At 69.4% G+C, this 55447-nt stretch carries 54 protein-coding genes and 2 pseudogenes; 27 read left to right on the top strand and 29 right to left on the bottom strand.

The annotated features are described in order from the left end of the window. The coding region (locus E2C06_RS38785; protein ID WP_206664633.1) for a hypothetical protein at positions 1-285 on the top strand (285 nt) is incomplete at its 5' end. After that, positions 245-1582 (top strand): OmpA family protein, encoded by a 1338-nt coding sequence (locus E2C06_RS22215; protein WP_133290800.1) that lies wholly within the window; start codon positions 245-247, stop codon positions 1580-1582. The genes E2C06_RS38785 and E2C06_RS22215, both read left to right, overlap by 41 nt. A gap of 130 nt (positions 1583-1712) precedes the next feature. Here the strand turns inward: E2C06_RS22215 and E2C06_RS22210 are convergent, their stop codons facing one another. The 9 genes from E2C06_RS22210 to E2C06_RS22170 form a co-directional block, all read right to left on the bottom strand. Continuing rightward, complete coding sequence (locus tag E2C06_RS22210) at positions 1713-2165, bottom strand: cupin domain-containing protein (protein WP_133290799.1); 453 nt, start codon at positions 2163-2165, stop codon at positions 1713-1715. Positions 2166-2235: 70 nt separating this feature from the next. After that, complete coding sequence (locus E2C06_RS22205; protein ID WP_133290802.1) at positions 2236-2946, bottom strand: ABC transporter ATP-binding protein; 711 nt, start codon at positions 2944-2946, stop codon at positions 2236-2238. Continuing rightward, positions 2946-3701, bottom strand: coding sequence for an ABC transporter ATP-binding protein (locus E2C06_RS22200; RefSeq protein ID WP_133290798.1), 756 nt, complete (start codon positions 3699-3701; stop codon positions 2946-2948). Before E2C06_RS22200 ends, E2C06_RS22205 begins: the two co-directional genes overlap by 1 nt. Then, a complete protein-coding gene (locus tag E2C06_RS22195; RefSeq protein WP_133290797.1) occupies positions 3694-4614 on the bottom strand; it encodes a branched-chain amino acid ABC transporter permease in 921 nt (306 codons plus the stop codon). Before E2C06_RS22195 ends, E2C06_RS22200 begins: the two co-directional genes overlap by 8 nt. Then, positions 4614-5537, bottom strand: a complete 924-nt coding sequence (locus E2C06_RS22190; protein ID WP_133290796.1) for a branched-chain amino acid ABC transporter permease — start codon at positions 5535-5537, stop codon at positions 4614-4616. The genes E2C06_RS22195 and E2C06_RS22190 overlap by 1 nt, the downstream gene beginning before the upstream one ends. A 64-nt stretch (positions 5538-5601) precedes the next feature. Then, on the bottom strand, positions 5602-6780 hold the full coding sequence (locus E2C06_RS22185; protein ID WP_133290795.1) for an ABC transporter substrate-binding protein: 1179 nt from the start codon (positions 6778-6780) through the stop codon (positions 5602-5604). A gap of 44 nt (positions 6781-6824) precedes the next feature. Then, positions 6825-7634 carry an alpha/beta hydrolase gene (locus E2C06_RS22180; protein ID WP_133290794.1) on the bottom strand — a complete coding sequence of 270 codons (810 nt, stop codon included), beginning with the start codon at positions 7632-7634 and terminating at the stop codon, positions 6825-6827. Between the two features lie 46 nt (positions 7635-7680). Further along, positions 7681-8883, bottom strand: a complete 1203-nt coding sequence (coaBC, locus tag E2C06_RS22175) for a bifunctional phosphopantothenoylcysteine decarboxylase/phosphopantothenate--cysteine ligase CoaBC (RefSeq protein WP_133290793.1) — start codon at positions 8881-8883, stop codon at positions 7681-7683. A gap of 31 nt (positions 8884-8914) precedes the next feature. Continuing rightward, entirely contained in the window at positions 8915-9796 is an 882-nt protein-coding gene (locus E2C06_RS22170; RefSeq protein WP_133290792.1) for a TauD/TfdA dioxygenase family protein, read from the bottom strand. A 130-nt stretch (positions 9797-9926) separates the two neighbouring features. Here E2C06_RS22170 and E2C06_RS22165 point away from each other — a divergent pair, with 130 nt between their 5' ends. The 4 genes from E2C06_RS22165 (at position 9927) to E2C06_RS22150 (ending at position 11986) form a co-directional block, all read left to right on the top strand. Beyond that, positions 9927-10271: a CidA/LrgA family protein gene (locus E2C06_RS22165; protein WP_133290791.1), complete on the top strand. Its 345-nt coding sequence runs from the start codon at positions 9927-9929 to the stop codon at positions 10269-10271. A gap of 172 nt (positions 10272-10443) precedes the next feature. Continuing rightward, positions 10444-11166 (top strand): LrgB family protein, encoded by a 723-nt coding sequence (locus tag E2C06_RS22160; RefSeq protein ID WP_133290790.1) that lies wholly within the window; start codon positions 10444-10446, stop codon positions 11164-11166. Positions 11167-11220: 54 nt separating this feature from the next. After that, on the top strand, positions 11221-11433 hold the full coding sequence (locus tag E2C06_RS22155) for a DUF2934 domain-containing protein (RefSeq protein WP_133290789.1): 213 nt from the start codon (positions 11221-11223) through the stop codon (positions 11431-11433). A gap of 22 nt (positions 11434-11455) precedes the next feature. After that, the gene (locus tag E2C06_RS22150) at positions 11456-11986 is read left to right on the top strand and encodes a gamma carbonic anhydrase family protein (RefSeq protein WP_133290788.1); all 531 of its coding nucleotides are present in this window, start codon (positions 11456-11458) and stop codon (positions 11984-11986) included. Here the strand turns inward: E2C06_RS22150 and E2C06_RS22145 are convergent. Then, complete coding sequence (locus E2C06_RS22145) at positions 11983-12948, bottom strand: LysR family transcriptional regulator (RefSeq protein WP_133290787.1); 966 nt, start codon at positions 12946-12948, stop codon at positions 11983-11985. The two genes, E2C06_RS22150 and E2C06_RS22145, sit on opposite strands and share 4 nt — an antisense overlap. Before the next feature lie 108 nt (positions 12949-13056). Here E2C06_RS22145 and E2C06_RS22140 point away from each other — a divergent pair, with 108 nt between their 5' ends. From E2C06_RS22140 to E2C06_RS22110, 7 genes are read left to right on the top strand one after another with little or no spacing between them, the layout of a single operon-like run. After that, positions 13057-14088, top strand: a complete 1032-nt coding sequence (locus tag E2C06_RS22140) for a class 1 fructose-bisphosphatase (RefSeq protein ID WP_133290786.1) — start codon at positions 13057-13059, stop codon at positions 14086-14088. Positions 14089-14097: 9 nt separating this feature from the next. After that, positions 14098-14973, top strand: coding sequence for a phosphoribulokinase (locus E2C06_RS22135; protein WP_133290785.1), 876 nt, complete (start codon positions 14098-14100; stop codon positions 14971-14973). A gap of 23 nt (positions 14974-14996) precedes the next feature. Next, a complete protein-coding gene (gene fba / locus E2C06_RS22130) occupies positions 14997-16079 on the top strand; it encodes a class II fructose-bisphosphate aldolase (RefSeq protein WP_133290784.1) in 1083 nt (360 codons plus the stop codon). A gap of 22 nt (positions 16080-16101) precedes the next feature. After that, positions 16102-17550 (top strand): form I ribulose bisphosphate carboxylase large subunit, encoded by a 1449-nt coding sequence (locus E2C06_RS22125; RefSeq protein ID WP_133290783.1) that lies wholly within the window; start codon positions 16102-16104, stop codon positions 17548-17550. 13 nt (positions 17551-17563) lie between these two features. Continuing rightward, on the top strand, positions 17564-17989 hold the full coding sequence (locus E2C06_RS22120) for a ribulose bisphosphate carboxylase small subunit (protein ID WP_133290782.1): 426 nt from the start codon (positions 17564-17566) through the stop codon (positions 17987-17989). Next, positions 17986-18858: a CbbX protein gene (gene cbbX / locus E2C06_RS22115; protein WP_133290781.1), complete on the top strand. Its 873-nt coding sequence runs from the start codon at positions 17986-17988 to the stop codon at positions 18856-18858. Before E2C06_RS22120 ends, cbbX begins: the two co-directional genes overlap by 4 nt. Further along, positions 18859-20082: an FGGY-family carbohydrate kinase gene (locus E2C06_RS22110; RefSeq protein ID WP_133290780.1), complete on the top strand. Its 1224-nt coding sequence runs from the start codon at positions 18859-18861 to the stop codon at positions 20080-20082. A 65-nt stretch (positions 20083-20147) separates the two neighbouring features. On the opposite strand, the gene E2C06_RS22105 is transcribed toward E2C06_RS22110, so the two are convergent. Continuing rightward, positions 20148-20375, bottom strand: a complete 228-nt coding sequence (locus tag E2C06_RS22105) for a hypothetical protein (RefSeq protein WP_133290779.1) — start codon at positions 20373-20375, stop codon at positions 20148-20150. Positions 20376-20443: 68 nt separating this feature from the next. Between E2C06_RS22105 and E2C06_RS39600 the strand changes: the two are divergent. From E2C06_RS39600 to E2C06_RS22080, 5 genes and pseudogenes are all read left to right on the top strand, one after another. Then, positions 20444-20611 (top strand): annotated as a pseudogene (locus E2C06_RS39600) (IS3 family transposase); the annotation flags it as partial. Positions 20612-21049: 438 nt separating this feature from the next. After that, positions 21050-22276 (top strand): LLM class flavin-dependent oxidoreductase, encoded by a 1227-nt coding sequence (locus E2C06_RS22095; RefSeq protein ID WP_133290778.1) that lies wholly within the window; start codon positions 21050-21052, stop codon positions 22274-22276. A gap of 345 nt (positions 22277-22621) precedes the next feature. Then, a complete protein-coding gene (locus E2C06_RS22090; protein ID WP_133290777.1) occupies positions 22622-22816 on the top strand; it encodes a transposase in 195 nt (64 codons plus the stop codon). An 82-nt stretch (positions 22817-22898) separates the two neighbouring features. Continuing rightward, positions 22899-23417 (top strand): lipocalin-like domain-containing protein, encoded by a 519-nt coding sequence (locus E2C06_RS22085; protein WP_133290776.1) that lies wholly within the window; start codon positions 22899-22901, stop codon positions 23415-23417. Between the two features lie 150 nt (positions 23418-23567). Then, on the top strand, positions 23568-24515 hold the full coding sequence (locus tag E2C06_RS22080) for an aldolase/citrate lyase family protein (protein WP_165982569.1): 948 nt from the start codon (positions 23568-23570) through the stop codon (positions 24513-24515). A 40-nt stretch (positions 24516-24555) separates the two neighbouring features. Here the strand turns inward: E2C06_RS22080 and E2C06_RS22075 are convergent, their stop codons facing one another. Further along, a complete protein-coding gene (locus E2C06_RS22075) occupies positions 24556-25521 on the bottom strand; it encodes a D-2-hydroxyacid dehydrogenase family protein (protein WP_133290774.1) in 966 nt (321 codons plus the stop codon). 49 nt (positions 25522-25570) lie between these two features. After that, positions 25571-27166, bottom strand: a complete 1596-nt coding sequence (locus E2C06_RS22070; protein WP_165982568.1) for an ABC transporter substrate-binding protein — start codon at positions 27164-27166, stop codon at positions 25571-25573. 309 nt (positions 27167-27475) lie between these two features. On the opposite strand from E2C06_RS22070, the gene E2C06_RS22065 reads away from it, so the two are divergent. Both E2C06_RS22065 and E2C06_RS22060 read left to right on the top strand, forming a co-directional pair. Then, complete coding sequence (locus E2C06_RS22065; RefSeq protein WP_133290801.1) at positions 27476-28486, top strand: ABC transporter ATP-binding protein; 1011 nt, start codon at positions 27476-27478, stop codon at positions 28484-28486. Beyond that, the gene (locus E2C06_RS22060; RefSeq protein ID WP_133290772.1) at positions 28483-29502 is read left to right on the top strand and encodes an ABC transporter ATP-binding protein; all 1020 of its coding nucleotides are present in this window, start codon (positions 28483-28485) and stop codon (positions 29500-29502) included. The genes E2C06_RS22065 and E2C06_RS22060 overlap by 4 nt, the downstream gene beginning before the upstream one ends. A gap of 70 nt (positions 29503-29572) precedes the next feature. Here the strand turns inward: E2C06_RS22060 and E2C06_RS22055 are convergent, their stop codons facing one another. From E2C06_RS22055 to E2C06_RS37795, 5 genes are all read right to left on the bottom strand, one after another. Next, entirely contained in the window at positions 29573-30475 is a 903-nt protein-coding gene (locus E2C06_RS22055) for an ABC transporter permease (RefSeq protein ID WP_133290771.1), read from the bottom strand. Beyond that, the gene (locus E2C06_RS22050) at positions 30472-31461 is read right to left on the bottom strand and encodes an ABC transporter permease (RefSeq protein ID WP_165982566.1); all 990 of its coding nucleotides are present in this window, start codon (positions 31459-31461) and stop codon (positions 30472-30474) included. The genes E2C06_RS22055 and E2C06_RS22050 overlap by 4 nt, the downstream gene beginning before the upstream one ends. A 528-nt stretch (positions 31462-31989) precedes the next feature. Further along, positions 31990-32883, bottom strand: a complete 894-nt coding sequence (locus tag E2C06_RS22045; RefSeq protein ID WP_165982565.1) for an autotransporter domain-containing protein — start codon at positions 32881-32883, stop codon at positions 31990-31992. Positions 32884-33042: 159 nt separating this feature from the next. After that, on the bottom strand, positions 33043-33627 hold the full coding sequence (locus E2C06_RS22040) for a hypothetical protein (RefSeq protein WP_133290768.1): 585 nt from the start codon (positions 33625-33627) through the stop codon (positions 33043-33045). Next, on the bottom strand, positions 33624-34433 hold the full coding sequence (locus E2C06_RS37795) for a DUF2092 domain-containing protein (RefSeq protein WP_165982564.1): 810 nt from the start codon (positions 34431-34433) through the stop codon (positions 33624-33626). The genes E2C06_RS22040 and E2C06_RS37795 overlap by 4 nt, the downstream gene beginning before the upstream one ends. 321 nt (positions 34434-34754) lie before the next feature. On the opposite strand from E2C06_RS37795, the gene E2C06_RS37790 reads away from it, so the two are divergent. Genes E2C06_RS37790 through E2C06_RS22020 form a run of 4 tightly spaced genes read left to right on the top strand, consistent with a single transcriptional unit; the run spans position 34755 to position 39411 of the window. Beyond that, positions 34755-35342, top strand: a complete 588-nt coding sequence (locus E2C06_RS37790; protein ID WP_165982563.1) for a hypothetical protein — start codon at positions 34755-34757, stop codon at positions 35340-35342. Positions 35343-35370: 28 nt separating this feature from the next. Continuing rightward, positions 35371-36141, top strand: coding sequence for a hypothetical protein (locus E2C06_RS22030; protein WP_133290766.1), 771 nt, complete (start codon positions 35371-35373; stop codon positions 36139-36141). 40 nt (positions 36142-36181) lie between these two features. After that, positions 36182-38557, top strand: coding sequence for an arylsulfatase (locus E2C06_RS22025; protein ID WP_133290765.1), 2376 nt, complete (start codon positions 36182-36184; stop codon positions 38555-38557). 59 nt (positions 38558-38616) lie between these two features. Then, entirely contained in the window at positions 38617-39411 is a 795-nt protein-coding gene (locus E2C06_RS22020; RefSeq protein ID WP_133290764.1) for a DUF1269 domain-containing protein, read from the top strand. Here the strand turns inward: E2C06_RS22020 and E2C06_RS22015 are convergent. Beyond that, positions 39408-39563 carry a helix-turn-helix domain-containing protein gene (locus tag E2C06_RS22015; protein WP_165982562.1) on the bottom strand — a complete coding sequence of 52 codons (156 nt, stop codon included), beginning with the start codon at positions 39561-39563 and terminating at the stop codon, positions 39408-39410. The genes E2C06_RS22020 and E2C06_RS22015 overlap by 4 nt on opposite strands. A gap of 10 nt (positions 39564-39573) precedes the next feature. Further along, entirely contained in the window at positions 39574-40410 is an 837-nt protein-coding gene (locus E2C06_RS22010; RefSeq protein WP_165982561.1) for a helix-turn-helix domain-containing protein, read from the bottom strand. 173 nt (positions 40411-40583) lie between these two features. Here E2C06_RS22010 and E2C06_RS22005 point away from each other — a divergent pair, with 173 nt between their 5' ends. After that, entirely contained in the window at positions 40584-42863 is a 2280-nt protein-coding gene (locus tag E2C06_RS22005; RefSeq protein ID WP_165982560.1) for a tetratricopeptide repeat protein, read from the top strand. A gap of 264 nt (positions 42864-43127) precedes the next feature. On the opposite strand, the pseudogene E2C06_RS39595 reads toward E2C06_RS22005, so the two are convergent. Next, positions 43128-43319 (bottom strand): annotated as a pseudogene (locus tag E2C06_RS39595) (IS5/IS1182 family transposase); the annotation flags it as partial. Between the two features lie 888 nt (positions 43320-44207). Between E2C06_RS39595 and E2C06_RS21995 the strand changes: the two are divergent. Next, complete coding sequence (locus E2C06_RS21995; protein ID WP_165982559.1) at positions 44208-45044, top strand: HpcH/HpaI aldolase family protein; 837 nt, start codon at positions 44208-44210, stop codon at positions 45042-45044. A gap of 42 nt (positions 45045-45086) precedes the next feature. Here the strand turns inward: E2C06_RS21995 and E2C06_RS21990 are convergent, their stop codons facing one another. Continuing rightward, a complete protein-coding gene (locus E2C06_RS21990; protein WP_165982558.1) occupies positions 45087-46040 on the bottom strand; it encodes a Bug family tripartite tricarboxylate transporter substrate binding protein in 954 nt (317 codons plus the stop codon). 320 nt (positions 46041-46360) lie between these two features. Here E2C06_RS21990 and E2C06_RS21985 point away from each other — a divergent pair, with 320 nt between their 5' ends. Continuing rightward, positions 46361-46576 carry a hypothetical protein gene (locus E2C06_RS21985; protein WP_133290757.1) on the top strand — a complete coding sequence of 72 codons (216 nt, stop codon included), beginning with the start codon at positions 46361-46363 and terminating at the stop codon, positions 46574-46576. 16 nt (positions 46577-46592) lie between these two features. On the opposite strand, the gene E2C06_RS21980 is transcribed toward E2C06_RS21985, so the two are convergent. The 7 genes from E2C06_RS21980 to infB form a co-directional block, all read right to left on the bottom strand. Beyond that, positions 46593-47270 (bottom strand): cysteine hydrolase family protein, encoded by a 678-nt coding sequence (locus E2C06_RS21980; protein ID WP_133290756.1) that lies wholly within the window; start codon positions 47268-47270, stop codon positions 46593-46595. Between the two features lie 58 nt (positions 47271-47328). Beyond that, complete coding sequence (locus tag E2C06_RS21975; protein WP_133290755.1) at positions 47329-48729, bottom strand: NAD(P)H-dependent flavin oxidoreductase; 1401 nt, start codon at positions 48727-48729, stop codon at positions 47329-47331. A gap of 83 nt (positions 48730-48812) precedes the next feature. Then, positions 48813-51029, bottom strand: coding sequence for a polyribonucleotide nucleotidyltransferase (gene pnp / locus E2C06_RS21970; RefSeq protein ID WP_133290754.1), 2217 nt, complete (start codon positions 51027-51029; stop codon positions 48813-48815). 500 nt (positions 51030-51529) lie between these two features. Continuing rightward, positions 51530-51802: a 30S ribosomal protein S15 gene (gene rpsO, locus E2C06_RS21965; RefSeq protein WP_133290753.1), complete on the bottom strand. Its 273-nt coding sequence runs from the start codon at positions 51800-51802 to the stop codon at positions 51530-51532. A gap of 48 nt (positions 51803-51850) precedes the next feature. Next, complete coding sequence (gene truB, locus E2C06_RS21960) at positions 51851-52843, bottom strand: tRNA pseudouridine(55) synthase TruB (RefSeq protein ID WP_133290752.1); 993 nt, start codon at positions 52841-52843, stop codon at positions 51851-51853. Beyond that, positions 52840-53256, bottom strand: a complete 417-nt coding sequence (gene rbfA / locus E2C06_RS21955) for a 30S ribosome-binding factor RbfA (RefSeq protein WP_133290751.1) — start codon at positions 53254-53256, stop codon at positions 52840-52842. The genes truB and rbfA overlap by 4 nt, the downstream gene beginning before the upstream one ends. Positions 53257-53355: 99 nt before the next feature. After that, a partial coding sequence (infB, locus tag E2C06_RS21950) for a translation initiation factor IF-2 (protein WP_133290750.1) occupies positions 53356-55447 on the bottom strand: 2092 nt, incomplete at its 5' end.

Below are 55447 nucleotides of genomic sequence, written 5' to 3'. Positions count from 1 at the left end.
CTGCCCCTGCCCGGCGCGCCGGCCGAGGCCCCCGCAGTGCCGCCTCCGCCGCGGCCGGAGGGGCCCGCGGCACCCGCGGCCGTCGCCGCGACCGCGCCCCGGCCGGCGCCCCGCGCCGCACCCGATCCCGCGCCGGCGGAGACGGTCTTCGCGCGCGCCGGTGGTTTCACCACGCAACCGTTCGACCCTGCCACGCGCTGCCGCTTGATCACGCAGCGCATGCAGATCGGAGAGACGGTTGCCGATGCCGATATCCAATTCCTCCGGCGGGGTTGCCCCGGCTGAACCACATCGCCGGAGGGCGGGCCTGACCGGAATACCACTTCGTCGCCTCGGCAACCCGATCGGCCGGTCCACTGTCCTCGCCGTGCTGCTCGCCCTTGGCCTGGCCGGCTGCGCCGCGCCGCCGCCTCCGCCGCAGCCGCCCCCGGCCCCCGTCGCCGCCGCGCCTTTGCCGCCGCGGGAGGCGCAGGACCTCGACGCCGCGGTCGATTCCCTCGCCACCGCCGTGCTTGCCCGGGCCGAGCTGCCGCCGGCCGCGGCAGGGCAGCCGCGCCGGATCGTCATCGATCCGCTGATCGACCGCGCCACCGGCGCCGAGACCCGCACCACCCGGGCCATGGCGCGCCGCATCGCGGCGAAGCTGCAAGGGGATGCGGGCTTCGATTTGCGTCCCTTCACCCAGGCCAGCCTGGACGCGAAGCCGCTGGTCCTGCTCGGTGCCATCTCCGGCGTCACCGCCGCCGGCAGCCTGAAGGACAGCACCGAGGAGCCCGGCGCCTACCGCATCTGGGCAGTGCTGGCCGATCTCGGCAGCGGCAAGGTGGTGGCGCACGAGACCGCCTGGGTGCGGACCGAGGCGGTGGATGCGACGCCGACCGAGTTCCACCGGGACAGCCCGGTCTGGCTGCCGGACCGGGCGACCGCGGCCTATCTGAAGGTTTGCGCCGCGCCGGCCGGAGCGCCGATCGATCCGGCCTGGCAGCGCGGGCTGCGCGCCTCGACCCTGCTGGCGCAGGCGACGGCGGCCTATGAGGCCAGGGAGCCCGCCCGCGCGCTGTCGCTCTACCGGGCGGCGGACAAGGCTGGCCCCACCGGGCGGCTGCAGGGCCTGAACGGCGAGTACCTGACCGCGCATGCGCTCGGCCGGACGGACGAGGCGGAGCAGGCCTTCGGCAAGCTGGTCGACTACGGCCTGGCGGAGCGCAATCTCGGCGTGAAGTTCCTGTTTGCCGTGGGGCAGACCAGCTTCTGGCCGGACAAGGCGATCAGCGGACCCTACCCGATGTGGCTGCGGCAGATCGCCCGCCGCACCGCGACGGACAATGCCTGCCTCGACGTGGTCGGCCATGCCAGCCCGACCGGGCCGGACGCGTTGAACGACCGGCTCTCGCTGGCCCGGGCGCAGCGGATCAAGGCCGACCTGGTGGCGGAGCAGGCTTCGCTCCGCCCGCGCACCGCGACCGAGGGACGCGGCGCGCGGGAGCCGATCGTCGGCAACAAGCGGGACGACGCGACGGATGCGGTGGACCGGCGCGTCGCCTTCCTGCCGCAATCCTGCGGGGCGGTGGCGTCGCGCTGAGGGTCGGCCGGGGAAGCAAGCTTGGGGAGGACAAGGCATTTCCTCCCCAAACCCCTCCTTTGCCTTTCGTGGGTCCGGCAGGCGCCGCGCGGTGGGTGCCGATCCCAGGGCAGACGAGAAGCCCCTTTCCTCAGGCCGGCGGCGGCAGGAAGTCCACCTCATGCGCCTTCGAGAGCCGCACGACCTCGTCCACGTCGGACAGGTTATGCAGCGCCTTGAACAGGTCGTGCAGCCTGCGGCCGGGCGTGACCCAGAAGAAGGCACGGGCCGGGGCACCGCTCTCGTTGAAGTAGCCGTGCATGATTCCGCGCGGCATCCGCACCAGGTCGCCGGCCGAGGCGAACTGCGTTTGCCCGTCGAGGATCAGCTTCCAGGTGCCCTCGAGCATCAGGATGTATTCGTCCTGCGTCGGGTGGATGTGCGGCGGCACGAAGGTGCCGGGCGGGCTCAGCGCCTCGAAGGCGAAGGAGCTCTCGCAGGACTGCTTGGGGTAGTAGGTCTGGCCGAGGATGTTCCAGACCGTGCCCTCGGTGCCGTCGAAGCCGGTGCCGGCGCGGGTGATGCCGGGGATCTCTGCCGTCATGGTCCGTTCCTCTCGCTGGGCGTGATCGCTGCAGGCAAGCCCGGCCGACAGCGTTGGTCACGCGACCCCACTAGATCTGAAGGTAAGTCTCGCGCAGCTCCGGGGCCGCCGCCAGGGCCTCGGTGCTGCCGGTCCAGGCGACGCGGCCCTTCTCGATCACCACGTGACGGTCGGCCAGCCGCATGACGGCGGCGAGGTTCTTGTCGATCAGCAGGATCGCCAGCCCCTCCGCCTTCAACCGCGCCAGCACCGCCCAGATCTCGGCGCGGATCAGCGGCGCCAGGCCCTCGGTCGCCTCGTCCAGGATCAGCAGCCGCGGGTTGGTCATCAGCGCGCGGCCGATCGCCAGCATCTGCTGCTCGCCGCCCGACAGCTGCGCGCCCATGTTGCGGCGGCGCTCCCGCAGCCTGGGGAACAGGGCATAGACCGCGGGCAGGGTCCAGCGCGCGGCGCCGCGGGCGGTGGCGGTCGCGGTCAGGTTCTCCTCGACCGTCAGGGTCGGGAAGACCTGGCGTCCCTCCGGCACCAGACCGATGCCGCGCCGCGCGACGCGGTGCGGCGGCTGGCCGGCGATTTCGGCGCCCTGGAAGCCGATGCGGCCGCCGAGCAGCGCCCCGCCGGCCGCGGGCAGCAGCCCCATGACGGCGCGCACGGTCGTCGTCTTGCCCATGCCGTTGCGGCCGAGCAGGGTCACCACCTCCCCCGCCGCGACGGCGAAGCCGATGCCGGACAGCACGCGGCTCTGGCCATAGCCGGCGGCGAGGTCCTCGACGCTGAGCATCACGCCGCCTCATCCTCGCCGAGATAGGCGGCACGGACCTCCGGATCGGCGCGGATCGCATCCGGCGTGCCGGTGGCGACGATGCGGCCGTAGACGAGGACCGAGATGCGGTCGGCCAGCGCGAAGACCGCCTGCATGTCGTGCTCCACCAGCAGGAAGGCGTAGCGGCGCTTGAGGCCGCGCAGCAGCGCGACCAGCCGCTCGGTCTCCTCCGGCCCGGCGCCGGCCAGCGGCTCGTCCAGCAGCAGCAGGCGGGGCTGCATGGCCAGCGCGATGGCGAGCTCGAGCTGCCGCCGCTCGCCATGCGACAGCGCGGCGGCCGGCACCGCGGCGCGATCGGCCAGGCCGGTCCGTTCCAGCGCGTCCATCGCCGCCTGGTTCAGCGCCGCCTCCGACGCCGCTGGGCGGAGGAAGCGGAAGGACGAGCCGCTCCGCGCCTGCACCGCCAGCGCGGCATTCTCGAGCGCGGTGAAGCCGGGCAGGATGGAGGTGACCTGGAAGCTGCGCGCGAGGCCGAGCCGCGCCCGGCGCGCCAGGGACAGCGCCGTCACGTCGCGCCCGGCGAAGACGACGCGCCCGGCGTCCGGCCGGAGCGTGCCGCTGACCTGGTGGATCAGCGTGGTCTTGCCGGCGCCGTTCGGGCCGATGACGGCGTGGATCTCGCCCGGCGGCACCTCGAGCGAGACGCCGTCGGTCACCGCCAGCCCGCCGAAGCGCTTGCGCAATCCGTCAAGGCGAAGGATCGGCTCAGCCACGCCGCGCCCCGATCAGCCCGACCAGGCCACCGCGCAGGTACAGCACCGCCAGGACCAGCAGCGGGCCGAAGATGATCCGCCAATGCGGCGTGAGGTGCCCCAGCCATTCCTCCAGCGCCAGGATCGCCAGCGCGCCGAGCACCGCGCCGAAGGGGCTGCCGAGCCCGCCGAGGATCACCATGAACAGCAGGTCGCCCGAGCGCTGCCAGGCGAGGAAGGAGGGCGCGACGAACTCCGCCGCATTCGCCAGCAGAAAGCCGGCCAGCCCCGCGATGCCGCCGGCGATGGTGTAGGCGACGAGCCGATAGGGATAGGGCGAGAGCCCGACCGCCTCGACCCGCAGCGGGTTTTCCCGCGCCGCCCGCAGCACCCGGCCGAAGCGGGAGGCCAGCAGCATGCGGATGCCGAGGAATACCACCACCAGCAGGCCTAGGCAGAGATAGTGGAAGCCGAGCCGGTCCTGCATCCAGCGCGCGCCGGCGACGGTGCTGCGTCCGTACAGCGTATAGCCGTCGTCGCCGCCATAGGCCGAGAGCGAGGCCGCGGTGAAGAAGGCCATCTGGCCGAAGGCCAGGGTGATCATGATGAACTGCACGCCGGCGGTGCGGATCGCGACCGCCCCCGTCGCCAACGCGAACAGCGCCGCGGCGGCGATGGCGACGGGCGCCACGACCAGCGCCTCCGTTACCCGGGCATCATCCAGCACCACCACCGCATAGGCGCCGATGCCGAGCATCGCGGCATGGCCGAGGCTGACAAGCCCCGCCCCGCCGACCGGCAGCCAGAGCGACAGCGCGGCAATGGCGAGGATCATCCCGCGCGCCAGCAGCGTCATCGCCCAGCCCTGCCCGAGGCCGAGGAAGGGCGCCGCGGCCAGCAGGCCGAAGACCAGCGCCGGCAGCACCCGCGCCATCACCCCGCCCGCGCCGGGAAGAGCCCGCGCGGCCGCACCGCCAGGATCAGCGCCATGGCGATGTAGACCAGCATCGACCCCAGCGCCGCCCCGGTCTGCCGCGCCGGCGAGGCCGCCATGAACAGCCGCAGCAGGTCGGGCATCAGCGACCGGCCCAGCGTCTCGATCAGCCCGACCAGCAGCGCCGCCAGGAAGGCGCCGCGCACGCTGCCGATGCCGCCGATGACGATGACGACGAAGGCGAGGATGAGCACCGTGTCGCCCATCCCCGGCTCGACCGACAGGATCGGCGCGGCCATCACGCCGGCGAAGCCCGCCAGCATGGCGCCGCACCCGAAGACCAGCATGAAGAGCCGGCCGGTATCGACGCCGAGCGCCGCCAGCATCGGCCGGTTGCTGGCCCCGGCGCGGACCAGCGCGCCGACCCGCGTGCGTTCGATCACCAGCCAGAGTAGCGCGGCGGTGGCGAGGCCGGCGAGCAGGATCGCCAGCCGGTAGACCGGGTATTGGAGGCCAGGCATCAGCGCGATGCCGCCCTGCAGCAGGTCCGGCGTCGGCACCTGCAGCGGCGCGTTGCCCCAGACCACCTTCACCGCCTCATTGAGAAACAGGATGACGCCGAAGGTCGCCAGCACCTGCGACAGGTGGTCGCGGTCGTAGAGGTGCCGGAACACCAGCCATTCCAGCGCGAGGCCGCAGGCCAGCGCCGCCGGCAGGGCCAGCAGCAGGCCGGCCCAGAAGCTGCCGGTCGCCGCGGCGAGGCTGGCGCCGAGATAGGCGCCCAGCATGTACTGCACGCCATGCGCCAGGTTGATGAAGTCCATCACCCCGAAGACCAGCGTGAGGCCGGCGGCGACCAGGAAGAGCAGCACGCCGAATTGCAGGCCGTTGAGGGCCTGCACCAGCAGCAGTTGGACCGTCATTGGTGTTCGGCCGGCCGATTCAGGCCTTCGCCGGCCTGCGGCCCGCCACGGCCATCGGGCGGCATCAGCGCATGCGGCACTCGGCCGCCCAGGGGTCGATATCGTTCTCCAGCACCTTCCGCACCGTCTCGGTCTGGAACCTGCCGTCCGGCCGCTTCGCCACCTGGCAGAGCCAGAAATCCTGCACCGGGTAGTGGTTGGCGCCGAATTTGAAGTTGCCGCGGACCGAGCGGAAGTCCGCCGCGCGCAGCGCCGTCCGCAGCGCGTCCTTGTCGCCGAGCCTGCCGCCCACCTTGCGGATCGCGCTGTCCAGCAGCATCGCGGCATCGTAGCTCTGCGCCGCATAGCTGGCGGGGACATAGCCGTAGCCCGCCTCGAAGTCGGCGACGAAGCGCTTGTTCTGCGCATTGTCCATGTTGGGCGCCCAAGGGGCGGCGGCGTAGAAGCCGAGCGCGGCGTCCTGCTGCGCCGGCAGCGTCGCCTCGTCCACGGTGAAGGTCGAGAGGAAGGGGATGTGGGCGAGGCCGGCCTGGCGGTACTGCCGCACCAGGTTCACGCCGAGCCCGCCCGGCATGAAGGTGAAGATCGCGTCCGGCTTGCTCGCGGCAATCCGCGCCAGTTCGGCGGAAAAGTCGAGCTGGGTCAGCGGGACATAGACCTCGTCCACCACCTCGCCCTTGAAGCGGGACTTGAAGCCGGCCACCGCGTCGCGCCCGGCCTGGTAGTTCGGCGTCATGACGAAGACGCGGCCATACCTGCTGTCGGTCGCCACCTGGCCCATCACCGAATGGACCTGGTCGTTGTTGTAGGAGGTCGTGAAGAAGAAGGGGTTGCAGCCCTTCCCCGCGAAGGTCGAAGGCCCGGCATTGGTCGAGATCAGGAAGGTGCCGGATTCCGTCACCGGCCGCATGATGGCGGCCAGGATGTTGGAGAAGACGACGCCGACGACGAAGTCGACCTTGTCGCGCTCGAGCGCCGCGCGGACCTTGGTCACCGCGACCTCGGGCCGCAGCTCGTCGTCGATCGGCACCACCTCGGCCGCCAGCCCGCCCAGCTTGCCGTCCAGGTGCTTCAGCCCCTGCAGGAAGCCGTCGCGCAGCTGGGTGCCGAGCGCGGCCTGCGGCCCGGTCTGCACCGCGACCAGCCCGATCTTCACGCCGCCGCCCTGCGCCCGGCCGATCGCCGGCAATGCCAGGGCGCCCGCCGCCACGCCGCCCAGAACCCCACGCCTGCCGATCGCCATGCCCCGTTTCCCCCGCGAAAACCGTCCCGTTCCCGCTTCTACCGTCAGCCGACGCCCAGGGCCATGGCCGCGGCGCGGCGGGCGAGCGGGCTGCCCGGCTCGGCCAGGGGGGCTAGGATGGTGAAGTGGTTCGCGCCCGGCACCACCTCCGCCGTGCCGCCCCAGGCGGCGGCGAAGTCGCGGGTCTGGCGGAGGAACTCGCCGCTCTCCGCCCCGCCCACCACGGCATGCAGCGGCAGGCCGGGGGAGGCGAGGTGCCGCGGCGACAGCGCCCGGGCATCCTCCGGCGCCAGGCGCAGCCCCGCGCCGATGGTGGTCGGCAGCAGCGGCTCCAGCTCAAAGACGCCGGAGATGGGCAGGCCGGCGGCGACCAGATGGGCGGGCAGGCGCGGATCGAGCGCCCGCCAGTCCGTTGCCATCAGCATCGCCGTCAGGTGGCCGCCGGCGGAATGCCCGGTGGCCAGCAGGCGCCGCCCGCTGCGCCGGTGCAGCAGCGCCGCCGCCGCCCGCATCTGTCCGACAATGGTCGCCAGCGTCACCTGCGGGCAAAGGTCGTAGGAGGGCACCGCGACCGCCACGCCCTCCGCCAGCATCCCGCGCGCGAGGTGGGAGAAGAAGGACCGGTCCAGCGCCTGCCAGTAGCCGCCGTGCAGGAAGAGCGCGACGGGCCAGACCTGCCCCGGCCCGGGGCGGAAGAGGTCCAGCGTCTCGCGCTCGCCGGGGCCATAGGGGATGTCGAGGTCGGCCTCGGCCCACGCCGCGCGGAAGGCGGCAGCGTCGCGCTGCCACCCCGCGATAATCGCCGGGTTTCCCGGCACGCGCGCCCGGTTGTCGTATTCCGCCTGCAGATCCATGCGGCCATTCCAGCGCCGGGCGGCGGCGGCGGCAAGGCCGGCCCGGTCAGCCCGGCGGCGGCGGCGCCACGGCCCCGGCGATCCGCGCCGCCAGCCGCTCGGCCACCGCGGCTTTCGGCAGCTCCGGCCAGTCCTCGACACCCGCGGCGGTGACCAGGTGGATGGTGTTGCGGTCGCCGCCCATGACGTCGCCGGAGACGTCGTTGGCGACGATCCAGTCGCAGCCCTTGCGCAGCCGCTTGGCGGTCGCGTGCTCGACCACGGCTTCGGTCTCGGCGGCGAAGCCCACCACCAGGCCGGGGCGGCTCGCATGGTGGGACAGGGTCGCCAGGATGTCGGGGTTCAGCGCCATCTCGAGCGTCGGCGCCGCCGCGCCCGGCGTCTTCTTCAGCTTCTGCGTCGCCTCCCGCGCCACCCGCCAGTCGGCGACGGCGGCCGCCATGACGGCGATGTCGGCAGGCAGCGCCGCCTCGCAGGCGGCCAGCATCTCGCGCGCGGATTCCACCCGCACCACCGTCACGCCGCGCGGGTCCGGCAGGCCGACCGGGCCGCTGACCAGGGTGACGCGGGCGCCGAGCACCGCCAGCGCCGCGGCGATCGCATAGCCCTGCTTGCCGCTGCTGCGGTTGGCGATGTAGCGGACCGGGTCGATCGGCTCATGCGTCGGGCCGGCGGTGACGAGCGCATGCTTTCCCGCCAGTGGCTGCGCGCCGGGCGAGAGCAGCGCCTCGATGGCGGCCAGGATCTCGGCGGGTTCCGACAACCGGCCGGGGCCGCTCTCGGGCTCCGCCATGGCGCCCACCCCCGGGCCGACCGCCTGCACGCCGCGGGAGGCCAGCGCCGCCAGGTTGGCGCGCGTCGCCGGATGGTCCCACATCGCCGGGTTCATCGCCGGCGCCACCAGGACCGGCGCGCGGGTGGCCAGCAGGATGGTGCTGGCCAGGTCGTCCGCCAGACCGTTCGCCATCTTCGCCAGCAGGTCGGCCGAGGCGGGGGCGACCACCACCAAGTCCGGCAGCCTGGCCAGGCGGATATGGCCGATCTCCGCCTCGGCGGCCCAGAGGTCGTCATGCACCCGCTGGCCGGTGATGCCCGCCAGCGCCTCCTTCGTCACGAAGCGGGCGCCGCCGGCGGTGAGCACGGCGGCGACCGTGGCGCCGGCCTTCCGCAAAAGGCGGGTCAGGTCGAGCACCTTGTAGGCGGCGACGCTGCCGGAGACGATCAGCAGGATGCGGCGGTCGTTCAGCATGGCGGCGAAACTACAGGACCGCCGCCCGGGATCAAACCGGCCGCTCGCCCTTCACGGTGACGCGGTTGCCATAGCGCCGGTTCGGCCAGTAGTCCCACATCGCCCGGTGCTGGGCGCAGCGGTTGTCCCAGAAGGCGACCGAGTTCGGCTTCCAGCGGAAGCGGCACTGGAAGAGCGGGTTCTCCATGTGCTGGTAGAGCCAGGCCAGGATGCCGTCGCTCTCGTCACGCGGAACGCCGAGGATGCGGGTGGTGAAGCCGCGGTTCACGTAGAGCGCCTTTCGGCCCGTCACCGGATGGGTGCGGATCACCGGGTGCTCGGCGCGGGGGTAGCTGGCCTTGTCGGCCACGCCCTCCTTGGCGAACATCCCGCGATAGACATGCTCGCCGCTATGCTCGGCGGTCAGCCCTTCCAGATAGGCCTTCATCCGGTCGGACAGCGCGTCATAGGCGCCGTACATGCTGGCGAAGAGCGTGTCGCCGCCATCCGGCGGGCATTCCCGGATATAGAGGATGCTGCCCATCGGCGGCTCGAGGTCGCAGGAGACGTCGGAATGCCAGCCCTCGCCATTGGCGCGGACCGAATTCTCGTCGGCCTTGATGATCATCAGCTCGGGGTGGCCGGGCTCGTGCGGCGCCGCGGGGTGGAGGTGGAGCTCGCCGAATTGCCGGCCGAAATCGAGGTGTTGCTCCTGCGACATGTGCTGGTCGCGGAAGAAGATCACCAGGTGCTCGGCCAGCGCCCGGTGGATCTCGTCCATCTGCCGGTTGGAGATCGGCCCGCCGAGCGAGACGCCGCTGATCTCGGCGCCGATCAGCGGGGTCAGGCGGTTCACCCCGATCGTCTCATAGGCCTGGCCGTCCCGGGCGCCGACCTTGATGCGGGGGCCGTTGAGGGCACTGAGGGAGGACATGGGGCGTTCCTTCTTTGCCGTGCTTTGGGCGGAGGCTAGCGCCGCCGCCGTCGCAGCGCGACTCCCCCCGCGGCGCGATGGCCGCATACCCGCCTCGGGGCATGCCCGGCGGGCTGACCGGAGGTCCTGGATGATCGGTGCGCTCACCACCCTGCTTGTCTGCCAACTGGCCGGGGAGATCCTGGTCCGGACGCTGCACCTGCCGGTGCCAGGCCCGGTGCTCGGCATGGTGCTGCTCTTCGCCGCGCTGGTGCTGCGCGGCCGGCCGGTGGCCCCGGCGCTGGGGACGACGGCGGACGCGCTGCTCGGCAATCTCGGCCTGCTCTTCGTGCCCGCCGGGGTCGGCGTGGTGCTCTACCTGCCGCTGCTGGCGCGGGACTGGGCGCCGATCTCGCTGGCGGTGGTCGCCGGCACGCTGCTCGGCATCGCCGCGACGGGGCGGCTGGCGCAGGCGCTGCTGCGGCGGCTCGGGTGAGGCGGGACGGCAAGCTTGGGGAGGGAAAGATATTCCCGCCCCAAACCCCTCCCTTGCATTCCGTGAGTCGGCATTCGCCGCGCGGCGGCCGTCGACCAACAGAAATAGATGAGGGGTCCGGGGAGAATACCTTCTCCCCGGCCTTGCTGCCTCGCCCCAGCAGGCCCGCCCGATGACCGACCTTTCGGAGATCTGGGTCTACCTGGCGCGGGAGCCGCTGGCGGCGCTGACCGCGACGCTGCTCGCCTGGCTCGGCGCCTTGCGGATCCAGCGGCTGTTCCGCCGGCACCCGCTGGCCAACCCCGTGCTCTTCGCGGTGGCGCTGCTGGCGGCCGGGCTGCTGGCCGCCCGGGTCGACTACCGCGCCTATTTCGAGGGCGCGCAATTCGTCCATTTCCTGCTCGGCCCCGCCACCGTCGCGCTCGCGGTGCCGCTGCACCGGCAGTGGCAGGTGGTGCGGCGCTCGGCGCTGGCCGCGGCGCTCTCCGTGGTGACGGGCGGGCTCTTCGCGGCCGGCGCCGGCGTCGCCTTCGCGCTGGCGCTCGGCGCGGCGCCGGAGGTCACGGCCTCGCTCGCCCCGCGCTCCGTCACCACCCCGGTCGCCATGGGCATCGCCGAGCGCCTCGGCGGGCTGCCCTCGCTCACCGCCGCGGTGGTGATCTGCTCGGGCGTGGTCGGCGCGGCGCTCGGCCCGGCGGTGCTGGACCTGGTGCGGGTGAAGGACTGGCGGGCGCGGGGCCTCGCCATCGGCACCGCGGCGCACGGTATCGGCACGGCGCGCGCCCTCTCGGTCAATGCCACCGCCGGCGCCTTCAGCGGCCTGGCGATGGGGCTGAACGCGCTGGCGACGGCGCTGCTGCTGCCGTTGCTGTGGCGGCTGCTGGCGGGCGGGTGATGCCGGCCGGGCCAAGTTGCGGCAAGCTGCCGCCGCAGGGAAGAGGAGTCCGCGATGTCCGACACCGATCTGCAGCAGCGCATCCGCGAACGCGCCTATGCCATCTGGCAGGCGGAAGGCTGCCCGGAGGGCCGCGCCGCCGCGCATTGGGACCTCGCCTGCAGGCTGGAAGCCGAGCGCGAGGCCTATGTCGACGAGGAAAGCGCCGAGAGCTTCCCGGCCAGCGACCCGCCCTCCCATGTCCCGATCACCGGCGACCGGGTATGATTTGCGCCAGGAGGAAACGCCGATGCCCGTCTACGCCCTGCACGACCTTGTCCCGCACTTGCCGGAAGCCGGCCGCTACTGGGTGGCGCCGGACGCGCATGTGATCGGCCGCGTCAGCCTCGGCGAGGATGTCGGCGTCTGGTTTGGCGCCGTCATCCGCGCCGACAACGAGGCGATGGCGATCGGCGCCCGGACCAACATCCAGGAAGGCGCCATGCTGCACTCCGACAGCGGCAGCCCGCTGACGGTGGGGGAGGACGTGACGGTCGGCCACCACGCCATCCTGCATGGCTGCACGGTGGGCGATTGCAGCCTGATCGGCATGGGCGCGACGGTGCTGAACCGGGCGCGGATCGGCCGCTTCTGCATCGTCGGCGCCAATGCGCTGGTGACCGAGGGCAAGGAATTCCCCGACTTCTCGCTGATCGTCGGCAGCCCGGCCAAGGTGGCGCGGGTGCTGCCGGACTCGGTCGCCGAGGACCTGCGCCGCTCGGCGGCGCATTACGTGGCGAACTGGCAGCGCTTCGCCGGCGGGCTGCGGGTCACCGCCTAAGGCTGGCGGAGGGCCGGGGGCGACCCCTCCCCCGGCAGCGCCGGCAGGAATTCCGCGCCGTGCCGCGCCAGGTGGTCCCACATCGCCTGGGCCGCGGGCAGCAGCCGCTTCTCCGCCCGCCGCACCAGGAACCACTGCCGCAGCGCCGGCAGCCCCGCCACGTCCAGCACCGCCAGCCGGCCGTCGCGCAGTTCCGCCGCGATGGTATGGGCCGAGAGCAGCGCGATCCCCATCCCCGCCATCACCGCCTGCTTGATCGTCTCGTTGCTGCCGATCTCCATCCGCGGCCCGTCGACCTCGGCCCCGAACAGCCGGCGCATCAGGTCGCGGGTGCCGGAGCCGTTCTCCCGCAACAGGAAGGTCTCGCCGGCCAGCGCGCCGAGCGGGATCGCCTTCCGCCGTACCAGCCGATGCGCGGGCGGGGCGATGATCACATGCGGGTGTGGCCCGAGCACCGCCCGTTCCAACGGGAAGTGATCCGGCGGGTGGCCCATGACGGCCAAATCCAGCTCGAAGCCTTCCAGCGCCGCCACCACCTGCTGCCGGTTGCCGACCGACAGCCGCATCTCGACGCCGGGATGTGCCCGCTGGAAGGCTGCCAGGGCAAAGGGGGCGAAATACTTCGCCGTGCTGGTCACCCCGACCGCGACCCGGCCGCCCTCGACGCCGCGCAGCGTCTCGATCGCCGCGGCGCAATCGGCCAGCGCCGCCTCGATCCGGCCGAGCGCCGCCAGCGCCTCGCGCCCCGCCTCGGTCGGCCGCATGCCGGCCGGCGTGCGCTCGAGCAGCGGCACGCCGCCCAGCGCGTCCTCCAACAATCTCAGTTGCTGGGCGACGGCGGGCGGGGTGAGCGAGAGCTGCGCCGCCGCCGTCGTCACGCCGCCGGTCCCGGCCACCGCGCCCAGCGCCCGCAGCTGGCGGAGCGAGGTGCGGCGGGGGAAATTGACAAGTTTTTCTTTCATTGACGTCAAGATTAAAGGAATTTCTTGGCCCCGCCAGCCTGCCTAAAGTCGCTCCATCGGGTCCGGCCGATGCGCCGCTGAAGGTGCCGACCGGTGGGAGGACGCGGCGTGCTGCAGCTCGCGGAGCATCTGGAAGCCTGGGCCGGACCCAGCAACGGCCGCCAGGCCGTGGCGGAGACGGTCTTCGCCCTCGCCCGCGCCTCGGCCGAACTGGCGGAGCTGGTGGCCGAGGGGCCGCTGGCCGGAGAGCTCGGCCAGGTGGTCGGCGCCAGCGACGACGGCGATGGCCAGAAGGCGCTCGACCTCCGCGCCAACGACCTTTTCCTGCGGCACCTGCACCATGCCCCGGTCGCCGCCGTGGCCTCCGAGGAGATGCCGGCACCCGTCGCCCTGCGCGGCGCCGCGCCGGTCGCGGTGGCAATGGACCCGCTGGACGGGTCGAACAACATCGAGATCAACGGGCCGCTCGGCACCTTGTTCTCCCTGCTGCCGAGCGAGCGGCACGACGACCCGGCGCTGCCCTTCACCGCCGCCGGCGACCGCCAGCTCGCGGCCGGCTGCGTGCTGTATGGCCCGCATACCGTGCTGATGCTGACGCTCGGCGCTGGCGTGCAGATCTTCACGCTGGACCGGCGGAACCGCGAATTCCGCCTGACCCGCGCCGCGGTGCGGATGCCAGAGGCGCGGCGCGAATATGCCATCAATGCCTCCAACGCACGGCACTGGTCGCTGCCGGTGCGCGCCTTCGTCGAGGAATGCGTCGCCGGGTCTGCGGGCCCGCGCGGCACCGACTACAACATGCGCTGGCTCGGCTGCGTCGCGGCCGATGCCTACCGGGTGCTGTTGCGCGGCGGGATCTACCTCTACCCCGGCGATGCACGGCCCGGCTATGGCCGCGGCCGGCTGCGCCTGGCCTATGAGGCGAACCCGATCGCCTTCCTAATGGACCAGGCCGGCGGCACCGCGACGGACGGCTTCGTGCCGATCCTGGAGATCGCGCCGCAGACGCTGCACCAGCGCGTCCCGCTGATCTTCGGGTCGCGCGACAAGGTGGCGCGGGTGGTGTCGTTGCATCTGGACGGCGTGCCGGCGGCGGGGCAGCGCCCGCTGTTCGGCGCCCGCGGCCTCTTCCGGTCCTGAGGGGGCGCGATGTCGGTCCGCCACCCCATCATCTCGGTCACCGGCTCGTCCGGCGCCGGCACCACCACGGTGAAGCACACCTTCGAGCAGATCTTCCGGCGCGAGGGGATCAACGCCGCCTGGATCGAGGGCGATGCCTTCCACCGCCACGACCGGGCCGAGATGCGCCGGGCGATGGCCGAGGCCGAGGCCGCCGGGAACCGCCACTTCAGCCATTTCGGCGAGGCGGCGAACCTGCTGGAGGAGTTGGAGGCCGTCTTCGCCGCCTATGCCGCGGAAGGCCGCGGCCGCACCCGCCACTACATCCACGACGCGGCCGAGGCGACGCAGCACGGCGCGCCGGCCGGCACCTTCACCACCTGGGCGGACTTCCCCCGCGGCACCGACCTGCTGTTCTACGAAGGCCTGCACGGCGCGGTGCGGACCGGGCGGGTGGACATCGCGCGCCATGCCGACCTGAAGGTCGGGGTGGTGCCGGTCATCAACCTCGAGTGGATCCAGAAGATCCACCGCGACAAGTCGGTCCGCGGCTATTCGACCGAGGCAGTGATGGACACGATCCTGCGCCGCATGCCGGACTATGTCCGCATCATCTGCCCGCAATTTGCCGAGACGGACGTGAACTTCCAGCGGGTGCCGATGGTCGATACCTCCGACCCCTTCATCGCGCGCTGGATCCCGACGCCGGACGAATCGATGGTGGTGATCCGCTTCCGCAACCCGCGCGGCATCGACTTCGCCTACCTGACCTCGATGCTGCGGGACAGCTTCATGTCGCGGGCCAATTCCATCGTGATCCCGGGCTCGAAGCTCGACCTTGCCATGCAGCTCATCATGACGCCCATGGTGCTGCAGCTCATCGACCGCAGCCAGCGGGCGCGCTGAGTCGACATCACGGGAACATGCGCATGGCCTTCGTCACCCTTCGTCAGTTGCTGGACCACGCCGCCGAGCAGGGCTACGGCGTGCCGGCCTTCAACATCAACAACATGGAACAGCTCCGCGCCATCATGGAGGCGGCGGCGAAGACCAGCTCCCCGGTCATCATCCAGGCCAGCCGCGGCGCCCGCGCCTATGCCGGCGACCTGATGCTGACCGCCATGGTGCAGGCCGCGGTCGCCACCTGGCCGGAGATCCCGGTCTGCCTGCATCTCGACCACGGCGACCGTCCCGCCACCTGCCTCTCGGCCATCCAGCACGGCTTCACCAGCGTGATGATGGACGGCTCGCTGCGCGAGGACGGCAAGACCCCGGCCGACTACGACTACAACCTGGCGGTCACCGCCAAGGTCGCCGAGATGGCGCATGGCGTCGGCGTCTCGGTCGAGGGCGAGCTCGGCTGCCTCGGCTCGCTCGAGAGCGGCCAGGGGGAGAAGGAGGACGGCCACGGCGCCGAGGGCGTGCTCTCGCGCGACCAGCTGCTGACCGACCCGGCCCAGGCGCAGGATTTCGTCACCCGCACCGGCGTCGATGCGCTGGCGGTTGCGATCGGCACCAGCCACGGCGCCTACAAGTTCACCCGCGCGCCGACCGGCGACACCCTGGCGATGGAGGTGGTGCGGGCCATCCATGCGCGGCTGCCGAACACGCACCTGGTGATGCATGGCAGTTCCTCCGTCCCGCAGGAGCTGCAGGACGTCTTCAATGAATTCGGCGGGCAGATGGCGCAGACCTGGGGCGTGCCGGTGGCCGAGATCCAGGAAGGCATCCGCCACGGCGTGCGCAAGATCAACATCGACACCGACTGCCGCATCGCCATGGCCGGGCAGTTCCGCCGCGTGGCGACGGAGAAGCCCGGCGAGTTCGACCCGCGCAACTTCATGAAGCCGGCCATGGCGGCGCTGACCGCGCTCTGTGCCCGGCGCTTCGAGGAATTCGGCACCGCCGGCCAGGCGCCGAAGCTGAAGCCCGTGCCGCTGCAGGCCATGGCCGCGCTCTACGCCCGCGGCGCGCTCGACCCCGTCATCGGGGGTGCCGCGCGCGCCGCCTGACCGCATCAAGGGAGACCCGAGGATGAACGTCGCCAGCCCTCCGCGCGGCCGCTATGACGCCGGCGTGATGAAATACAAGGAGATGGGCTACTTCGACCTGGACTACCAGCCGAAGCAGACGGACATCCTCGCCTGCTTCCGGGTCACGCCGCAGGAGGGCGTGGACCCGGAGGAAGCCGCGGCCGCGGTCGCCGGCGAAAGCTCGACCGCCACCTGGACGGTGGTCTGGACGGACAGGTTGACCGCGGCCGACATGTACCGCGCCAAGTGCTACCGGATCGACCCCGTCCCCGGCGCGCCGGGCTCGTGGTTCGCCTATATCGCCTACGACCTCGACCTGTTCGAGCCGGGCTCGATCGTCAACCTCTCGGCCTCCATCATCGGCAACGTCTTCGGCTTCAAGCCGCTGAAGGCGCTGCGGCTGGAGGACATGCGGCTGCCGGTCGCCTATGTGAAGACCTTCGACGGGCCGGCCACCGGCATCGTCGTCGAGCGCGAGCGGCTGGACAAGTTCGGCCGCCCGCTGCTGGGCGCGACGGTGAAGCCGAAGCTCGGCCTGTCCGGCCGCAACTACGGCCGCGTGGTGTACGAGGCGCTGAAGGGCGGGCTCGACTTCACCAAGGACGACGAGAACATCAACAGCCAGCCCTTCATGCACTGGCGCGACCGGTTCCTCTACTGCATGGAAGCGGTCAACCGCGCCCAGGCGATGACCGGGGAGGTGAAGGGCACCTACCTCAACGTGTCCGCCGGCACGATGGAGGACATGTACGAGCGGGCGGAATTCGCCAAGCAGCTCGGCTCCACCATCATCATGATCGACCTCGTCATCGGCTACACCGCGATCCAGTCCATGTCGAAATGGGCGCGCAGGAACGACATGATCCTGCACCTGCACCGTGCCGGGCATTCGACCTATACGCGGCAGAAGTCGCATGGCGTCAGCTTCCGCGTCATCGCCAAGTGGATGCGCCTCGCGGGCGTCGACCACATCCATGCCGGCACCGTGGTCGGCAAGCTGGAAGGCGACCCGGCGACGACCGCCGGCTACTACGACATCTGCCGCGAGCCATACAACCGCGAGCAGTTGGAGCACGGGTTGTTCTTCGAGCAGGACTGGGCCGGGCTGCGGCGGATGATGCCGGTCGCCTCGGGCGGCATCCATGCCGGGCAGATGCACCAGCTGCTGACCCTGCTGGGCGAGGACGTGGTGCTGCAGTTCGGCGGTGGCACCATCGGCCATCCGATGGGCATCGCCGCCGGCGCGATCGCCAACCGCGTCGCTCTCGAATGCATGGTGCTGGCGCGGAACGAGGGCCGCGACATCATGGCGGAGGGGCCGGACATCCTGGCGGCCGCGGCGCGGCACTGCACGCCATTGGCCCAGGCGCTGGAAGTGTGGAAGGACGTGACCTTCGACTACGCCTCGACCGACACGCCCGACTTCGTCTCCACCGTCTCCGTGTCCTGAAGGAGCGAGCCCGATGCGCCTGACCCAAGGCACCTTCAGCTTCCTGCCCGACCTGACCGATGCGCAGATCGCCGCGCAGGTCGCCTACTGCATCCGCAATGGCTGGGCGGTGAACATCGAGTACACCGACGACCCGCATCCCCGGAACACCTACTGGGAGATGTGGGGCCTGCCTATGTTCGATCTCAAGGACCCGGCCGGCGTGCTCTACGAGCTCGGCGAATGCCGCAAGGTGCATGGCGGCCGCGCCTATATCCGGCTCTCGGCCTTCGACGCGACGCATACCTGGGAAAGCCTGCGGCTGTCCTTCCTGACCGACCGGCCGGCGGAGGAGCCGGGCTTCGCGCTCGAGCGGACGGAGGTCGCGGGACGCGGCATCCGGTACACCACCCGCGCCTATGCGGCGAACCAGCCGACGGGGTCGCGGTACCAGGGATGAGCGACAGGCCGACTGTCGACCTGCGCGCGGCCTTCGAGGCATCGGGCCTCGGCGCGGTGCTGGACGAGCTGGACCGCACCCTGGTCGGCCTCGCCCCGGTGAAGCGCCGCATCCGGGAGATCGCGGCGCTGCTGCTGGTCGACCGGCTGCGCCGCGACATGGGGCTGACCAGCGAGACGCCGACGCTGCACATGTCCTTCACCGGCAATCCGGGGACGGGCAAGACCACGGTCGCGGCGCGGATGGCGGATATCCTGCACCGGCTCGGCTATATCCGCACCAACCAGCTCGTCTCCGTCACCCGCGACGACCTCGTCGGCCAGTACATCGGCCATACCGCGCCGAAAACCAAGGAGATCCTGAAGAAGGCGATGGGCGGAGTGCTCTTCATCGACGAGGCCTACTACCTCTACCGGCCGGAGAACGAGCGTGACTACGGCCAGGAGGCGATCGAGATCCTGCTGCAGGTGATGGAGAACCGCCGCAACGACCTCGTCGTCATCCTCGCCGGCTATGGCGACCGGATGGAGCGCTTCTTCGGCTCCAACCCCGGCATGCGGTCGCGCATCGCCCACCATGTCGACTTCCCCGACTACGGGCCGGAGGAGCTGATGCGCATCGCCGAGCTGATGCTGGCGGCGCAGAACTACCGCTTCAGCCCGGATGCGAAAAGCGCCTTCGTGCAGTACCTCGCGGCGCGGATGCAGCAGCCGCATTTCGCCAATGCGCGCAGCGTGCGCAACGCGCTCGATCGCGCGCGGCTGCGCCAGGCGGTGCGGCTCTTCGAGCAGCAGCCGGAGGCGGTGACGGCCGAGGCGCTGATGACCATCGGGCCGGAGGAGATCCTCGCCAGCCGCGTGTTGGCCTGAATGGGGACGGCGCTGGGGATCGATCTCGGGACCTCGGGCCTGCGGGTGGCGGTACTGGACGCGGCGGGGCGGGTGGTGGCGCAGGCCGGCGTGCCGCTGCCGCCATCCCGCGCGACGGAGCCCGCGGCCTGGCTGGAGGCGCTGGAAACGGCGCTGACCTGGGTGCCGCTGGATGCGGTGCGGCGCATCGCGGTCGCCGGCACCTCCGGCACGCTGCTGACGGTGGATGCCGCCGGCGCGCCGGTCGGCCCGCCGGCGATGTACAACGCGCCGGCGCCGGCCGAGGCGGTGGCCGCCATCGCCCGCATCGCGCCCGCCGGCAGCCCGGCGCGCGGCGCCACCTCGCCGCTGGCCAAGGCTCAGGCGATGCAGGCGCGGCCGGGCGTCGCGCGGCTGCTGCACCAGGCGGACTGGATCGCAGGCACCCTGCTCGGCCGCTTCCGCCACAGTGACGAGAACAATGCGCTGAAGACCGGCTACGACCCGGTCACGCGGCGCTGGCCGGACTGGCTGGCGGCGACCGGCCTCGACACCAGCCTGCTGCCGGAGGTCGCGGTGCCCGGCAGCGCGCTGGGCGAGCTCGACAGCAACCGCTTCGGCCTGCCGCGCGGCGCGGTGGTCTGCGCCGGCACCACGGATGGCTGTGCCTCCTTCCTCGCCGCCAGCGCGGGCGCGCCCGGCGAAGGCGTGACGGTGCTGGGCTCCACCCTCACGCTGAAGCTGGCCTGCGACCGGCCGGTCGTAGCGCCGGAATATAGCGTCTACAGCCACCGGTTGGGCGGGGCTTGGCTGGCGGGGGGATCCTCCAACAGTGGTGGGCGGGCGCTGGCGCGGCATTTCGACCCGGCGGCGCTGGCGAGGCTCTCGGCCAGGATCGACCCGGCCCGTCCCTCGGGCCTCGACTACTACCCGCTGCCCGGGCCGGGGGAACGCTTCCCCATCGCCGACCCCGGCCTGCCGCCGCGGGAGACGCCGCGCCCTGCCGACGACGCTGCCTTCCTGCAGGGACTGCTGGAGGGCGTCGCGCGGATCGAGGCGCTGGGCTACCAGCGGCTCGCCGCGCTCGGCGCGCCGCCGCTACTTTCGGTCCGCAGCCTCGGCAGCGGCGCCGGCAATGCCGCCTGGACGGCCATCCGTGCCCGGCATCTCGGCGTGCCCATGCTACCGGCGCGCTCGGAGGAGGCGGCCGCGGGCGCCGCGCAGCTCGCCCTCCGCGGCGTGTAGGGCGGCCGAAGCAGGCAGTGCCAGGGAGGAAGTATCCTTTGTCCGGCCGGCGACATCGCTGACAGTTATCTGGTTGTGTTCCAGCCCCATGCGGCCGCCCGGCCGGGCTGCCGCATGGGGCTGAAGTCGCCGCTGCGGCGGCCGATCACGCCGAGATGGATCGCCATGAACCGCACCAGCCAGTCGCTGCCCGGCAACTCCACCAGCCCCAGCGGCTCGCCGGCCAGGGCGGTGCCGACGAACACCAAGCCGCCCTGCCATCGCAGGTCGCCGGTGTTGCGGACCCGCCGCACCTGGTGCTCCGGGATGTACCAGGGCTCCTCCAGGCGGCCGGGACGGCGCCGCGCCGAGGGCCGCCACAGGCTGGCCGGCGGCCTATCGTCGATATGCGGAGGAAAGTCTGTCGATCCACACCGAGCTGCCCCGGCGAAAGCGGGCCTGGCGCTACCGGCAGGGAGGTCGGGGAGCGGCAGCGCCGAACGAGATCTGGGCCATGGGCTTCATGTCGGGCCAGCTGTTCAACGGCCGTTCAGCCCTGGGCAACTTGACCCCGAGGGCCTTCGCCCACCAAGGTCAATCAGCCGGAGACCTGGCGTAACTCCCGGACCAGTGCCAGAAAAACTCTCGGCCTCAATGGAGCAGCTTCGAGGGCTCGGACCAACCGTCGAATTCAAGGCCAACCCTTCACTCAAGCAGGCTGCCCTCGCTGGCCTGAAGAAGGCGAAGCGAAAGGCCAAGAAGGACTGACGCCGGTAGTCCGGTCCGTTACCGACCTTGCTGACCTGAGGTTTTACGACATCGACCTCGCAGTGTCCGTGCCAAGCTTGCCGAACGGCCGGAGCGTTGCTTATCATCCTATATGGCTGCCTGAAGAGACATAACGATGCTCGGCAGCTCTCATAACGGCCGCGCGTGACAGGACGGCCTCGCCCCGCCGCTCTGACGTCGGCGACAAGGAGACGTCCTCATGCCTCGGCTCGGCTTCGGTGCCTTCCTCGCCCCGCATCACCCGATCGGCGAGCACCCGTTACTGCAGTTCCGCCGCGACCTTGATTTGGTCGAGCATCTCGACAAGCTTGGATACGACGAATTCTGGTGCGGCGAACACCATTCCAGCGGCTGGGAGATGGTAGCCTCGCCAGAAATGTTCCTTGCTGCTGCGGGCGAACGGACGAAGCGCATCAAGCTGGCGACCGGCGTGGTCTCCCTGCCCTACCACCACCCATTCAACGTCGCGCAGCGCATGGTGCAGCTCGACTACATGACCGGTGGTCGCGTGATATTCGGCTCCGGGCCTGGAGCCTTGGCGTCGGACGCCCACACGCTCGGCATCGACCCGATGCTGCTGCGCGACCGGCAGGACGAGGCGATTGGCATCATCCGCCGGCTGTTCCGGGGCGAGCGTGTCACGTACCAAAGTGACTGGTTCAATCTGAACGACGCCGCACTGCAGCTCTTGCCGCTGCAGGAGGACATGCCCTTTGCTGTCGCGTCGCAGATCAGCCCGTCCGGGATGACCCTGGCCGGCAAGCACGGCATCGGCATCATCTCCATCGGCTCGCTCTCGACCGAGGGGCTCAACGCGCTGCCGACGCAGTGGGGCTTTGCCGAACAGGCAGCACGCAAGCACGGCACCACCATCGACCGGAAGAATTGGCGCGTCCTGCTGAGCTGGCACATCGCCGAGACGCGCGAGAAGGCACGGGCCGAGGCGCGCGACGGTCTTATGCGCCACCATAACGAATATATCGCCGGCACACTGCAGCGGCCCGGTGCCAAGCCGTTCACTGATCCGGACGAAGCCGTGGAGAAGACCGCCTACGGTCCCGGTGCGGTTGCGACGATCGGGACGCCGGACGACCTCATCGCACGGATCAAAGAGGTTGTGGCGCTCAGCGGCGGCTTCGGGACGCTGGTCGGCTTCGTGCATGACTGGGCTAATCCCGAGAATACCTTCCGCAGCTGGGACATGGTGGCGCGCTACGTGGTGCCCGAGATTAACGGGTACCTCGCCGGCCTGCGCAAATCGCGCGAGTTCGTCGCGACGAATCGCGAGTACTTCGAGCGGGCGCGTGACGCGGTGATGGCTAAGATTACCGAGAACGCCTCGGCTGCCGAAGCACTGAAGGTGACCAAGTCGCAGATGCTCGCGGCGTCGTCCAGCAACGTGCCGGATTTCGACAAGCAGCATTGATAATGACAAGCCGAATTGGTGATTTCTGAGCCCGCCAAGGATGACGCTTCACTTGGGTGGTAGACGCAGGGGTGTTGTAACGGGACATGCCAGGGGATCAGATGTAGCACCCGAGCCCCGGCGCGGCGCCGGTCAGCGCGGCGTTCTGGCGGTTACCGCCGCGCGTGACGAACCATCTGCTCCCATACGGTCGGAAATGAAGCGCACATTCACTCCATGTACCGCTCAGGACAGCCGCATCGAGGCAAAGCGCCGCCGGAAGCAGCGGGGAGCAAACTAGGGCCCGTTAGCGCCGGAACGCTGCTTTGGTGTCGGCGTTGAGCGGCCCCTTCGTGGAAGGCGGCTGTGGTGCTGTCGGACGAGCAGTGGGTTGTGCAGAAGCCAGTGGTGGAAGCCTGTCCCCCGCATGCCAAGGTGCCGCCGAGCAACCTGCGGCGGACGATTTCGGCCATCATCTGGCGACACACAAACGGGGCGAAGTGGCATGCCCTGCCAGAGGAGTTCGGGCCATGGTGGATGGCAGGTCAGACCTTCATTTAACTTGCTTGCCGGACTGTCCACTGCTGCCGCATTGACGCTTACCGCGTACGCTCAATAGGCTGTTGGCTCGGGAGGGTACGAAATGCGAGCCGGATTTTTACGCCGTGACATCACGGCGGCCTTCGCGGCAGCAATGTCGGCGCTGGGCATCGGCCGGGCAAGCGCACAAGACGCCTCGGCGACAAAAGTCACCGGGAATGGTACCAGCCTTGTCGGCACTTGGAAGGTGGTCGGAGCCACGTCCCGCGATGCGAATGGTAAGTCCCTACCGCAGCCTTACGGTCCCAAGGGTATGGGTGTCGTGACGCTCAACGCGGACGGACGAATGATGGCAGTGCTGTGCGACGGCCGCACCGAACTTCCGGAAGGCACGCGGCGCGATTACGCCTCGTATTGTGGAAATTACACGTTCGATGGCACGACCCTCGTCACCAAGGTCGACGCGTCCTCGGGCGGGCGGATTACCATCGGCAGCGACCAAGTGCGGAAGGTCCGATTTGAAGGCGGTCACCTGGTGCTCACGCCGCCGCCGGCAGAGATCAACGGCGTGATGCAGTACCGAGACATCTTCTGGAAGCGGCTCAGCACCGAACCCGCGTAGCTGATTCGGCACAAGCCACGGCAAGCCTCACTTCTCTGCGCTAGCCACCACTGATTGCCGATCCGCTGCCATCATGAGCATCACGAGCCAGACCGGCGCGGGGTTGATTGGATGGCGGCCCAACACAACCGCGATAGCAGGGGCAAAACCATGCCGAGCCGCATCAACAGGGCGATCGAATTATTGCAGCAGGATCAAGCGATCTACTATGCGGGCCACCACACCGGGCATGTTCTGACCTATGCTCAGGGGATTGAGGACGCGCAGACTTGGGCAGATTATATCAACATTGGCATGGAGCATGGCGCTTTCGACGTCGTCGGACTGGCGGAGTACATGCGCGGCTTGGTCGATGGTGGGCCGATCCGGTCAGGACATCGGACACCCGCCGTGGTGGTGGAAGCGCCGGTCAACGGCACCGACGATGCGAATGTCAGGTACAATGCTTGGCAGTTCCGACAGATTCTCGGCCGCGGGGTGCACGGCGTGCTGTTGTGTCAGGCCGAAACAGCCGATGCAGTGCGCGCCTTTGTTGAGGCCTGCCGCTATCCGCACCAACTTGCAGGTGTCGACCCAGCGTTACCCTCACCACTCGATCGCATGCATGGAGTGACGGCAATCGCGCCGGGCCACCGCCTTCTTCGCGTCGGAACGCGTGGGCGTGGCTCGGAGAGAACCGCTGCGCCGATCTGGGGCGTTGATGAGGAGGAGTATTTCCGGCGGTGCGATCCATGGCCGCTCAACTCGGACGGCGAGCTGCTGCTCGGAGTAAAGATCGAGAGTCCGGAGGGTGTGGCGCGATGCGAGGAGATCCTGGCCGTACCCGGCATCGGCTTCGCCGAGATGGGACCGGGCGACCTGGGGCTGTCCCTTCTCGGCCGGACGGCGCTTCAGCCGTCGCCCTACCCAGCTGAGATGCAGGAAGCCCGTGAACGCGTCTTTGCTGCCTGCCGCGCTAACGGGATCGCCTTCCTGGAAGGTTGCATGCCGGAGACGATCGCCGCTCGGCTCGACGAAGGCGTGCGCGTGATCGCCGGCGGGCGGGAAGATACGGCGTGCGTCGGCAGGGCGCACCAGCGCCGTGGCATGCCGGCGTAACCCGTTTATCCACTGTCCACGCATCCCGTCGCTGACGCGGCTATCCTGAGTCGGCCACGACATTGATAGGTGATCCGACAAGGAAAGCCCGGATCTGGGCGAAGATCTCGCCGAACTGCATGTCGTATTCCTCAACCGTCACATAGCCGATATGCGGCGTCGCTAGCACGTTGGGCAGACGCAGCAACGGGTGGTCGGGATCACGCAGCGGCTCATCCTCGAAGACATCGACGGCGGCCATGCCGGGGCGCCCGGCGCGCAACGCTACCGCCAGCGCGCCCGGTGCGATCAGTCCGGCCCGGCTGGTGTTCACCAGCAGCGCATCCGGCCTCATGCGCCCGAGATCCTCGGCCGTAATGTTGTGTCGCGTCGCATCCACCAGTTTCAGGTGCAGGCTGAGTACGGCGCTCTCGGCATACAGGGCAGCGCGGCTGTCGGCGACCGTCCAACCTGCCTCGCGCGCGCGGGCACGCGATGCCTCGCTCGCCCAGACCAGGACCTGCATGCCGAAGGCCTGGCCGAGCCGCGCCACCTCCTGCCCCAGCCGGCCGAAGCCGTGAATGCCGAGGCTGCGCCCGCGCAGTGTGCGCCCCACGCCGCATTGCCACCGGCCCGCCCGCAGGGACGCGACCTGCTGCGGCAGGCTGCGCATGGCGGCGAGGATCAGCGCCCAGGTAAACTCCGCCGTAGCAACGCTCGGCGCACCCGGCTGCAGGCTGGAACAGACCGTCACGCCATGCCGCGCGCAGGCCGCGAGGTCGATATGCGGAAATGGGCCGATTTGGCTGATCAGTTGCAGCCGCGGCAGGCGGGCGACCAGGTCGCCCGTGATCTGCGTACGTTCGCGGATCGGGACCAAGATGTCGACGTCGCGCAGACGCTCCGCCAGCCTGTCGGTGTCCTGGACATGGTCCGTCCAGATCGTCACCTCATGGCCCGCGAGCTGCCCGAAGCAGGGCAGCGTGCGGACCGTGTCGAAATAATCGTCGAGGATGGCGATGCGCATGGAACCTCGGTGGCGGTGGGCCGGAGCTGCGCCGCCGGCCCGTCTCTCGCTACTTGTCGAGCCACATGGTGTCCATCCGGACCACGTCGTAGATGCCGAAATAGTCCTTCGGATTGTGGCCCTTCACGTAGTTCCAATACCCGTCGATGATCTGTTCCCAGGCGACCGGCAGCAGCGGCGGGTTCTCCTCCATCACCGCTTCGGCCTGGCGGATCAGACCGAGCCGCTTCTCGCTGTCGACCTCGCGGTCGATCTGCGGGATCAGCGCGTCCATGCGCGGGTCCGACCAGTTCGAATAGTTCTGTGGCCCGCCGGTCCTGTACCAAGCGTTGAAGTAGTCGGACGGATCGAGCAGCGTCGACACCACCGCGCCGATCGCTAGGTCGTAATTGCCGTTGTTCACGTCGTCGAACCAGACGGATTCGACCACGCTGCGCAACCGGCATTCGATGTTCAAGGTTTGCTGCAGCATCGCCTGAATTGCCTGCGCCCACAGCTTGAAGCTGGCGACGTCGCGGGCAACGAAGTCGAGGCCGCGGATGCCGCGCCCATGCCCGGCCGCCGTCATCAGCGCCTTCGCCTCCCGGACCGCGGCGGAGGGGTCGGCCTGGTAGCCGACGCGCTTGACCAGCTGGTCCTTGGGTGTGGCGAATTCCGAGAAGGGATAGATGAAGCCGCCGACCTGCATCGGCGTGACATCCTTCACCACCTCGACCAGTACCGCCTTGTCCAGCACCAGATGCATGGCGCGGCGCACTCTGGGATCGCCAAGCGGGCTCTTGCGGGCATTCACCCAGGTCGCCTGAATGACACTCTGGTTGAATTGCGCCATCGCCATCTGCGGGTTTTGCTTTATTCGCCGCCCCGAAACGGGATCCATGATCCGCCCGTAATCCGTGCGGTTCGACAGCACGGCCGATCCGAGCTCGGGCGAGAAGGGCAGCGCATGATAGAATTCGATGCCGTCTAGGTAGGGCAGCCCCGCATTCCAGTAGTTCGGGTTTCGCTCCATCACCCAGACCTCGTTCTCGACGCGGCGAACCTGGCGGAACGGCCCGGTGCCGGACAGGCTGGCGACGCGGCGAAGATTGTAGTTGTTGTCCTCGAGCACCTTCTTGCTGAGGATTACATTCCAGCCGCTGGCGAAGGCGCTCATCATGAAGCTGGGCGGCCGGCCCTCGCTCAGTTTAAATTCGACGGTGCGCTTGTCGCGGGCAGTGATGGATTCCACCGCCGCGAACAATACGCTGCGCGGAATGCTAATGCCCTGGGGCGGCTTGTGAATGCGGTCGAAGGTTGCCTTCACATCCTCCGCCGTCAGCTCTGCGCCGTCGTGGAAATGCACGCCCTCGCGCAGGAAGAAGGTGTAGGTCTTGCCGTCGGGCGCGATCTGCCAACTATGCGCGAGGTCGGGGATGATGGTTTGGCCGCTGTCGCGCGGGTCGCGCCGGATAAGGTTGTCGAAGAGGCAACCCTGCGCGCCAAGGCTGTTGATCGTGCCGGACTGGTGCACGTCAAAATGCGGCGGCCGGTTGGTGATGGCGTAACGCAGCACGCCGCCACGCTTCGGGTTAGGCTCGGGCGCCGCGAGCTGGAATTTGCGCCCGTCATAGTCCAGCGGGATCTCGGCTGCCTTGCTCCGCATCGGGTTAAGCCCCACCGCCATGGCGGCACCGCCCAGGGCACCGGCTTGCAGGATTTGGCGGCGCCCCCAAACACTGCTCGTGGGACGATGGCTGTCCATGGCTGTATTCCTCCCTGATGCGCCGGTGTTCCGGCTGCCTTCTTCGTCGGGCGGGTTCTCCGCGGAGGCGGGTGGAATATTCTTGAGGTCCGTCCCGGCCGTGGTACCGTCCCGACAACAAGCCTACAGGTCGGCCAGGGAGGAAGTCACGTCGTGAATCGGATCGTGCCGGAGGAGCCGGCGCGGGGATCGGCGCCGCATACGGGCCCGATCAATACCGCCGAGGCCCTTCTCTCCGTCGAAAATCTGCGTACCGAGTTCCGCACAGCCAGCGGTCCGATCGCAGCCGTCGACGATGTCTCCTTCGACCTTCGCCCGGGTGAGACCCTGTGCATCGTGGGCGAATCCGGCTGCGGCAAGAGCGTCACCGCCTTGTCCATCCTACGCCTGGTGCCGAACCCGCCAGGGCGGATCGCCGGTGGCAGCATCCGCTACGGCGCGCGCGACCTGCTGCTGCTCAGCGAGGGAGAGATGGAAGCGGTCCGCGGCAACGAGATCAGCATGATCTTTCAGGAACCCATGACCTCGCTGAACCCGCTCTTTACGGTCGGCCGGCAAATCGCCGAGGCGATTGCGCTGCACCAGGGCGCCTCGGCAAAGGTGGCGATGCAGCGGGCGATCGAGACGCTGCGGCGGGTGTCGATCCCCGATGCCGAGCGGCGCGCGCAGGCCTATCCGCACCAGCTTTCGGGCGGCATGCGACAGCGGGTGATGATCGCCATGGCGCTGGCCTGCCATCCCGCGGTGCTGATCGCGGACGAGCCGACCACGGCACTCGACGTGACTATCCAGGCCCAGATCCTCGACCTGATCCGCGAGCAGCAGGAGGCGCTGGGCATGGCGGTGCTGCTGATCACCCATGACATGGGCGTGGTCGCGGAGAATGCCGACCGCGTCGTGGTCATGTATGCCGGTCGCAAGGTCGAGGAGGCATCGGTCGCCGAGCTCTTCAATCACCCCGCTCATCCCTATACGCGCGGCCTGCTCGGTTCGCTGCCGAGTCTCGACGATGCGGCCCACGGCGATGTGCGAAAGGCGCGGCTGACCGAGATCAAGGGGATGGTGCCGTCGCTGGCGTGCATGCCGGCCGGCTGCCGCTTCGCGCCACGCTGCCCCTTCGCCGAAGCGCGGTGCCAGGACGCATCGCCGCCGCTGGTGGCGCACCGGGCGGATCACCTGGTCGCCTGCTGGAAGGCCGATGCCGTGGCGAGGGCAGCATGAGCGCGGCGGCGGGCGTCGCGCCGTTGCTCGCGGTGCGCGACCTGAGCAAGATCTTCCCGATCCGGCGTGGCATCTTCGGCGGCACCGCCGGCCAGGTCCATGCCGTCGATGGCGTATCCTTCGAGATGGCCGCCGGCGAGACGCTCGGCCTGGTCGGTGAGAGCGGCTGCGGCAAGTCGACGGCGGGCCGGCTGCTGCTGCGGCTGATCGAGCCTTCGGGCGGCCAAGTCCGCTTTCACGGCGCGGAGATCACCGGGCTCGACGCCGGCGCCATACTGCCGGTCCGCCGGCGCATGCAGATGATCCACCAGGACCCTTATGCCTCCTTGAACCCGCGCATGCAGGCGGGCGAGATCGTCGGCGAACCGCTGGTGATCCATGGCATGGGCGACAAGGCGGCGCGCCAGGCGCGCGTGGCGCAACTGTTCGAGCGGGTAGGGCTGCGGCCTGATCAGCAGCGCAGCTATGCGCATGAATTCTCGGGCGGGCAGCGCCAGCGGCTCGGCATCGCCCGCGCCCTCGCCCTCGGGCCCGAACTGATCGTCTGCGACGAGCCGGTCTCGGCGCTCGACGTTTCGATCCGAGCGCAAATCCTCAACCTGCTCATGGACCTGCAGGACGAGTTCGGCTTCGCCTACTTGTTCGTCTCGCACGACTTGGCCGTGGTGGAACATATCAGCCACCGTGTCGCCGTCATGTATCTCGGCCGCATCGTGGAGTTGACCGACAAGACGACGCTCTTTGAGGAGCCGCTGCATCCCTATACCGAAGCGTTGCTGGCCGCGGTGCCCGTGCCGAAGGTCACGGGACGGCGCCGGACGCGCAAGCCGCTGCAGGGCGACGTGCCGAGTCCGATCAACCGGCCCAGCGGCTGCCACTTCCATCCGCGCTGCGCCTACGTCCACGCCCCCTGCCACACGCGTGAGCCGGTCCTGCGCGAGGTGACGCCGGGGCACCTAGTCGCGTGCCACCTGCACGATGCCGGACCGCGCCTGCCACTCGCGCGGCAGACTTGATGGCGGGCCGCTACACCGAATTCAGATCGGATTCACGCTTCCGGACGTTTTCACCCTCCCGCGATCCGCTCTAGACCGATCCGCGCAGCCGCGGGTCGAGCAGGTCGCGCAACCCATCGCCGAGCAGGTTGAATGCGAGCACCGTCAGCGTGATCGCCAAGCCCGGGAACAACACCAGCCACCAGGGCGGCACCAGCCCGGCGTTCAGGCTGTCGGCCAGCATGTTGCCCCAGGTCGGCATGGGCGGCGGGATGCCCACCCCGAGAAAGCCGAGCGACGCCTCTATGATGATCGCCACGCCCAGATGGGCCGTGGCGAGGATCAGGAAGGGAGCGATGCATTGCGGCAGGATGTGACGGAGCATCAACCGCAGATGTGACGCGCCGAGTCCGCGTGCCGCTTCGACGAAAGGCATCTCCTTTACCGACAGCACGACCGAGCGGACGACGCGCCCGCCGAACGGGATGCGGGTGATCGCAATCGCCAGGATCACCGTCCAGGTTCCCGCCCCCAGTGCCATGGCGATCGCCATGGCCAGGATCAGGTCCGGGAAGGACTGCATGAACTCGATCACGCGCTGGCTGAACAGGTCGAAGCGTCCGCCGAAATAGCCGCAGGCTAGACCCCACAAAGCGCCTACCGTCGTACCGAAAAGGACCGCGGCGGCGGCCACCATCAGGGATGTCTGGCTGCCATGGATGACGCGGCTGAGCACGTCGCGCCCCACCTGATCCGTCCCGAACCAGGCGGCCTCACTCGGTGGCTTTGACATCAGTCGGAAGTTGGCGGCAAGCGGGTCGTACGGAGCGATCAGCGGGGCGAGGATGGCGACGAGCACGATCACCGCCGCGACGACTGCCCAGAAGGCGGTAGTCGGCGATCGGCGGGCGAAGCGCCGGAACCCGCCGAGCACGTGCGTCTGCCGGCCCGGTTCGGCCGGCCCGGCGAGGACAAGGGGATCGCTCGCGCTCATTGGAAGCGAATCCTCGGATCGATCCAGGCGATCAGGATATCGATGGCGATGTTCAAGATGACGAAGACGACGGCATAGAGGAAGACTAGGTTCTGCATGACGAAGACGTCGCGCTCGCTGACCGCGGTGTACATCGCAGAGCCAAGGCCCGGCGTGCCGAAAGCGCGCTCCACCGGGATCGAGCCCGCAAGGACGAAGCCGAGCAGGATGCCTGAGAGAGTGACGACCGGCAGCAGCGCATTGGGCAGCGCATGCAGCCGGATCACGGCGCGCCGGTTGACCCCCTTGGCGCGCGCCGTGCGGACGTAGTCCTCCCGGATGACCTCGAGCAAGGAGGAGCGGGCCATGCGGGCGATGTAGGCTGCTTGGCCCAGTCCGAGCACGATCGCCGGCCCCGCTATCATCTGCAGCGTCGTCCAGGGATCGTTGAGCAGCGAGGCCCCGGTCAGCGGCGCCCGATAGCCGAAGGCGAATAGCAGCCCCAGGACGATCAGCATGCCCAGCCAGAAGCCGGGCACCGCCAGGAAAAGGATCGAGATGAAGCGGACGACGTTGTCCGCCAGGCTGTTCGGCCGGAGCGCGCTGACGATTGCGACCGGTAGGCCGATTACCCAGGACAGCAGCACGGACAGGAAGGCGATCTGCGCCGTCAGCGGGCCGCGGCGCAGGATCATGTCGGCGACACTTTCGGAGCGGAAGAAGGAACGCCCGAATTCGCCGCGAAGGATGTCGCCCATCCATCGCAGGTATTGCACATGGAGCGGGTCGCTCAATCCGAGTTCCGCCATGTACCCCGCGCGCTGGTCTTCCGTCAGGCGGGTGAAGCCGTCAGGACCGAAGATCGCTACCAGCGGATCGCCGGGCAGCACGCGCATGATGCCGAAGACGAGGATGGAGACGCCGAACACGGTCAGCGCTCCCAGGGCCAGGCGCCGGGACATGTAGCCGAGCATCAGTTCGGCCCGGACCAGCCGCGACGCGCGCATGCGCGATGTCGTTTCACCTTTCCTCCCCGGATGGACTTTTCGTGACATATCGCGACGATCGGCCGCGTAAGCCCGTGTCCTTCTCCGAGACGCTAGGACCGCTGCACCGAAGAGGTCAACGAATTGATCGCGCAACTGCGTTTGTGCTGCTTGTATTACAAGCTGTCAGCGGCGCGTCTCCCGTAGCAGCCGCGCAAGTGCGCCCGTTATGAACACCTCCGATTTTGCCGTGTCGGGACGGTGAGATACTCAGAGGCTGGATCGGCGTTGTCAGCCCAGATTCGCTACAATCATCGGCTGAGAGTTGCTGTCGGCAGCGCCCCAGAGAATTGCATATTCCAATTTTCAACGCCGCAGCGGCGGGAGCCGAGGAACGAAAGTCTCTGACAGGTCATGCCGAGCTGGGACGGCCAAGCCCCCATGGTGTAGTCGGGACCGATGAGGATGTTTGTTGTAGACTGAGCTTTGCCGATACAGCCCTTTGCAGCTTTGAGAAACATCTTTCCCGCTTCGTACGGCCTCTGCACGTCAAAAACTGAGGCCTAACCCGACCGAAAAGCCAGAAACGTTCTCGCCGAATACGTAGCGCCCGACCCAGCGCAGCCGCTGCGCAGTCAGGCCAAACGCGCCAACCTCAAGTTTTCCGAGATCAAGTTCCAATCCCGCACCGAGCTTCGTCAGAAATTCGAAACCGAGAGCCGAACGCTGCGCCCCAATGAAATGAGAGTGCTGCGCCTCTAGCACCCACCGGACCGGCCGGCCGAAAGCCTCGTATCCCGTTGGGACTCGCAACCTAGCCCAGAGGCTGACAGTTGTTGCCTCCATCGTGCTGCGGATCGCCACCGAGGTATCGTCGAAGGTTGCCAAATGCAGTCTTGTCCCTCGGAGTTCGACGTCAACCTCGCGCTGAGGGCGGTGATCATACCAGGCGAGAACGAGGGACCCACCCAATCCCCAGGCATTCAGCCGCCCGCGGCTCAGAAAATCAAAGTCGCGCTCACGACGGAGGTTGACCAGCGCGCCTGCCAAGGCGAGGTCGGTTGTCACATGCGCCCCGGCAGCGTTCACAATGGGGCGGAGATAGAGCCGATCAGATAAGGCGATGTCCCAGCCGGCGCCCACAGTGACTGATATCTGGTTCCAGCGTGTCGGGACCTGTCTTGCCTCCTCGCCATCGCTGAACACGAAGCGCGGATCGTAGCGTGCATAGCCGAGGTAACCTTCGAGGTAGAGCGGCATCTCCTTGCTGACGGTGAAACCAGCGCCAAGCTGGCCCAGGGTGACTCCGACATCCTGACCCGTGTCGCTTCGATTGATCTGCAATGCGCTAGCAGTGCCGTCGGGGATAACGGAAAAGGCGAGAAGGCCAAGTGCATCCTCGGCAACGCTACGCGGCGAAGTGCCTAAGAGGCCTACCTGCATCCGCGGCCCGTGTGCATCCTCCGCGCAAGCGCTGGCTGCCTGCAAGCCGAGCACCGCGCCAAGCATCGTCGCCGCGAGACGTGGCCTTGAACTCACCGCATGCGTCCTCAGCCGATCCGCTTCAACCGAATCAGGTGATCTTCAGGCTCACGGGGCGACTCAGGGCGTCGGAATTACAAGGTAGACGACCTGCGAGCCTTCCATGAAGGCCTGCAGCCAAGCACTGCCGCAGCGGTAGTAGGTCGTCTGACCGACGCGCTGGGTCGTGCAGCCATTCGGCAGCGTGGCGAGCCGCATCCCAACCTCGAGCGTGGTTCCGGGCGGCGCAGTGGCACCCTGCACGCCTGTCATGGTGTTCGATTGTTGCATTGCGCCTGACACCAGACCTGCCGTCGCGCCTGCAATCACGCCCGTGGCGACGACGGCACCGACGCTCGGCCCACTGGCGTAGCCGGGATAGACCGGCACGACGACGGCGCCGCCGCGCCGTGGCGCCGCAACCGTGATGTCGTTGCCGATGTTGACGTTTCCATTCACCCGGTTTCCGCCTTGATTCCCAACCTGCGCGGAGTGCTTGGCGGTCCGGGGCGGCGCCGAATGGCGGGGCGCCGTCGCGGTACGTGCCGGTCGCTCCTCGGGCTTGCGCACCTGCGCCTGCGCTTCGCCGCCGACGAGCATCGGGGCGATGACGGCAAGGCCGGCGAGCAGCCGCGTGCTGTGCCGCCTAAGAGGAGGACGGGTCATGGGCGCGCTCCTGGGGCCTGCGATGGTTGGGATGGCGCAAGGCCGCGTTCGCGCCATGACAGCTCGGTCGCGCCGGGCGGCGGCACGAACGTGAAATCGGCGACGTCGAGCTTCGCCTTCAGGTTCCAGCTCTGGAATTCGAGTACGGTGCGCGGCGCGCCCGGCGCCTTTCGGTCGATGGCGACCAAGCGGCAGGGCAACGGCTGGCCACTGGCCGCGATCCAGATTTGCCAGTCCACCTCAAGGTTGCGCAGCATGAAGTGGTCGCAAGGCGCACCGTTCACCAGCGTGCGCCCGATCCGCGCGCCGGTCGTGCCCGGCTCGGTCAGCGCGGCGAAGGAGTCGGACGCCAGCAGGTCGCGCACCGGGACCTGAACGCCAAGCCGAAGTTCAAGCCGGTCAAGGAAGCCCTCGACATCGCCCGGCAGCGCGGCCCGCGCATAGGCGTTTGCCGTCAGGCTCAGCAGGGTCGCGGTGCTGCCGTCGTACCACAGCCGATAGCTGCCACGATCGCCGCCGACGAGAGCGGCGACGCCGCTGTCTCGCTTCAGGCCGACTGCGATGGTGGCGCCAAGGCTGACCATCTGGTCGCTGTCCGGCGCCGCCGGCACTTCGCGCAATTGGGTCAGTCGGACGGTCAGGCTCGGCGCCGCGGCGAGCGTGGCGCTCATGCGCCGCAGCGGTTCGGCGACCGCGGGATCCAGGCCTTGGGCCCGGGCGGGCAAGGCCGCGCCGCCCACCATGAGCGCGAGGGTCGCCATAGCCTCGAGCGGACGCAGCCTGTCGCGCCGTCGTCGCACCTGCATGGGTCTGAGCCTCCAGGACGGGATGCCCCGGACGGGAAAGGGCCCGCCGGATCGCCGATGGCATGCGCCAGCACGGTGGGTCCGCACTATCCGCTTCCCGCATGCCTCGCCCGGGGTCTCCGGGCGCATCGCCGTCGCGGAGCCGAGGAAGCGCCGGCCAAGGGCCGGCTGTGCCTTGCCATGGCGCCGAGCCGTGGCGGGGGCCAGCGCCTGCACCTCACGACGGGACGCGGGAAGCGGATAGCCCGCGGCGCAGGATTGGCAATGATCCGGCATCGCGCAGGAGCGAGCCTGCTCCGGCGTCAGAAGGGATTTTCCGCTATGACAACGCGGCGCCTGTCGCTTGCCATCCTCGGTACCATCATGCTCACCGGCGGCACCGCCGCTGCGCAGGCGCCGACGCCGACGCCGACGCCGACAATCGTCGAGGACCGCGCCCGGGTGGTCGCCGTCGTTGAATCGATCGACCTCAGGACGCGCACGGTGCTGCTGCGCAGCCCGGAGGACCGGCTGCTGGCCATCGTGGCCGGGCCGGAGGTGCGCAACCTGCCGAAGGTCCGGGCCGGCGACCGGGTGATCGTCGGCTATTACCGCGGCGTGGCAGTGCGGATGAGCCCGCCTGGCGCCGCCGCGGCGCAGCCGCGGCTCGACGCGGTCGGCATCCAGGCCGTGCCCGGCGAGAAGCCCGGCATCGGCGGCGCCGAGCGCCTTTTCACCCGCGTGCGGATCGTGTCGGTCGACAACGCGGCCGGTGCCGTGACCTTCACCGACCACGACACTGCCACCCACACCGTGACGCTGCGCAAGCCGGAGATGCGCGCCTTCGCGCGCCGCCTGAAGGCGGGTGACGAGGTCGACGTGGAGCTCGTCGAGGCCCTCGCCGTCAGCGTCGAGCCGGCGCCGCGCTGACCAGCCGTCGAGAAGAGGACGTCCCGCCATGCAAACCGCGTCGCGCTTGGCCGCCACGGCGCTTGCCTTCGCCGCCGCCTTGCCGCTCGCACAGACTGCGCGAGCGGAGGGTGAGGGGCTCAATTTCGCTCTCTCGCCCTACCTCTGGGTTGCCGGCATCAGCGGCAAGGTGACCACGCCCTTTCAGCGGGTGCCTGACAAGAGCGTGGAGGTGGATTTCGGCGACACGTTGTCAAACCTCTCCGGCTTCGCCTTCATGGGGGCTGCCGAGGCCCGGTATGGCCGCTTCGGCCTGCTCGGCGACTTCATGACGCTGACCGTCGATGCCGACATCAAGACGCCCCGCGACAGGCTCTTCTCAGGCGGCAGCGGCAATGTCACGACGACCAACGGCACCGTGCTTGGTCTCTTTCGTGTCGTGGAAACGGGGCCGCATGCGCTTGACCTCGGCGCCGGCGTGCGGCCCTGGTCGGTGACCACCAAGCTCTCGCTGCACGAGGGGTTGCTGCCGGGCCGGACGGTGAAGCCGACCATGAGCTGGACCGACCCGGTGCTCGCGCTGCGCTACGCCACCCGCATCTCTGGCAACTGGGGAGCGTCGCTTTACGGCGATGTCGGCGGCTTCGGCGCCGGCTCGCAGCTCACCTGGCAGCTGCTCGGGACCGTCGACTACAATATAACGAACTCGATCACCATGCGCCTTGGCTACCGGCACATGCAGGTCGAGCACCGGAAGCTCGGCACCGACCTCGATATCGGGCTGAGCGGGCCGATCATCGCCTCCACCTTCCGCTTCTAGCGGTACAGCCAAGCCACACGCACAAGGAGAGGACCGCCGCATGCCCTCAAGGACGCTGGGCGCGACACTGGCGATCGCGCTGTCCATCGTGCCGCTGCTGGCCCGCAGCCAGCCGGCGGCCGCGCCGCCGGCCCCGCAGGGTGCGGTTGCGGTGCCGCAGCCGACCTCGCCCTTCAACGGGCGCATCGGCCGGATCGTGCAGGAGTCGACGCCCGACTTCCCGCGTGAGCCGACGGCGCCGGCGGAGGCGCCGAACGTCGTGCTGATCATGCTGGACGATGTCGGCTACGGCCAGTTCGGCACCTTCGGCGGCCTGACGCCGACGCCGAGCCTGGATGCGCTGGCCGACCAGGGGCTGCGCTACACCCAGTTCCACACCACCGCGCTCTGCTCGCCGACCCGCGCTTCCCTCCTCACGGGCCGGACGCCGCATGCCGCCGGGACTGGGGTCGTCGCCGACATGGCCGGCGGCTTTCCGGGCTACACGAGTGTCATCCCGCGCGAGGCCGGCACGATCGCCCAGGTGCTGCAGGGCAACGGGTACGCGACGGCTTGGTTCGGCAAGAACCACAACGTGCCGGAATGGCAGAGCTCTGCGGTCGGGCCCTTCGACCGCTGGCCGCGCGGCATGGGCTTCGATTACTTCCTCGGCTTCGTGGGCGGCGACACCTCGCAGTGGGATCCGGCGCTGGTCGAGAACACCAGCCTGTTCGAGATGCCGCCCGACCAGCGCGGCACGCACCTGACCACCTTCCTGGCCGACCGCGCGATCGGCTGGATGCAGCAGAAGCACGCGATCGCGCCGCAGAAGCCCTTTTTCCTGTACTTCGCCCCGGGCGCCACTCATGCGCCGCACCATGCGCCGCAGGACTGGGTGGACCGATTCCGCGGCCAGTTCGACATGGGCTGGGACCGCTACCGCGAGCTGGCCTTCGAGCGGCAGCGTCGGCTCGGTGTCGTGCCGCAGGACGCCAAGCTGACGCCGCGGCCGGACAGCCTGCCGGCCTGGGACTCCCTCAGTCCGGACCAGCGCCGGCTTTATGCCCGGATGATGGAAGTGATGGCCGGCTTCACCGCCCATACCGATGCCGAGGTCGGGCGGCTCATCGCCTCGCTCGACACGCTCGGCATCCGCGACAACACCCTGGTGGTCTGGATCGTCGGCGACAACGGCGCCTCGGCTGAAGGCGGGCTGAGCGGCGCGGTCAACGAGATGAACACCTTCAATGCCCAGCCGCCCGAGGATCCGGCGGCGAGCCTGCGTGTCATCGACGAGCTGGGCGGGCCGCTGCACCACAACAATTTCCCGGTGGGCTGGGCCTGGGCGATGAACACGCCCTTCCAGTGGACCAAGCAGGTCGCCTCCCATCTCGGCGGCATCCGCAATCCCGTCGTGATCTCCTGGCCGCGCGGCATCGCCGAGCGCGGCGGCTTGCGCGGCCAGTTCCACCATGTCAGCGACGTCATGCCGACGATCCTGGACGCGGCGAAGCTGAGGATGCCGACCACGATCGACGGTGTGCCGCAGCGGCCGCTCGATGGCATCTCGATGGCCTATACCTTCGACCGCGGCAACGCCGTGGCGCCGAGCCGCCGGACGACGCAGGTTTTCGAGATGGTGCTCAACCGCGCCATCTACCACGACGGTTGGATGGCTTCCGCCCGCTGGCGGACGCCCTGGGTGACCACCCCACGCACCGATCCGATCGACACGCAGGAATGGGAGCTCTACGACCTCCGCCGCGACTACTCGCAATCGGAGAACCTGGCGGCACGCGAGCCGGGACGGCTGCGCCAGATGCAGGACCTCTGGTGGGCCGAGGCGGCCCGCAACAACATCCTGCCGCTCGACAACCGGTTGTTCGAGCGCTTCGATCCGCGCAACCGGCCGAGCCTGGTCGCCGGCCGGAACTCCTTCACCTACTACCCGGGGATCGAGCGGCTGCCGCAGGGCGCGGCGCCGGACCTGAAGAACCGCTCCTTCTCCATCACCGCCGAGGTCGAGGTGCCGGCCGGCGGCGGGGAGGGAATGATCATCAACCAGGGCGGCCGCTGGGGCGGTTGGGGCCTCTTCTTCGACGATGGCGGCAAGCTGACCTACCTGCAGAACGTCATCGGCAATGTCCGCTACGCCGTGACCTCGGCTCGGCCGGTGCCGCCCGGGCGCCATACGCTGCGGCTCGACTTCGAGTATGACGGAGGCGGACCGGGACGCGGTGCCACGGCGCGGCTTTCGGTGAACGGCGCGAACGCGGCCTCGGGCCGGATCGAGCGCACCGTGCCGCTCAACTGGTCGCTCGACGAGGGCGTCGATATCGGGCTCGACCACGGCACGCCACTGACGGAGGCCTACGCGGCGCGGCTTCCCTTCCGGTTCAACGGACGCATCGCACAGGTGACGATCGACCTGCGCTGAGCCTGGCGGACACCTCGGGCGGCCGCGCCGCCGCCCGGGCCATGACGGGATAGGGTGCCATGAGCGACGTCATCGCCGTTCTGCTCGCCGATGCGACCCGCGCCACCGACGCTGTCCATGCGCTGGAGGCGAGGCATGCCGCGGGGAGCCTGACGATCTTCGGCCTCGCCCTCCTCGGGCGGGAGGCCGACGGCACCCTCCGCCTCCGCCGGCCTGCCACGCCCGGCCCGTCCGGCGCGCCGCTCGCCGGGCTGGTTCGGCGGCTGGTCGCGCGCGCGGGGGGCACGGCGGAGGATGGCCTCGCGGATCTCGGGATCGCCCCCGATTTCGTCGAGGAGGTCCTGGGCGCCCTGGCTCCCGGTCACGTCGCCCTGCTGGCCGAAGTTGAGGAACACTGGTTCGTCGCGGGCGACGCCGCCCTGGCGGCCTTCGAGGGCTCGGTGATCCGCCGCCGGCGTCTCCATCGGGGAGAGGATTGGATTGCCAGCGAGGTGTCGGTCCTCGACGCGGAACTGCAGGCGCTGGAGCGGGCGGCGGAAGACGCCGCTGGCGATCTCGCCACGGCGATCCGCCGGCGCGCCACGGCCGACCGCGTCCGCCTCGCCGCCCTTGCAGCGCGGACCGATGTCAGCCTCGCGGCGCTCCACGACGAGGTGCGGGCGCGGCTCGCCCTCCTCGATAGGCAGTTCCGGCAGGCGGACATGGCGGGGGATGTCCGCGGGGAGACGCAGGTCAGGATCGCGCTGTCGATCGCCCGGATGCGGGCAGAGGCCGAGCGACGATCCGTTCGGCTGCGGCGCGCCGTGGAGGTAGCCCAACAGGCGCTCGGGACGGAGGACCCCGAAGACGGCTAGGCTTGCTGCCTGTTATCGGCCCGCCAGAGCAGCCCGGTCTCCTGCCGCGCCCGACGCAGCGTTTCGGAGGGCAGTTCGTGGAACAACTCACGGTATTCGGCGGAAAAGCGTGCGAAATGGAAAAAGCCGAGATCCGCTGCGACCTCCGTCACGCTGCCCTCGTCACGGCGCAGCCTGCGGCGTGCGGCGTGCGGCGTTCAGGCGCAGGACGCGGAGATAACGCTTCGGCGGCAGGCCGTAGCAGTCCTGGAAAGCGGCGTGCAGCGTCCGCTCGCTGGCCCCGGTGATCTGGCACAACTCGGCCAGCGAAGGCGGGTCGTCGAGCCGGCCGCGAAGCACCTCCTCGGCGGCCCTTGCCGCACGCCGCCGCACGGTCAACGGGATCTGTGCCGGCGACTCGCCCATGGTGATGCCATCGAGCACGATACGCAGGACGGCTTCCTGCAGGTGGTGGCGTGCCGCCGGCGTGGCGGCACCGCCGCTGGCGAGGACACCCAGCAGACCGCTCACTGCACGGCCGCGGGTGGGACAATCGGCGGTCGCCGGCGCTGCCCGCATCTCCAGGTCGCGGCCGAGCCCGCCCATCCCGGTGCCGAGCAGCGCCGCCAAGTGCCGCTCGAACAGGTCCTGCTCGAACGACACGGCGACGATCTCCATCGGGCCGAGGCTCAGGAAGCTTACCTCATGGTTCAACATGCCGCCGATGATGGTGCGCCCATGATCGAGTTCCCGGCCGAGCCAGCGGACCTCGCCCGGGGCGGAAAGAACGAGGGCGACGCTGACCGCGCCGGGCGGCAGGTTGCCCTCGACCAGCAGCGGCGCGGACCAGCGCTCGCGGGCGATCTGCATGGACCGGGTCGCGACGATGTCCATGGTGCCGAAGAAGGCCCCGCCGCCAATCTGAGAATAGGTGAGATCAAATCCGGCCGTGGCACTAGCGAGGGCATCGAAGTCGCCGAATTCGCCCGTAACCACGAGGCCGTCGGGAAACAGAGACATTGGCCTTTTCCACGCCCTACTGCTAAGGACATTATAATAATAACAAGATTGATACACGCAAAAGTTTCGCCTTGCGCGTCTGCGGCCGGTGCCGCGCAATGCCGGATCAGGGGATGGCGATGAGGCCTGGCGACCGACGCGGACCCCGGTTGGCGTCCTATGCTGCATCCCTGTTGCTGGCTTTCGCCAGCCTGGCGATCGGCGCGGCCATGCCGATCGAGCCGCGCCCGCCCGCCCTCGAGGTGCCGCGCGAGGGCCATGTCGGGGCGGTGACCTGCGGCGGGTGCCACGCCGCGGCCTATGCCGACTGGCAGGGCTCGCATCACCGCCACGCCATGGCCGCGGCCGCGGATGCTTCGGTTGCCGCGCCCTTTGCCGGAGAGTCGGTGCGGCAGGCCGGCCGCGAGAGCCGCTTCTCCCGACGCGACGGCCGCTTCTTCGCCCGCATCGAGGGCCCTGACGGGCAGGATGCCGAGTTCGAGGTGACGCACACCCTAGGCGTCGCGCCGCTGCAGCAATATCTGGCACCCCTGCCGGGCGGGCGGCTGCAGCCCCTGCCTTGGGCTTGGGACGCCCGGCCCGCCGTGAAGGGCGGCCAGCGCTGGTTCCACCTCTACCCCGGCGAGGAGATCCGCGCCGGCGACCCGCTGCACTGGACCGGGCGCATCCAGAACTGGAACATGCAATGCGCCGCCTGCCACACCACCGACCTGCGGCGGAATGCACTGGCCGGTGGGCAGGGCTACGCGACCGAGGCTGCTGCGACCGGCGTGACCTGCGAGGCCTGCCACGGCGCCGGCGCCCGCCACGTCGCCTGGGCACAGGGCAGGAGGCGGCCCGAGGATGCGGCCACGCAGGGGCTCGCCGTCCGTTTCCCTGCGGGCGGCGGCCAGGGCGGCTGGGTGATGAACGCCACCCGCGGCGTTGTGCGCTGGGAAGGGCCGCCACGCAGCACCCCTACGCTCGATGTCTGCGGGCCGTGCCACGCGCGGCGGCGGGAGATCGCGGCGGACCCCGTGCCGGGACGGCCCTTTCTTGACGCTTACGTGCCGGCGCTGCTGGAGGAGGGTCTCTACCATCCCGACGGGGCGAACCTCGACGAGGTCTTCGAATGGGGCAGCTTCGTCCAGAGCCGGATGCACCGTGCCGGGGTGACCTGCACCGATTGCCACAGCCCGCATTCCGGAAAGCTGCGCGCGGAGGGCAATGCGCTATGCCTGCAGTGCCATGCGGCGGAGCGCTTCGACGTCGCCGCCCACCACCGCCATGCGGAGGGCAGCGCCGGCGCGCAATGCGTCAACTGCCACATGCCGTCACGGACTTACATGGTCGTGCATGCGCGGCGCGACCACGCCTTGCGGGTGCCACGGCCGGACCTGTCGGCAAGGCTCGGCACGCCTGATGTTTGCACCGACTGCCACCGCGACCGCGGTGCCGCCTGGGCGGCGGAGCGGGTCGCGGCCTGGCATGGCGGCGGCCGGGCGCAGATCCCGCATTGGAGCGAGGCCATCGCGGCCGGACGGGCCGGGGAACATGGCGCCGGCGACAGGCTCCTCGGCCTGGCAGCCGATCCGGAGGCACCGGCGATTGCGCGGGCAACCGCGTTGTCGCTGCTGCCCGCAAACTCTGCCCGCGGCATCCTGTCGGCCCTGACGGGCGCGGTGCGCGACGCCGACCCCCTCCTCCGCATGACAGGTGCTGCTGCGCTATCGAGCCTACCGCCGCGTGAGCGGATTGCGCTTGCCGCACCGCTTCTGGATGACGCGATCCGGGCCGTGCGCCTGGAAGCCGCGCGCGCCCTGGCCCCGGTGCCGGAAGCGGCGCTGACGCCGGCGCAGGTCGCAGCACGCGCCCGGGCAATGGATGAGATCGTCGCAGCGGCACGGCTGAACGCCGACCAGCCGGATGCGCTCACCGGGCTCGGCACGGTCTTCGCCGACCAGGGCCGTGCCGCCGAAGCTGAAGCGGAGTTCCGTGCCGCACTTCGGCTCGACGCCGCCCATGTACCGGCTGTTCTCGGCTTAGCCGAGGTGTTCAGACGGACGGCGCATGAGCGGGCGGCGGAGGCAGTGTTGCGCGAAGGGCTAGCGGCGGCACCGACGTCGGCGCCGCTGCATCATGCGCTGGGCCTGTCGCAAGTCCGGCTGCGGCAAATCGATAAAGCGGTGGAGACGCTCGGCCATGCGGCCGCGCTTGAACCGTCGAATGCTCGCTTTGCCTATGTTTATGGCATGGCGCTGCGTTCCACCGGTCGGCCGGACATGGCCACCGCGGTACTGCACCAGGCGCTTGCCCGCCATCCGACCCAACGCGATATCCTGTTGCTGCTGGCCGTGATGGCCCGAGATGCGGGCGAATGGATGCAGACGCGCGAGTATGCAGAGCGGTTGCTTGCGATCGACCCGCAGGATCGCCAGGCGTTGCAGCTTCTATCGGAGGTGCCGCGACGATGATGCTCAGCTTATCTCATTATTTTCCGAACACAAAATTGCTACGATTCCTCCTGATTTTTGAATGACGCTCAGTTCTGCATCGGGGACATATCTGTTTTTCCTGGGCAAGGATTAGTATGATTGAATGTGAGCCATGAAAACTTGCTTCGGATCACGCTTGGAAGTGGTTCCAACTCCATTTCACTCAACGCGCGGCCACCTTTAATTTTTTGGTTCTGTCAGGTACGCTTTCGGCGGACTATTCTGCCGCTTTTAGAGCCTGCTTTACGGCGCCTTTGCCAATTGCCTGAGCAGGACGGTGGCGGCTGCAAGGACGAAGTAGGCGACAGGGGAACTCGGGGTGGCCGCATGGTCATGCGCAAGTCGGCGGTATCGGCTTGTCGAGGCGAAGGTGCGCTCGATCACCCAGCGACGCGGTTGCACGGCGAAGCCGCGCTGACCTGGGTTCGGGCCGAGCGCTCTCCGGGAAACCACGCGGGTTGCGCGATCGATCAGTTTGCGCACCGTCACCGTGCTGTCACTCACCACGGCCTCGCAGTGGGTCAGCACGGCATGTAGTGCTTCCAGCTTTGGATCGGCCATGCGCGCCTCCTCCACGGTTTCGGTGGAATCAGCTTTTCCGAGCCAGAGCAGGACGCCGCGCGCCCAGTTGCTCCAGTCCTCGAAGGAGCCGAGCGGGCCAGCCTACTGTGGCCGTTCGGCAAGGTGGTAGGCGCGGAGCACGGTCAGTGTCGCCGTCACGAGGCACCCGCGGTCGACTTTCACGCGTTGGAGCGGGTGGCCGGCGAGTCGCCACGTCGAAGGGGCCGAACGCGCACTGCACGAGCAACGCGCTTCCGGCCGCGCCGATCCAGCGCACCACCGCCAGCGAAAGGCTGGCGACGCCGGCGTTCAGCCGGTCAACCAGGGGGAACCACGCGGCGTAGGCAAGTGCATTGGCAAAGACGATCATGTAGAACAGCGGAGATCTGCTTTCTCCCAATCGGTCCCTGAAGGCCGCCATTCGGTGCCGGCCAAGAGAGGACGCGCGTCGATCGGTGCGGATGGCTGCTCCGACCAGTTCAGCGGGACCGGCTCGAGCAGATGGGCCAGGGTGACGTCTGCGGACCAATGGCTCGTCGAGGACTGCCTCAGCGGTATCCGGCGCCAGCAGCATCAGTCGCAGCATGCAGCCTAAATACCTTCTCTCGATCCGCTCCGCCGCGACCCGTTCGGCAGGACCTGGTTCTTGGATAAGCTAGTACGGACACGGCGCCCCGGCTCGCGACGCTGCTCAGGTTGCGCGCATGTCCTGATCGGATGACACTCCTGATCAGCGCCCAATCCGCCAGAGGAGACAACGCGATGCGCCCCAACCGCCTGCGCCAAAAGCTGATCGCTGGGGAACCGACGATCGGCACGCACATCCTGTCCAGCTGGCCGACCCTCGTGGAGCTGATCGGCGACGCCGAGAACTACGACTATGTCGAGTTCACTGCCGAGTACGCGCCGTTCACCATGCATGACCTCGACAATCTCGGCCGGGCGTTCGAGCTGAAGAACCTCGCCGGCATGATCAAGGTCGAGCAGAAGCAGTACGCGCATCAGGCAATGCGGGCAATCGGATCGGGCTTCCAGAGCGTGCTGTTCGCCGATATCCGGACGGTGGCGGACGCCGAGTCGTGTGTCGCCGCGGTGCGCGCCGAAACCCCCGGCACCGGCGGGCGGCTCGGTGTCGGCATGCGACGCGATGTGGGCACGGTGCTGGAGGGCGGCTCGCCGGCCTATGTCGACGCGCTGAATGAGGTGGTGATCGCCATCATGGTCGAGAAGCGCGAGTGCGTGGAGGACCTGGAAGCGATCCTGTCGGTTCCGGGCATCGACATGGTGCAGTTCGGATCGTCCGACTACTCGATGAGCCTGGGGCTGACCGGGCAGCGATCGCACCCGGACGTGGTGAAGGCAGAGCGCAAGACAATCGAAACAGCGTTGAGGATGGGCAAGCACCCGCGTGTGGAACTGGCGGACATTTCGGGCGCGAAGCCGTACCTGGAGATGGGGGTGAAGCATTTCTGTATCGGGTGGGATGTACGGATCCTGTACAACTGGTGGCGCACGAACGGGGCCGGTATGCGGGCCATGCTGACAGGCGAGGCGGCGATGGCCCCCGCGCCTCAGCCGGTGAAGTCTGGAACCTATTGAAGCGCTGGATCGAGGTATCGGAAGCGACGTTCCTGTCGCTGTTCACTCCACCCGCGCACCCGAGGCCCGAACCAGCGGCGCGAAGCGCGTCTCGTTCTCGCGGCGGAACTCTGCAAGGCCCGCCGGTGGTGTCCACCACACCGTGGCACCGGCCTCTTCGAAGCGGCGGCGCACTTCGGCGCTCTCGACCGCCTCGCGCCCGACTTCGGCGATCCGCTCGACGATGGCGGTCTGGATGCCCGCGGGACCGAGCACGCCGCCCCACGAGTTGATCTCGTAGCCCGGCAGGAACTCGGCCATGGCCGGCACCTCGGGCGCCTGGGGGCTGCGCGCCGCCCCTGTGACAGCCAGGGGCCGCACCTGCCCCTCGCGCGAAAGGCGAAGCGCCTCGGGAATGTTGCCGAAGACCATGTCGACGCGGCCGCCCAGCAGGTCGTTGTAGGCCTGCGCCCCACCGCGGTAGGGCACGTGCAGGATGTTCACTTGGCCCATGTGCTTGAACATTTCGCCCGCGATGTGGAGCGTGGTGCCGGCGCCCGAGCTCCCGAAGCTGTACCGGCCAGGTTCGCGGCGGCAGAGCGTGATCAGCTCAGGGACGCTGTGTGCCGGAATGCCATGGCGCACGATAAGCAGGTTCGGCAATTGCCACAGGCCGCAGATGTAGGAGAAGTCACGCTCCACGTCATAGGGCAGCCGAGGGTAGAGGGTTGGCGCGATCGAGAGGGAAGAGACCGAGGCGAGCCCGATCGTGTTGCCGTCCGGTGTGGCGCGCGCGATTGCCTCCGTACCCACATTCCCGCCTGAGCCCGAGCGGTTCTCGACGACGAAGGACTGGCCCGTAACCTCGGCCATACGGTTGCACCAGATGCGCGAGAGGATGTCGGTCCCGCCGCCGGGAGGGAAGATCCCGATGAAGCGGATCGGCTGCGTCGGCCAGGCCGGGCGCTGGGCCTGCGCCGTGGCCGCGGCGCAGGCCGCGCCCGCGATGCCCAGCAAGGCACGGCGCGTCCCGCCGCCCGGTGCGTGCCAGCTTCGGCCGGTGTTGATCGTTTCCCCGTTCATAGCTGCCTCCCCGCGCGGCATACTAAGTCCCTAAGAGCGTGACTCGTCGGGGATTCTCGTAGCGGCGGCGGGCTGATTCAACATGGTGGCCAGGGAAGCTGCGCCATGCCCATCCCACTCCGGCCTGATTTCGCAACAAGCGGGCTGCGCGTCACAGCGCGGCAGACGAAGGACGCAGCCCAGACCCGGCACCAGCTTGCCCTGGCCGGATCTACGACGGGGCATCACGTACCGAGGCTGCCCGGATCGGCGGGGTGACGCTGCAGATCTGCGGGACCGGGCTCGGCGGTTCAATGCCGAACCCGGTCGAAAATACCCGGCAGTTCACGTGGGACAACTGGCTCTCGAACCGCATCTTCCACTGCCACGGCGACATTGTGGATCACTGCTGCCGCGCCTGGAACCGGCTGGTCGAGCAGCCCTGGACCATCATGTCCACCGGACTGCGCGACGGGACTCAGGGGTTCTGATCAGCGGGACTTGGTATCAGGCCAGCGCCCGCACCGCCGCGGCGGAATCCGCCACCCAGCCGAAGATTCCGCCACCTGCTCCCCCTTGGGCCTTGATCATCGCCAAGCCCGTTGCGTGGAATTCCGGGAAGTAGGACCCGCAGCAATCCGCCAGCACCACGCAGCGGTAGCCGCGGTCATTGGCCTCGCGGACGGTGGTGTTGACGCAGACCTCGGTGGTCACGCCGCAGACCAGCAGGGTGCGGATGCCGCGGTTGCGCAGGATGAGGTCGAGATCGGTCTCGCAAAAGGCGCCCTTGCCGGGCTTGTCCAGCACCACCTCGCCCGGGGCGGGGACCAGTTCGGGGACGATGTCGTGCCCCGGCTCGCCGCGGACCAGGATGCGGCCCATCGGGCCGGGATCGCCGATCCGCCGGCCGGGCGGGCCGCGTTCCCACTTCGCCGGCGGGCAGTCCGTCAGGTCGGGGCGGTGGCCTTCCCGGGTATGGATCACCAGCAGCCCGGCGGCGCGGGCGGCGGCCAGCACCGCCCGGCAGGGGCCGATCGCCGCAGCGAGCCGCGAGACGTCGTTGCCGAGGGCTTCGCCGAAGCCGCCGGGCAGCAGGAAGTCCCGCTGCATGTCGATGATGACCAGCGCGGTCGCGGCACGCTCGGCCGCGAGGGGGGCTGGTTCGGCTTCGATGAGGATGGACACGGCCGCCGCGCTCCTGCTGCGCGGCGGTCATTGCAATCGGGGTGCCAGACGCGGCCGCTCAGCGGCCGGTCAGGATCCGCTCGACCAACTGCTTGGCCGTCGGGATGAAGCCGTTGGAGTAGAAGGGGTCGGAGCCGAAGCGATAGGCATTGTGCCCGGCAAACATCAGGTTGTGCTCCAGCGCGCCGTCATGCGCGATGTCCTGCAGCGTCTTCTGGATGCAGAAGCTCCGCGGGTCGGCCTTTTTGCCGGTGTCGTAGTCCGGCTCGTGCTGCGACCAGTTGCTGAAGCGGCAGGCCGAAAGGCAGCCCATGCAGTCGACCTGGTCCTTGATGATCTCGGCCTGCTTGTCCCGCGTCACGAAGATCAGCGTATTGTCCGGTGTGCGCATCGCCTCGACGAAGCCCGCAGCCTCGAAGCCCCGCACTCGCTCCAGGTCGTGCGGCGTCAGCCAGACCTTCCGCTTGCGCGGGCCGACGGCATATTCCGCGGTGTGGTCGCCGATCGGCTCGGCGGTATAGGCGACCTGGCGTTCGCTGCGCGCCTCGAGCTCGCGGATGAAGTCGTTCCGCACGGCCGAGGAGTAGAAGCCGGTCGGGGAGAAGCGCTGCAGCAGCACGTCGCCCGGCTGCAGGGTCAGCAGCCGCTGCTTCCAGGCGTCCGAGATCGGGCTTTCCCTGGTCAGCAGCGGCCGTGTGCCGAACTGGAAAGCGACCGGCCCGAGCTCCGAGTTGTCGATCCAGTCCTCCCATTCCTCCAGCCACCAGACGCCGCCGGCCATGATGATCGGCACGTCGCCGAGGCCAAGCTCGCGCATCTGCTGCCGCAGCTTCAGCACGCGGGGATAGGGATCCTCCGGATGCGCCGGGTCCTCGGAGTTGGACAGGCCGTTGTGCCCGCCGGCCAGCCAGGGATCCTCGTAAACCACGCCGCCCAGCAGCTCGCGCGCCTTGCTGTAGCTGCGCTTCCAAAGGGCCACGAAGGCGCGGGCGGACGAGATGATGGGGTAGTAGTGGACGTTGTACTCGCGGGCGATGTCGGCCAGCCGGTAGGGCATGCCGGCGCCGCAGGTGATGCCGTTCACCAGCCCCTTGGCGCCTTCCAGGATGCCGCGCGCGACGCGTTCCGCCCCGCCCATCTCCCAGAGTATGTTGGCGTGGATGCGCCCCACGCCGCCGGCACGCTCATGCGCCTCCTTGGCCTGGGCGATGCCTCCGGCAATGCCATAAGCCACCAGCTCCTCGTGCCGGTCGCGGCGCGTCCTGCCGTGGTAGACCTGCCGGATGAGGTTGCCGTCAGCATCATAGCTGTCGGCATTGACGGCCGAGAAGGTGCCGACCCCGCCGCCGGACGCCCAGCCGCCGCAGGTCGCGCCGTTCGAGACGGCCACACCCTTGCCGCCTTCGACCAGCGGCAGAACCTCGACCCCGCCCATGCGGATCGCGTTGATCGCCTTCACGCCTCTTCCCTCGACAGTCCCTGGACGCTCGTAATTGGGTCGGCCGGCGTCCCATGCAGGACCCCGGCCGCACCATTTCTGGTTTACTCGGCCGCGTCGCTGCGCTCGCGACGGGGACCGCGGTCGCGGCGCGGGCCGCGGTCGCCGCGCTCCTCGCCCTCGCCCTCGACGCGCGGCCGGCGGGCGCCGACCTGCTCGGTGATGTCGGCGCCGGTGGCCTGGTCGACCACCCGCATGGACAGCTTCACCTTGCCGCGGTCGTCGAAGCCGAGGACCTTCACCTTCACCTGGTCGCCGACACTGACGATGTCGTTGGTGCGGTTCACCCGCTCGTTCGACAGTTCGCTGATGTGGACCAGACCGTCCTTGGCGCCGAGGAAGTTCACGAAGGCGCCGAAATCCGCGGTCTTCACGACCTTGCCGTTGTAGATCGCACCGACCTCGGGTTCCGCCACGATGCCGCGGATCCAGTCGATCGCCTTCTGCGCCGCTTCCGTCGAGGTCGCCGCCACCTTGATGGTGCCGTCGTCGTCGATGTCGACCTTGCAGCCCGTCACCTCGCAGATCTCGCGGATGACCTTGCCGCCCGAGCCGATCACGTCGCGGATCTTCTCCTTCGGCACCGACATCATGGTGATGCGCGGCGCGTTCTGCGCCACGTCGCCGCGATTGCCCGACAGGCCCTTGGCCATCTCGCCGAGGATGTGGATCCGGCCGTCCTTCGCCTGCGCCAGCGCCTGGCGCATGATGTCGAAGGTGATGGAGGTGATCTTGATGTCCATCTGCAGGGCGGTGATGCCCTGCTCGGACCCGGCCACCTTGAAATCCATGTCGCCCAGGTGATCCTCGTCGCCGAGGATGTCGGACAGCACGGCGAAGCCGCGGTCCTCCTTGATCAGGCCCATGGCAATGCCGGCGCAGGGACGCTTCAGCGGCGTGCCCGCATCCATCAGCGACAGCGAGGTGCCGCAGACGGTAGCCATGGAGGAGGAGCCGTTCGACTCGGTGATCTCCGACACCACGCGCAGCGTGTAGGGAAACTTCTCCTTCTCCGGCAGCAGCGGCCGGATGGCGCGCCAAGCGAGCTTGCCATGGCCGATCTCGCGCCGGCCCGGGCTGCCCATGCGGCCGGTCTCGTTCACCGAGTAGGGGGGGAAGTTGTAGTGGAGCATGAAGTGCTCCCGGTACTCGCCCGGCAGCGCGTCAATGATCTGCTCGTCCTGGCCGGTGCCGAGCGTCGCCACGCAGAATGCCTGGGTCTCGCCGCGGGTGAAGAGCGCCGAGCCATGCGCGCGCGGCAGCACGCCGACCTCGGCCACGATCGGCCGCACGGTCTTGGTGTCGCGGCCGTCGATGCGGAGGCCGGTGTCGAGGATGTTGTTGCGGACCACGTCCGCCTCGAGCTCCTTCAGCAGGCCCTTGGCGGCGCCGGCATCGAGGCCTTCCTCGCCCAGCTTGGCGACGACGGCCTTCTTGACCTCGCTCACCTTGCCCTGGCGCACCAGCTTCTGGGTCTCCTTGTAGGCCTCGACCATGGCGTCGCGGCCCAGCTCGGCGATGCGGGCCTTCAGCGTCACCTCGGCCTCGGAGGCCTCGGGCAGCGCCCAGGGCTCCTTCGCGGCGCGCTCGGCCAGCTCGATGATGCCCTGGATGACGGGCTGGAAACCCTTGTGGCCGAACTCGACGGCGCCGAGCATGACGTCCTCGGACAGCTCCTGCGCCTCGGACTCGACCATCAGCACGCCCTCGGCGGTGCCGGCGACCACCAGTTCCAGCTTGCTGGTCTGGCGCTGCGCCATGGTCGGGTTCAGCACGTACTGGCCATCGATGTACCCGACGCGGGCGCTGGCGACCGGGCCGAAGAAGGGAATGCCCGAGAGGGTCAGGGCGGCGGAGCAGCCGACCAGCGCCACCATGTCGGGGTCGTTCTCCAGGTCATGCGACAGCACGGTCGCGATCACCTGGACCTCGTTGCGGAACCCGTCCGGGAACAGCGGGCGCAGCGGCCGGTCGATCAGGCGGGAGACCAGGGTCTCGTTCTCGGAGGGACGGCCCTCGCGCTTGAAAAAGCCGCCGGGGATCTTGCCCGCGGCGAAGGCCTTCTCCTGGTAGTTCACGGTCAACGGGAAGAAGTCCTGGCCCGGCTTCACCGAGCGTGCGCCGACCACGGTGCAGAGCACGATGGTGTCGCCGAGGCGGGCCATGACGGCGCCATCGGCCTGGCGGGCGACCTTGCCGGTCTCCAACGTCAGGAGTTGGCCGCCCCAGGAGATGTCCTTGCGGTAGTAGTTCTCGAACATGCGTCGTTCCTTCGTGGGACCGCAGGCCGGGGCCCTTCCCCGCGCAGGCGATCCGGCCGGACCCGTCGGGGGTGCGGCTTGGCTTCAAGGCCGGCGAGCCCACGGCCAGCGCGGCCACAGGCGATCCGGAATCATGCGACGCGGTGGGTTGCCAGTCTTCGGCCGAAGGCCCCGGAGGGCGCCCCGCGGGATGAGGGCTCAGCGCCTCGGGCTGCATGGACCGCGGATGCCCGCTTGCGGGATGACCGCCCCCGTCGCCGGGGCTCCATGTGGCCGGAAACGCCGTCGCCGTCCCGGTCGGGGATCGCGGCTTGTCCTGTCAGCCCGCCGCGTGCGCGGCGGTGGCCCGGCAGAACCCGACCACATGTCGGCTCACCGGCTCCGGGCGAAGCATATGGCGCGGGTCGCGCCGGATTACCATGGATTTCTGGCGCCCGGCGGGGGTGGACCCCACCAAGGCGCTGTCCTGGGCCGATAGCCGGCCCGGGTGGCGCCGCTGGCTAGCGGCGCAGGCCGAGGCTGGAAATCAACCGTGCGTAGCGGTCGGCATCCTTCTTCTTCAGGTAGTCCAGCAGGCCACGCCGCTGGCCGACCAGCACCAGCAGGCCGCGCCGGCTGTGGAAGTCCTTAGCATGGACCTTGAGGTGCTCGGTCAGGCCGGAAATGCGCTCCGACAGCAGGGCGACCTGCACTTCGGGGCTGCCGGTATCGCCGGGCTTGGTCTGGTACTGGTTGATCAGCGCGAGGCGCCGCTCGGGGGATACTGCCGACATCGGGTTGTTCTCCGTCTTGGCCGGGCCCATCCGGACCTTCGGCATATTTCAACCGCCGGCCGGGGAGCCTTCCTGGGCCACCAGTCGTTCCGGCACCACAAGGCCGGACTCCAGGCGGCAGAGCCCCACGAACCGTCCCCCCGCCATGACGCGGACCAAGCCCCCTGCGGGGTCGGCATCGTCAGGAATGCGGCCCATGAACTCGACCAGGCCAAGGGCCTGGCCCTGCAGGAGCCGCATGGCCTCCGCCTCCGTCAGGGCCAGTGCCGGGATGTCGGCCAGCGCGGTCGCAACGGGAAGCAGGAGGTCCGGGGAAGGGGCAGGCGTATCGCCCGGCAGGCCGAGCTTGTCCAGCGGAATTGCTGCGGCCTCGTGGAAGGGCCCGACCCGCATGCGGCGCAGCGCGGCGATATGCCCGACCGTGCTGCAGGCGCGCGCGAGGTCGCGGGCGAGAGAGCGCATGTAGACCCCCTTGCCGCTCTGCACGGTGAAGATCGCCGTGTCGGCGTCGGGGCGGCTCTCGAGTTCGAACCGGTCGACCCGGGCGGGGCGGGGCGCCAGTTCCACCACCTGGCCCTCGCGCGCCAGGTCATAGGCCCGCTCGCCCGCCACCTTGATGGCGGAAAAGATCGGCGGGACCTGCATGATGTCGCCGCGGAAGGCCGGCAGCGCCGCGGCGATTTCGGCATCGGTCGGGCGGACGTCCGAAGTGCCGATGGTTTTGCCGTCAGCGTCGTCGGTGTCGCGCAGGTCGCCGAAGCGGAGCGTGAAGCGGTAGGTCTTGGTGCCATCCATCACATAGGGGACGGTCTTGGTCGCGGCGCCGAAGGCGATCGGCAGCACGCCGGTCGCCAGCGGGTCGAGCGTGCCGCCATGGCCGACCTTCTGCGCATCGAACAGCCGCTTCAGCCGGTTGACCACGTCGGTCGAGCCCATGCCGCTCGGCTTGTCGACGATCAGCCAGCCGTCGAGCGGCCGGCCCTTCGGCTTGCGCTGGCGATGGCGCGCATTGTGGTGCGGCTTGCCGGGATGATGGTTCACGCCTCGTCATCCTTCGGCTTCGGCTCGAGGTCGCGCGCCACCTCGGGCTGGCGCAGCGCCCGGTCGATCTGCATGGCGTAGTCGAGCGCGGTGTCCTGCTGAAAATGCAGGTCGGGCGCGGCGCGCAGCCGCACCGCCTTGGCGACCTGGCCGCGCAGATAGGGCGCGGCGCGCTTCAGCGCCTTGAACTGCGCCTCCGGCAACTCCTTGCCCAGGCCGCTGACGAAGGCGGTCATGTGCTTGAGGTCGGGGGAGGCGCGCACCTCGGTCACCGTCACCCGCGCGCCGGCGAGGTCGGGATCGCGGAAATCCGCCCGGGCGAGGACGGCGGAGAGCGCGTGGCGCACCTCCTCGGCGACGCGCAACTGGCGCTGGGAAGGGCCCTCGCCGGCTCCGGCGTGGCGCTTGGTCATGGGGGTCGAACCCTCTCTCGGAAGTCTACTGGTCGGAAAAGAAAGGGCGCGGCGCCCTGCGGCGCCGCGCCCCGGTCGATAGCCGGAGAGTGGCGCGGATCAGGCCGCGGTCACCATCTCCGTCTCGTAGCACTCGATCTGGTCGCCGACGCGGATGTCGTTGTAGTTGGCGAAGGACATGCCGCATTCGTAGCCGTTGGTGACTTCCTTCACGTCGTCCTTGAACCGCCGCAGGGTCGAAAGCTCGCCCTGGTGGATCACGACGCCGTCGCGCAGCAGGCGCACGCCGGCGCCGCGCTTGACCACGCCCTCGGTCACGCGGCAGCCCGCCACGTTGCCGATCTTCTTGACCTCGAAGACCTGCAGGATCTGCGCGTAGCCGAGAAAGTTCTCGCGGGCCACCGGGGCCAGCTTCGACTTGAACATCTTCTCGATGTCGTCCGACACCTCGTAGATGATCGAGTAGTAGCGGATGTCGACGCCGTCGCGCTGCGCCATCTCCCGCGCCTGGGTGGTGGCGCGGACGTTGAAGGCGACGACCACGGCGTTGGACGCCTTGGCCAGCTGGATGTCGCTCTCGGTGATCTGGCCGACGGCGCTGTGCAGCACCCGGACCCGGACCTCCTCGTTGCCCAGCTTGCCGAGCGTCACGCCGATCGCCTCGGCCGAGCCCTGGACGTCGGCCTTGACGACGACCGTCACCTCCTTCTGCACGCCGGCCTGGATGCGGGCCAGCATGTCGGTCAGCGTGCCGCGGCCGGCGACGGCCGAGGCCGAGGCCTTGTCGCGCAGCTTGCGCTGGCGGAACTCGGAGATTTCCCGCGCCTGGGTCTCGTCCGTCACCGCGACGAAATTCTCGCCGGCGGAGGGGACGCCCGACAGGCCGAGGATCTCGACTGGCAGGGACGGCCCGGCGGTCTTCACCTGGCGGCCCTTGTCGTCGAGCATCGCGCGCACCCGGCCCCATTCGGCGCCGGCCACGACGATGTCCCCGGTCTTCAGCGTGCCCTTCTGCACCAGCACGGTGGCGACCGGGCCGCGGCCGCGGTCGAGCTTGCTCTCGATCACGGTGCCCTCGGCCGCGCGGTCCGGGTTGGCCTTCAGGTCCAGCACCTCGGCCTGCAGGGAGATCGCCTCGAGCAACTTGTCGAGGTTGATCTTCTTCGTCGCCGAGACCTCGATCTCCATGGTGTCGCCACCCAGGCTCTCGACCACGATCTCGTGCTGCAGGAGTTCCTGCTTCACCCGCTCGGGCCGGACGCCTTCCTTGTCGATCTTGTTCACCGCGACGATGATCGGCACGCCGGCGGCCTTGGCGTGGTTGATGGCCTCGATCGTCTGCGGCATCACGCCGTCATCCGCCGCGACCACCAGCACGACCATGTCCGTCACCTGCGCGCCGCGGGACCGCATCGCCGTGAAGGCGGCGTGGCCCGGGGTGTCGATGAAGGTCACCTTCGAGCCGTCCGGCACCTGCACCTGGTAGGCGCCGATATGCTGGGTGATGCCGCCGGCTTCGTGCGCCGCCACGTCGGCCTTCCGCAGCGCGTCCAGCAGGCTGGTCTTGCCGTGGTCGACATGGCCCATGATGGTGACGACCGGCGGGCGGGTCTGCAGGTCGGTGTCGATGTCGGCCGCGCCCTGGATGCCCTGCTCGACGTCCGAATCCGCCACGCGGCGGATGCGGTGGCCGAATTCCTCGACCACCAGCTGGGCGGTGTCGGCATCGATGGTCTGGGTCAGCGTCGCCATCACGCCCATGCGGAACAGCGCCTTCACCACCTCGCCGCCACGGGCGGCCATGCGGTTGGCGAGTTCCTGCACGGTGATCGCCTCCGGGATGACGACGTCGCGCACCACGCGCTCGGCGCCGGACCGGAGCCGGGCGAGTTCCTGCTGCCGCCGCTCGCGTTCCCGCGCGCGCCGCAGCGAGGCGATCGAGCGGCTGCGCTCGTCGTCGCCCTCGATCGCCGCCTGGACGTCGACGCGGTTGCCGCCGCGGCGGTCCGGCCCGACCTTTTTGACGGTGGTCAGCACCGGCTTCTTGGCCGGCGTGGCCGCAGTGCCGGGGCGGCGGGCGGCGGCGCGGCGCGCCTCGTCCTCCTCCTCGGCGGTGCGGGCGCGCAGCGACAGCTTCGCGGCGCCGGCGGCCGTGGCGGCGCCGGGGGCGGCACCAGGGGCAGCGGCGGGC

Source organism: Dankookia rubra (assembly GCF_004355005.1).
Taxonomy (GTDB): Bacteria; Pseudomonadota; Alphaproteobacteria; order Acetobacterales; family Acetobacteraceae; genus Paracraurococcus; species Paracraurococcus ruber_A.
The sequence above is the reverse complement of the archived record's forward strand: the minus strand, read 5'-3'. Positions and strand labels throughout refer to the sequence as shown.

Coding starts and splice junctions, on each gene's coding strand:
- E2C06_RS22215 (WP_133290800.1), top strand. CDS start 245: ATGCCGATATCCAATTCCTCCGGCGGGGTTGCCCCGGCTGAACCACAT.
- E2C06_RS22210 (WP_133290799.1), bottom strand. CDS start 2,165: ATGACGGCAGAGATCCCCGGCATCACCCGCGCCGGCACCGGCTTCGAC.
- E2C06_RS22205 (WP_133290802.1), bottom strand. CDS start 2,946: ATGCTCAGCGTCGAGGACCTCGCCGCCGGCTATGGCCAGAGCCGCGTG.
- E2C06_RS22195 (WP_133290797.1), bottom strand. CDS start 4,614: ATGGCGCGGGTGCTGCCGGCGCTGGTCTTCGGCCTGCTGGCCGCGGCG.
- E2C06_RS22190 (WP_133290796.1), bottom strand. CDS start 5,537: ATGACGGTCCAACTGCTGCTGGTGCAGGCCCTCAACGGCCTGCAATTC.
- E2C06_RS22185 (WP_133290795.1), bottom strand. CDS start 6,780: ATGGCGATCGGCAGGCGTGGGGTTCTGGGCGGCGTGGCGGCGGGCGCC.
- E2C06_RS22180 (WP_133290794.1), bottom strand. CDS start 7,634: ATGGATCTGCAGGCGGAATACGACAACCGGGCGCGCGTGCCGGGAAAC.
- coaBC (WP_133290793.1), bottom strand. CDS start 8,883: ATGCTGAACGACCGCCGCATCCTGCTGATCGTCTCCGGCAGCGTCGCC.
- E2C06_RS22170 (WP_133290792.1), bottom strand. CDS start 9,796: ATGTCCTCCCTCAGTGCCCTCAACGGCCCCCGCATCAAGGTCGGCGCC.
- E2C06_RS22165 (WP_133290791.1), top strand. CDS start 9,927: ATGATCGGTGCGCTCACCACCCTGCTTGTCTGCCAACTGGCCGGGGAG.
- E2C06_RS22160 (WP_133290790.1), top strand. CDS start 10,444: ATGACCGACCTTTCGGAGATCTGGGTCTACCTGGCGCGGGAGCCGCTG.
- E2C06_RS22155 (WP_133290789.1), top strand. CDS start 11,221: ATGTCCGACACCGATCTGCAGCAGCGCATCCGCGAACGCGCCTATGCC.
- E2C06_RS22150 (WP_133290788.1), top strand. CDS start 11,456: ATGCCCGTCTACGCCCTGCACGACCTTGTCCCGCACTTGCCGGAAGCC.
- E2C06_RS22145 (WP_133290787.1), bottom strand. CDS start 12,948: ATGAAAGAAAAACTTGTCAATTTCCCCCGCCGCACCTCGCTCCGCCAG.
- E2C06_RS22135 (WP_133290785.1), top strand. CDS start 14,098: ATGTCGGTCCGCCACCCCATCATCTCGGTCACCGGCTCGTCCGGCGCC.
- fba (WP_133290784.1), top strand. CDS start 14,997: ATGGCCTTCGTCACCCTTCGTCAGTTGCTGGACCACGCCGCCGAGCAG.
- E2C06_RS22125 (WP_133290783.1), top strand. CDS start 16,102: ATGAACGTCGCCAGCCCTCCGCGCGGCCGCTATGACGCCGGCGTGATG.
- E2C06_RS22120 (WP_133290782.1), top strand. CDS start 17,564: ATGCGCCTGACCCAAGGCACCTTCAGCTTCCTGCCCGACCTGACCGAT.
- cbbX (WP_133290781.1), top strand. CDS start 17,986: ATGAGCGACAGGCCGACTGTCGACCTGCGCGCGGCCTTCGAGGCATCG.
- E2C06_RS22110 (WP_133290780.1), top strand. CDS start 18,859: ATGGGGACGGCGCTGGGGATCGATCTCGGGACCTCGGGCCTGCGGGTG.
- E2C06_RS22095 (WP_133290778.1), top strand. CDS start 21,050: ATGCCTCGGCTCGGCTTCGGTGCCTTCCTCGCCCCGCATCACCCGATC.
- E2C06_RS22085 (WP_133290776.1), top strand. CDS start 22,899: ATGCGAGCCGGATTTTTACGCCGTGACATCACGGCGGCCTTCGCGGCA.
- E2C06_RS22080 (WP_165982569.1), top strand. CDS start 23,568: ATGCCGAGCCGCATCAACAGGGCGATCGAATTATTGCAGCAGGATCAA.
- E2C06_RS22075 (WP_133290774.1), bottom strand. CDS start 25,521: ATGCGCATCGCCATCCTCGACGATTATTTCGACACGGTCCGCACGCTG.
- E2C06_RS22070 (WP_165982568.1), bottom strand. CDS start 27,166: ATGCGGAGCAAGGCAGCCGAGATCCCGCTGGACTATGACGGGCGCAAA.
- E2C06_RS22060 (WP_133290772.1), top strand. CDS start 28,483: ATGAGCGCGGCGGCGGGCGTCGCGCCGTTGCTCGCGGTGCGCGACCTG.
- E2C06_RS22055 (WP_133290771.1), bottom strand. CDS start 30,475: ATGAGCGCGAGCGATCCCCTTGTCCTCGCCGGGCCGGCCGAACCGGGC.
- E2C06_RS22050 (WP_165982566.1), bottom strand. CDS start 31,461: ATGCGCGCGTCGCGGCTGGTCCGGGCCGAACTGATGCTCGGCTACATG.
- E2C06_RS22045 (WP_165982565.1), bottom strand. CDS start 32,883: ATGCAGGTAGGCCTCTTAGGCACTTCGCCGCGTAGCGTTGCCGAGGAT.
- E2C06_RS22040 (WP_133290768.1), bottom strand. CDS start 33,627: ATGACCCGTCCTCCTCTTAGGCGGCACAGCACGCGGCTGCTCGCCGGC.
- E2C06_RS37795 (WP_165982564.1), bottom strand. CDS start 34,433: ATGCAGGTGCGACGACGGCGCGACAGGCTGCGTCCGCTCGAGGCTATG.
- E2C06_RS37790 (WP_165982563.1), top strand. CDS start 34,755: ATGACAACGCGGCGCCTGTCGCTTGCCATCCTCGGTACCATCATGCTC.
- E2C06_RS22030 (WP_133290766.1), top strand. CDS start 35,371: ATGCAAACCGCGTCGCGCTTGGCCGCCACGGCGCTTGCCTTCGCCGCC.
- E2C06_RS22025 (WP_133290765.1), top strand. CDS start 36,182: ATGCCCTCAAGGACGCTGGGCGCGACACTGGCGATCGCGCTGTCCATC.
- E2C06_RS22020 (WP_133290764.1), top strand. CDS start 38,617: ATGAGCGACGTCATCGCCGTTCTGCTCGCCGATGCGACCCGCGCCACC.
- E2C06_RS22010 (WP_165982561.1), bottom strand. CDS start 40,410: ATGTCTCTGTTTCCCGACGGCCTCGTGGTTACGGGCGAATTCGGCGAC.
- E2C06_RS21995 (WP_165982559.1), top strand. CDS start 44,208: ATGCGCCCCAACCGCCTGCGCCAAAAGCTGATCGCTGGGGAACCGACG.
- pnp (WP_133290754.1), bottom strand. CDS start 51,029: ATGTTCGAGAACTACTACCGCAAGGACATCTCCTGGGGCGGCCAACTC.
- rpsO (WP_133290753.1), bottom strand. CDS start 51,802: ATGTCGGCAGTATCCCCCGAGCGGCGCCTCGCGCTGATCAACCAGTAC.
- rbfA (WP_133290751.1), bottom strand. CDS start 53,256: ATGACCAAGCGCCACGCCGGAGCCGGCGAGGGCCCTTCCCAGCGCCAG.